Raw genomic sequence first — 56,487 nt, 5'->3', positions numbered from 1 at the left:
CCTTGGGGAGGGAGATCGCGTCGTGCTCCTCGTGGACCACCCGGCCGCCTGAGGGGAGGTGGAGGTGGTCGGGGACGTGCGGCGACGGGTCGAGGAAGAGCGTGCCGGGGCCGACGACCGCGTGGGCGTGGCCGGTGGCCTCCCCGAGGGCCAGGACCAGGCGGCCGCGCGCGTCGCGGGGCGCGGGCGGCAGCTCACGGACGTGGGCGGGCACCGACTCCTCGGGAATCGGAGCGATCAGGACGTCTCCCTGCCGGAACATGCCGACGCCTCCTTGACGGTACGGAACTCCTCGACACCCCGAAACTAGCCCCGCCCACCGACATTTCCCGGCGCCCCGGGCCCCGCCCCCGACTCTCCGCCCCTGACTCAGCCCCCCGGACCCCGCCCCCGACTCCCCGTCCCGGACCTCTCCGCGAGCGTCCGCCGGGCCGTACGGCGGGGGCGGCGGGAGCGGGTCGCCGTACCCGGAAATGCGGGGCTTTGCAGGCAAAGGTCTAGAAGGCGGAATTCCGGGAAACCTGGGCGGGGCTTGACTATTCCTGGGAGGAACCGTGACCACAGCGGGATCGGCGGGACGGGAGGCGCGGCAGGCGGCGCGCAAGGTGGCCGGGAGTCCGGTGGTGAACCGGCTGGCCCGGGTCGGGCTGGCGTGCCGGGGCGTGCTGTACGCGCTGATCGGGGTGCTGGCGGTGCAGATCGCCCTCGGCGACGGCGGGCAGGAGGCCGACAAGGGCGGCGCGATCACCACTCTCGCGGCGCTGCCGTTCGGCGCCGTGCTGCTCTGGATCATGGTCGTGGGCTTCGCCGCCCTGGCTCTCTGGCAGGCCACGGAGGCGGTCTTCGGCGGGCGGGAGGCGCTGCAGCGCGCCGAGTCGGTCGCCCGCGCGGTCGTCTACGTCCTGATCTTCATCACCCTGCTGACGGTCCTGTCGGCGGGGCGCGCGGCGTCGGAGGACGAGAAGTCGCGGGACGTGACGGGCAAGCTCCTCGACCTGCCCGGCGGCCAGCTCATCGTCGGCGCGATCGGCCTGGGCCTCCTCGCGCTGGGCGTGTACTGGGTGCGCCAGGGGATCACGCGCAAGTTCCGCGAGGAGCTGAACCTCGGCCAGATGTCCGCGCGGGCGCGCACGTGGATGGAGCGGCTGGGCGTCGCCGGATACGTCGCCCGGGGCCTCATCGCCGGCCTCGCCGGGATCTTCGTCGTCCAGGCCGCGATCACCTACGACCCGGGCAAGGCCGGGGGCATCGACGCCACGCTCCGCGCGTTCGCCGACACCCCCGCGGGTCCCTGGCTGCTCGTGCTGGTCGCCGCCGGCCTGGTGCTGTTCGCCGGATACTGCTTCGGCGAGGCCCGCTGGCGCCGTACCTGACCCGGCCCGGCCCGCCCGGGCCCGGGTGTCAGGGGCAGCCCGGCCTCAGGCGGCGTGGAGGGCCAGCGTCGGGGAGAGCCGGGCGGCGCGGATCGCCGGGTAGAGGCCCGCGACGGTCCCGATCAGCAGCGTCGCGCCCAGCCCCGCGCCGACCGACCACGGCGGGAGCGCGAACGGCATGCCCCTGGCGAGGGCGAAGGCGTACGTCGCCGCGACGCCCAGGACCGCCCCCGCCAGGCCGCCCAGGGCCGACAGCAGCAGCGACTCCATGACGAACTGCACGCGGATCTGCCCCCGCGTCGCGCCGAGGGACCGGCGCAGGCCGATCTCGTGGCGGCGCTCCAGCACCGAGATGATCATCGTGTTGGCCACGCCCACCCCGCCGACGAGGAGCGCCACCGCGCCCAGCCCCAGGAGCAGGCTCGTGAACGCGTCCCCCGCCGCCGCCCGCGCCGCCAGCGCGTCCGAGGGCCGCCCGACCCTGACCTCCTCCGGATTGCGCGGGTTGATCGTGGCCGCCAGCAGCCCGGCCACGTCGCGCACGCGATCCTCGGCCGAGCGCTCGTAGATCGTGGTCGGGTGGCCGTCGAAGCCGAGCAGCCGCGCCGCCCCGTCCCAGCCGACCAGCGCCGACCGCTCGATCTCGGGCGCGAGCGGCAGCGCGTCCAGGATCCCGACGACCGTGAAGTACCTGTCCTCGATCCACACCTGCTCGCCGGGCGAGGTCACGCCGAGGCGCTGCGCGGCGACCGAGCCGAGGACCACCGCCGGGTAGCGGGAGTTCGCGGCGTTCAGCCAGGTCCCCGACCTCATCCCGGCGCGCAGGGTGCGCGGCAGCCCCTCGGTCGCGGCCCGCACGCTGAGCCCGCCGGTCTCCTCCTCGGGGACCTTCCCGGTACGGCGCACCGCCACGTCGAGCAGGCCGGTCGCGCCCACGTCGCGCACGCCGGGGATGCGCCCGACCATGCCCGGCGACTCCTTCGGCAGCCTGGCCTTCCCGCCGAACAACGTGTCGCCCGCCTCGGCGGTGAGCAGGTTGGTGCCGAGCGCGTCGAGCCTGCGCATGAGGTCGGCCCGGCTGGAGGCGGAGACGCCCAGCACCGCGGTCATGGTGGCGATCCCGATGGCGATCCCGAGCGCGGACAGGACCACGCGCCCGGGCCGCGTGCGCAGCCCGGCGAACGCGGTGCGCGCCGTGTCCCCGGCGCTGAGCGAGGCGGGCACGGGCCGGGGCGTCCCGGCGGCGCGGTCCCGGCGCCGTCGTCTCACGCGGCGCCCTCCCTGACGGAGTTCCCGGCCGGGGCCGCCTGGTCCGGCCGACCGGCCGGGTTCGCGGTGTCCTCGACGACGCGGCCGTCGCGGAGCCGTACCCGGCGGGGGAACGAGGCGGCGATCTCCGGGTCGTGCGTGATCACGGCGATCGTCGAGCCCTCGGCGTGCAGGTCGCGCAGCAGCGACACCACGGCCTCCCCGGAGGCGGTGTCGAGCGCGCCCGTGGGCTCGTCGGCGAGCAGCAGGAGCGGGTCGCCGGCGACCGCGCGGGCGATCGCGACGCGCTGCCGCTGCCCGCCCGACAGCTCGTGCGGCCGGTGCGTCACGCGGTCGGCGAGCCCGACCCGCTCCAGCGCCTCCGCCGCCCGCCTGCGCCGCTCACCGCGCGGGATCCCCGCGTAGAGCAGCCCCTCGGCCACGTTGTCCAGCGCGGACAGCCCCGGCGACAGATGGAACGACTGGAAGACGAACCCCAGGTGCCGCGCCCGCAGCGCCGCCAGCTCCCGGTCCGCCAGCGCGGCCACGTCGTGCCCGGCGATCCGCACGGCGCCCTCGCTCGGCAGGTCCAGCGTGCCCACGATGTGCAGCAGCGTGGACTTGCCGGACCCGGAGGGGCCGACGATCGCCACCAGCTCGCCGCGCGCGATCGTCAGGTCCACGTCCTCCAGCGCCGCGACCCCGCCCGGGTACCGCTTCGTCACCCCGGTCAGCTCCACGACGGCGGCCCCGGCGCGCCCGGCGCGGGCGGTGCCGTTCGTCTCGGCGATCACAGCGCGGGCACCCCCACCTTGACGCCCTCGGCGAGGCCGGGGCCGCTGACCTCGACGCGCCCGCCGGCGTACAGGCCGGTCTCGACCCGCACCCGGCGGGTGCGCGTCCCCTCGACCACCTGGACGGCGAAGCCGCCGCCGGGCAGCGCCAGCAGGGCCTGGACCGGCACCGACAGCACGTCCTGGGCGGTCTCGCTGCGCAGGTGGACCGTGACGGGGGCGCGGCCGAGGCCCGGGAGCCGGGCGTCCAGCGCGACCCTCACCTCGACCTTGGGCTCGCCGTCGCCCCGGCCCTCCTCGCCCTCGACGATCGCGCCGACCTCGCTGACCCGGCCCTTCACCGTCTTCCCGCCGGGCAGCTCGACCTCCACCCGGCGCCCCTCGGGGGCCAGCCGCTGGTCGTCGAGGTCCAGCTCGACGGTGACCACGCGCCGCGCGTCGGACACGGTCACCACCGGCCTGCCCGGCGACAGGGCCTCGCCGACCTTCGCCTCGGCCCGGTCCACGCGCACCTCCCCCGGGGCGAACACGATCCGGCCCATGTCCACCTCACCGGTCTCCTTCACGCCCAGACGCTCCTGCCAGCGGCGTACGGCCGCCGCGGTGAGCTCGGTGTACTCGTCGTCCACGGTGAAACCGCGGTAGCCGAGGGCGCTCAGGCTCTCCTCGAACTGGCGCACGTCGGGGCCCTCGACGCCGGGCCTCAACGGCCGGTACATCGGGCGCCCGCCGTACATCAGGCGGACGGGCTCGCCGTTCACCTCGAAGAGGCGCTCGCCGAGCCGTACGGTCCGGTCCGTGCCCCGCAGCCAGGTCAGCAGGCCCGCGGACCCGGCGGACAGCGTGCGCTCCCCGGCGTATCCGAGCGTGCCCGGCACGGTCTTGGAGTCGGTGAGGTCGCCCCGCTCCACCACGTCCACCGCCGGTGGCCGGGCGGCGGCGGGCGGGGGCGCCGCGCCGCCCCGGGTCAGCGCCACGGCCGCCGCCGCGCCGCCTCCCGTGACCGCGAGGGCCGCGACGGTCGCCGCCAGGCGTCTCAGCGCGCGCCGCCGCCGGGGTGGCCCGGCCGTCACTTCGCGGCCCCCTGGAAGATCTTCTGGCAGACCTTGGACGCCTTCTCCAGCCTGGCCCGGTCCTCGCCCTTCGGCATCGGCATCGCGGCGACGGCGTCGCCGTCGAACTTCGGATCGGGCATGTCGAACCCGTTGTCGCGCATGCAGCGGGCGTACCTGAGCATGCGGTCCTTGTCCGCCTCGCTGAGGCCCCCGGCCTTGACGCCCCCGCCGGCCTTGCCCGCGCACGCCTTCATCGCGGCGTTCGTCTTGTCCTGGCTCGCGCCCTTGGGGATGACCAGAGTCCGTTCGTTGCCGGGCTGCGGGTCGGGCATGTCCACGCCGTGCTCGCGCATGCACCGGGCGAACCGCAGCCCGCTGTCGGCGTCCGGGCCGCCGCGCGTGCTCGCCCCCGCGCCTCCCTCGGTGGCGCTCGCGGCCGCATCGGTCGTGGACGGGCCCGGAGAGCCCCCGCAGCCCGCGAGCAGGAACGCGGCGGCCGCGCCGGCGGCGGCGACGTGCCGAAGTCTCATGGTGATCCCCTTTCGCCGGAGTTCGGTGTCAGGGGCCAGGGTCCGCCGGATGCCGCTTTCGGGTCCTTTGCCGAGTTTGCTTATCTTTACGAAAGGCCTGCACAGGTACAGTCCGGGGCGTCCTTGCCGGGCGATTTTCGGATGTGAGCGGATGCGGGTGTTGGTGGTGGAGGACGAGCGCTTCCTGGCCGAGCTGGTGGCGGACGGGCTGCGGCGCGAGGCCATGGCCGTGGACGTCGCCCACGACGGGGCCTCCGCCCTGGAGAAGCTGGAGTGGGGCGACTACGACGTCGTCGTGCTCGACCGCGACCTGCCCGGCGTGTCCGGCGACGACGTGTGCCGCGAGGCCGTACGGCTCGGCCTGCCCGTGCGCGTCCTCATGCTCACCGCCTCCGGCTCCGTGCGCGAACGCGTGCGGGGGCTCGGCCTCGGCGCCGACGACTACCTGCCCAAGCCGTTCGCGTACGAGGAGCTGGTGGCCCGGGTCGTCGCCCTCGGCAGGCGCGTCGGCCGCGCGGTCCCGCCGGTGCTGGAGCGGGCGGGGATCACGCTGGACCTCGCCCGGCGGCAGGCCGTGCGTGACGGCCGGTTCCTGGCGCTGTCGCGCAAGGAGTTCGCCGTCCTCGACGTGCTCATGCGCGCCGACGGGGCGGTCGTGAGCGTGGACGAGCTGATCGACCGCGCCTGGGACGAGAACGCGGGGGAGCACACCAACGCCGTCCGCGTGACGCTGAGCAAGCTGCGCGCCAAGCTCGGCGACCCGCCGGTCATCGAGACCGTCCCGGGCGCGGGGTACCGGATCCGGTGAGGCCCGGCGAGGTGTACGGCAGGCTCACGGTGCGGGCGCGGCTCACGGCGCTGTACGGCGCGCTGCTCCTGATGGCGGGCGGCGGCCTGATCGGCCTCGTCTACACCCTCCTCCGGCAGGGCCTGTGGGGCACGCTGGCGACGGCCGTGGCCGGCCCCGCGCTCCGCATGACCGAGACGGCCCCGCTGGCCAGGACGTCCCGCGACGATCCGGCGGCGGCGCCCGCGGCCCCGGCCACCACCCCGGCCACCACCCCGGCCCCCGCGGTGCCCCCGGCCCCCACCGCCACCCCCGGCACCGCGGCGACGCCGGACCCCGGGGCGGCCGCGGCCACTCCCGCCCCGGCGTCCGCGAGTCCCGATCCCGGGCTCACCAAGGCGTACGGCCTGGACCCCGGGGCGGCGGCGGCGCTCGTAGACGGCGGGCAGCACGCGGTGACGCGGCAGGCCGTCCGGGTCCCCGCCCAACTGGCCTCGGCCTACAAGGACCTGGTCGCGGTGGCCGAGCAGGCGACCCTGGACCGCCTGCTGATCACCTCCCTCGTGGCCCTGGCCGTCTTCGCCCTGCTCTCCGTGGCCCTGGCCTGGTGGATGGCCGGCCGGGTGCTGCGCCCGGTCCACGCCATCACCGCCGCCGCCCGCCGCATCTCGGTGGACAACCTCTCCGAGCGCCTGTCCCTGCCCGGCCCCCGCGACGAGCTGAAGGAGCTCGCCGACACCTTCGACGCGACCCTCGAACGCCTGGAGGCCGCGGTGGCCGCCCAGCGCCGCTTCGTGGCCAACGCCGCGCACGAGCTGCGGACCCCTCTGACGATCCAGCGCGCCGCCGCCGAGATCGGCCTGGCCGACCCCGACCCGGACCGCGTACGGCGCGTGCGCGGCGAACTCCTGGCCCTGGCGGCGCGGAGCGAGCGCCTGATCGAGGGCCTGCTCCTGCTCTCCACCAGCGACCAGGGGCTCGATCGGCGCGAACCGGCCGCCCTGGACGAGATCGCGGCGGCCGTGACGGCGGAGCTGACGCCCGTCGCCCGGGAGCGCGGCGTGACCGTCGCGTTCGGCGCGGAGCCGTACGCCGTGGAGGGGGACCCCGTGCTGCTCGCGCACCTGGTCCGGAACCTGGTCGCGAACGCGGTCGCCCACAACCGCCCGGCCGGGGAGGTCGCCGTCCGGGTCCGCCCGGGCGGGCTGGAGGTGACGAACACGGGGGCGGAGATCTCGGCGGAGGAGGTCCCCCGGCTGTTCGAGCCGTTCCACCGGCGCACCCCGCGCCGCCACGTCCCCGGGGAGGGCGCGGGGCTGGGCCTGTCGATCGTGGACTCCATCGCGCGGGCCCACGGCGCCTCGGTGACCGCCGAGCCCAACCCCGGCGGCGGCCTGGCGGTCCGCGTGGAGTTCCCCGGCCGGCGGCCCGAGCCGACGGCCGGGGGCACGGCGGGCCCGCCGCCCCGCGGAGCGTCCCGGGCGCGGTGACACGGGCCCGGCGCCGCGTCCGGGGTTTTCGGGGGCGCGGCGCCGGCCGTTCCGGGGGAGGGGTCAGGCGAGGAGGGTCTCGCCGACGTACCCGCCGGGGGAGCAGCCCGGGGGGACGGCGAAGACGGCCGAGCCCGTCGGCGTCGTCCACTCGTTGAGGAGGTCGGCCTCGGCCAGGCTCCGCTGGATGGGGAGGAACTGGCGCTCGACGTCCGCCTGGAAGGAGGCGAAGAGCAGGCCCGTGTCCGGCTCGCCCCCCGGCGAGAGCCCGTCGTCGTAGTTGTAGACGCGGCGGAAGATCGTCGCGCCGTCCACGCGGGCGCGGCGGACGTGGGCGTACTCGGCGATGACCGGGAAGCCCGCAGGAGAGAGCCGGGTGAAGTCCGGTTCGTCGGTCTCCAGCCGCCCGGTCAGCGGGGCGCCCGTGGCCAGGGTGCGGCCCACGGTGAACTCCTTCGCCGTCCGGTCGGCCGCGTCCCAGGTCTCCATCTCGGCCCGGATGCGGCGGAGGACCAGGGTCGTGCCGCCGCCCAGCGGGCCGCCGGTGATCCAGACGGCGCGGTCGAACTCCGGCGTGCCCGGGCGCGGGTTGACCGTGCCGTCCACCTGGCCCATCACGTTGCGCTGGGTGACCCCGCGCGGCTGGGTGAGGAGGCCGCGGCGGAAGCCCCGCTGGACCCAGCGCACGCGGGCGAAGGACCGGGCGTCCTTGACCGTCATGCGGAGGGCGTGCGCGACGGTGAGCGGGTCGTCGGCGCAGATCTGGAGCAGCAGGTCGCCGCCGCTCCAGCGCTCCTCCAGCCGGTCGATCCGCTTGAACGGCGGCAGCGGCTCGACCGGGGACGCCAGCCCGGCCCGGCGGAACAGGCCGGGGCCGAACCCGAACGTCACCGTCAGCCGCGCGGGGACGGCGGCCAGCTCGGGCTCGGTGTCGGCGAGGGCGGGATGGCCCGCGGCGAGCCGCCGCACGTCGTCGGTGAGCAGGCGCAGCATGCGGACGACGGCTTCGCGGCCGGTGTCCTTGAGCAGGTCGAACGCCACGAACGCCGCGTGCGCCTGCGGGTCCGTCGCGATCCCGGCCTGGTGCGGCCCGTGGAACGGCTCGACGGCGCGCCCGCCGTCCCCGGGCGTCAGGGGAGCGGCCGAGGCGGAGGCCGGCGTCGCGCCCGCCGCGCCCGCCGCGAGGGCGCCGACGGCGGCGGCGCCCCCCGCGAACAGGCCTCTGCGGGTGAGGTCGGTCATCCCGCTCAGCCCTCGTGCTTCATGCCGGGCTGGTAGTCCTCCTTCGCGCCGGCGAAGTCCTTGCCGATCGCGGTGAACTCCAGCTTCCCGCCGTCCTTGAGGGTGAGCGTGAACGGCACCTGCGCCCCGGGCTCCACCGCCCCGGTGACGCCCATGAGCATGATGTGGTCGCCGCCGGGCTTGAGCTCGTGGCTCCCGCGCGCCGGGATCACGAACCCGCCCTCCTTGGGCCGCATCATCATCTTGCCCTTGACGTCGGCGACCTCGTGCAGCTCCACCTTGGGCGACAGCGGCGAGGACCCGGAGAGCACCGTGATCTCCGCGTCCGAGTTGTTGACCAGCGTCCCGAAGGCCGCGGTCATCCCCTTCTTGGTGGTCTTCACCCAGGGGTCGGTGATCGTCAGCCCGGCCCGGGCGGGCGCGGACGCGGAGGCGGCGGCGGAGCCGGAGCCGGCCGCGGGGGCCGCCGCGGGCTCGGCGGTGTCCCCGGAACCGCCGCATCCGGCCACCGCCGTGAGGGCGGCGGCGGCGAGCAGGCACGCGGAGACGGTACGACGAACGAACATGGGAAACGCCTTTCCGATTTGGGCCGCCCGGCGCACGACGACGCGCCCCGGCGGCTCAACGCCACAGTGATCGGGCACACCGGGGAATCCCGGCGTGGAGGAGACCGGTCGGCCCCGGGACCGCGCACGGCACGGTGACGCGCCCGCGTCCGCCGTACGGCGGGCACGCGGGGACGGATCGGGGGGCCGGGCCGCGAACGGGAAGCGCGGCCGGCGTGGTGACCGGTGGGAGGGAACGCCTCAGCGGGAGGCGGCGGCCGGGGCGGGCGGCCCCCGGCGGATCACGGTGTGGCGGAGTACGGCGGAGCGCGGGACGCGGGGCCGCACGTCGCGCGGAACGGCGAGGAAGACGGTGTGGGCGGGATCGACGCGCGCGAGGAGCAGCACGCGCAGCCGTACGCCCAGGCGGCGCAGCAGGGACCACAGCAGGGCCTCGCCCCGGGCCAGCCACAGCGCGGTCAGGCCCACCGCCCACCCGTGCATGACCAGCATGCCCAGCCCCGGCGTGAGCCCGGCGTGGGCGTGCCCGGCCTGGACCGCGGGGTCGGCGGCGTGCGAGAGCGAGAACAGCGCGTGCAGCCCGCCCTGGAGCGCGAGCAGCAGCGGCAGGATCACCGCGAAGGGCCGCTCCCGCCCGGCGAGCGCGAACGCCGCCGCGAACGAGGCCACCAGGCCGGCCAGCGCCACCGGGGACGAGACCCCGCCCCCGGCGACGAGGTGCGCCAGCACGCCCAGCCCCAGGGACACCACCGCGAACGCGGCGGCCCTGGCGGCGCGGAAGGGCAGGCTGGCACTCATGACGACCCCAATGATCCCACGCCCGCCCTCCGCCCCGGCGGGGGACGTCAGCGGGAGAGGTGGCGGCTGATGACCAGGCGCTGGATCTGGTTGGTGCCCTCGAAGATCTGGGTGATCTTGGCTTCGCGCATGTAGCGCTCGGCGGGGAAGTCGCGGGTGTAGCCGTAGCCGCCGAGGACCTGGACGGCGTCGGTGGTGACCTTCATCGCGGCGTCGGTGCAGACGAGCTTGGCGACGCTGGCGTTGCGGCCGTACGGCAGGCCGGCGTCGCGGCGGCGGGCGGCGTCGAGGTACGTCGCGCGGGCGGAGTCCACGGCGGCGGCCATGTCCGCGAGCAGGAACCCGAGCCCCTGATGGTCGATGATCTTGCGGCCGAACTGGGTGCGCTCGTTGGCGTACCGCACCGCGACGTCGAGGGCGGCCTGCGCGAGCCCGGTGGCGCAGGCGGCGATGCCGAGGCGGCCGGAGTCGAGCGCGCTGAACGCGATCTGCAGCCCCTGCCCCTCCTCGCCGATCAGCCGGTCGGAGTCGATCACGGCGCCGTCCCAGTGCGCGCTGGTGGTGGGGATCGCGTGCAGCCCCATCTTCTGCTCGGGCCGCCCGAACGTCAGCCCCTCCGCCCGCCCCGGCGCGAGGAAGCAGGACACGCCCCGGCTGCCCTCCCCGGTCCGCGCGAACAGCGCGTAGAAGTCCGCCCGCCCGCCGTGCGTGATCCACGCCTTGGTGCCGGAGATCCGGTACCCGGTCTCCACCCGCTCCGCCCGGCAGTTCAGCGCGCCCGCGTCCGACCCGGCCTGCGGCTCGGACAGGCTGTACCCGCCGATCACCTTCCCGGCGAGCATGTCCGGCAGCCAGCGGTCCCGCTGCTCCGCCGTGCCGTACGTCGCCAGCGGGAAGCACGACAGCCCGTGCACGCTCACCGCCACGGCCACCGCCGCCCACCGCGCCGCCAGCTCCTCGAGCACCTGGAGGTACACCTCATACGGCTGGCCGCCGCCGCCCATCTCCTCGGGGTACGGCAGGCCGAGCAGCCCGGCCTCGCCCAGCTTGGCGAACAGCCCCTCGGGGTAGGTCTCGTCGCGCTCGTGCTCCTCGACCCGGGTCGCCAGCTCCTTGTCGGCGAAGTCCCGCGTGAGGTCGAGGAGGTCGCGCGCCTCCTGGGTGGGCAGCAGTCGGACGACGGCCACGTTCTCTCCTGACGGCGATGTCGGCTACAGGATCCGCCCGCGGGTCTCCACCCGGGTTCGCCGGGCGCGGAGATCCGATGCGGGCAAGCCCGATGTTCTCGTACCCGTGCATCATGCCCCGTCAGGGGCGACGCCGACCATTCCCGGTTCGATCATGAACTACCGCCGCGGGGCCGTGAGCCCGCGCGGTGGTCCCGGCGGGCGTCAGGGCGCGATGAGGCGGTCGGCGAGGGGGCTGCGGGCGTAGAGGACGGCGCGGCCGGAGCGGGCCCGGGTCACCAGCCCGGCGTCGGCGAGGACGCGCAGATGCTGGGAGACGGCGCCGGGCGTCACGGCGAGGCGGTGCGCCAGCTCGGTGGTCGACGCGGGGCCGTCCAGCTCCATGAGGATCGCGGCCTTGGGAGCGCCGATCAGGGCGGCGACCGCGCCCGGCGGGCGGGGCGAGGCCGTCTCCCACAGCGTGGCCACGCCCCGCGCCGGGTAGATGACCATGGGCGGGGCGTCCTCGGCGATCGGGCCCATGGCCTTGTGCGCGAAGACGGACGGCACCAGCAGCAGGCCCTGGCCGGAGACGTGGACATGGTTGTGGATGGCCCGGCCGGCCACGACGCGGAGGATCCCGTCGCGCCACTCCACGTTGGTGTGCAGGTCGGCGAAGAGCGCCCGCGCCCCGCCGAGGGCCAGGCTCCGGGCCCGGTGGACGGTGTCGGCCTCCAGCAGGCTCCGCATCCTCGGCCAGTGCGGGGCCATCGCGCGCCGCCAGTACTCCTCCAGCAGGTCCGCGATCCGGTCGCGCACCCGCTCCGGGTCGCCGCGCAGCCGTTCGGGGACCGCGCCCCAGTGGGCGGTCGCGATGTCGGCCGCGACGACGGCGGGCGGGGTCCGCCGGATCTGCTCCAGCTCCGGCCCGATGTCGGTGAGCAGCCCGGAGGGGCGCGGGGTGAGGAAGTCGGGGATCCAGTTGTGCGGCCCGACCAGCGAGAGCAGCAGGCCGTCGTGGAGGCCGTCCAGCACCGGGCGGGCCGAGCGCGTCCAGGGCAGGTGCAGCGCGTGGCGGCCGGGGCTGCGCGCCGCGCGCAGGCTGAGCACGGTCTCCTGGAGCGGCGACATGCCGAAGCGCGTGTCGGCGAGGTCGCCCACGTCCAGATAGATCTCAATCATTTAGGACAATTCTAAATCTATACCGGTGGTGAGTTCTTCGTGGTGGTCTGCCGGTTATGCGAAGACTGCTCCCACCGCGCGGCCCCCTGCGGCTGTACGCGCTGATGACGCTGTTGGACTCGGTCGGCCTGGGGCTGTTCCTCACCGGCGGCGTGCTGTACTTCACCCGGGTCGCCGGGCTGTCGGCGGTGGAGGTCGGCGCGGGCATGTCGGCCGCGATGGTGGTGGGCGTGGCCGTCTCCATCCCCGCCGGGCGGCTCGGCGACCGGTACGGCCACCGCGGGCCGCTCCTGGCGCTCAACCTGGCCAAGGCCGTCCTGTTCGGGGCGTACCTGTTCGTGCACTCGTTCCCGGCGTTCTTCGCGGTCGTCTGCCTGATCTCGCTGGCCGAGAGCGCGTCCCGCCCGCTGCGCCACGCCTACCTGGCCCGCCTCGCCGCCCCGGAGGAGCGCGTGGCCGCCCGGGCGTACAACCGCGTGATGATCAACCTCGGCGCCTCCGCCGGGACCCTCGTCGCCGGGCTGGCCCTGGCGGTGGACACCCCCGCGGCGTACCGGCTCCTGGTCGCCGGCAACGCGGTGAGCTTCCTCCTGGTCGCGGGGGTGCTGCCCCGGCTGCCGAGGTTCGACCCGATCCCCGCCGAGGGCCGGCGCGGGGTCCTCGCCGACCGGCGCTACCTGCTGATGGCCGTGCTCTGCGGCCTGATGCTCGTCCACGCCGACCTGCTGGAGGTGGCCCTCCCCCTGTGGGTCGTCAGTCACACCGAGGCCCCCGGGTGGGTGGTCTCCGCCCTGTTCCTGTGCAACACCGTGCTGGCCATCCTGTTCCAGGTCCGCGCGTCCCGGGGCGTGGAGACCACCGGGGCGGGCGCCCGCGCCGTACGGCGGTCCGGCCTCGCCGTGCTGGCCGGCTGCCTGGTCCTCGCCACCACCGGCGCCCTGCCGCCCGTCCCCGCGACGGCCGTGCTCCTCGGCGGAGTCGCCCTCGTCACGGCCGCCGAGCTGCTGTCCAGCGCCGGCGGCTGGGCGATCTCCTACGGGCTGGCCCCGGAGGGCCGGCAGGGGGAGTACCAGGGCGCGTGGACCCTCGGCAGTCAGCTCGCCCGGGCCTGCGGGCCCGTCGCGATCACCGCCTCCTTCACCGCCTTCGGCGCCGGCGCGTGGCTGGTCCTCGGCGGGTTCTTCGCGGTGATCGCCACCCTCGTGGTCCCGGCCCTGCGCGTGGCCGGGCCCCGTCCGGCTCCGGTCAGCCCCTGAGCCCGGCCCCGGCCGGCCCGGGCCGGGGCCGCCCCGGCCCTCCACCGGGGCGGCCCCGCGCCGATCGAATGGACGTGGGGTTGTCGTGGAGGCTGGAGCCGTCCGAGCGGCGCGAGGGCCCGCGTCAGTTCGGGGCGGGCCGGGGGGCCGCCTTCCCGGTGAAGACCCGGGCGGAGAGGGCGGTCAGCAGCAGGGCCGCGGCCGTCAGCGCGGCGCTGGTCCAGACGGGGCCGACGGCGGCCAGGCCCGTGCCGAGGGTGGGGGCGGCCACCAGCGGCCCCGCGACGGCGCCCAGGTTGAGGGCGGCCGTGGCGTAGGAGCCGGACATGGCCGGGGCCCCCGGGGACTCGTAGAGGACCCGGGTGATGAGGGTGCTCCCCACGGCGAAGGACAGCGCCCCCTGGACGAACGCGAGCGGCAGCAGCGCGTACGGCTCGCCCGCCGACGTGGCCAGGGTGATCCAGCCGAGGAGCAGGAGGGGGCCGCCGGCGGCCAGGACGAGGCCGGGACGCCGGTCGGACAGGCGCCCGGCGGCGGTGACGCCCGCGAACGAGCCCAGGCCGAACAGGACGAGGGCGACCGAGACCCACAGAGGGCCCAGGGCGGCCGGTCCGGTGACGACGAGGGCGAAGAAGGTGAGGGTGCCGAACGTCGCCGCGTTCACCAGGGCGCCCAGCAGCATCATCAGGAGCAGCCGGGGCCTGCGCAGCTCGGCGAGTTCACGCCGCAGGTCCGGCGCGGCGGCTCCGCCGGGACGCGGCGCGGGGATCCCGCGCAGCACGCCGAGGGCCGCGGGCAGGCAGAGGAGGGCCACCGCCCAGAAGGTGGCCCGCCAGCCGAGCAGCGCGCCCAGCAGCGCCCCGCCCGGCACCCCGGCGACGGTCGCGACGGTCGTGCCGCCCAGCAGCACGGACAGCGCCCGCCCCTTCGCGTCCGGCGGGACCAGCCCGGCGGCCGTCGAGACCGCGACCGCGAGGAATCCCGCGTTCGCGAGCGCCGCGACGACCCGGGTGGCGAGGAGTACGGCGAAGTCGCCGGTGAGCGCCCCGACGACGTGCGCGGCCAGGAACACCAGGACGAAGACCAGCAGGCTGGACCGCCCCGGCCGGTTGCGGGCGAGCGCCGCCATGAGGGGCGCGCCCACGACCATCCCGACGGCGAAGCCCGAGGTGAGCAGCCCTGCCGTACCGGCGGAGACGCCGAGGTCGGCGGCGATGCCGGGCAGCAGCCCGGCGAGCATGAACTCCGAGGTCCCCATGGCGAACACGGCCACGGCGAGCAGGTGGAGAGCGAGAGGCATCGAGTGACTCCGAGGTGAGAGAGATCGCGTGAGACGTCTCGTCACCCCGGCCAGCGGCCCGAGGGACACCCCCGCATGGCGGGACGGTGTGAAAGGTCAGTGGTTCAGGGAGCTGACGGGGTGACCGAAAGCCCCCACCTTGGATGCCTCAGGACTCGACATGCCCCCCACCATATCCACCCGCCCCGCCACCGGCCACGCCATTTCCGCCGGGCCCGCCGGCATGTCCGGCCGGGCTCCCTCGGCCGTGTGCTCCTGGGCGATCCACCCGTCGGGCGCGGGGGAAGGCGGACGAACGCCGCGATATGGGGAAAACGCGGTAGGTAATCGGAAGGGCCGATATCGTACGAGGTCCACTGAGGAGACCGGAGGGGCTGCTGGATGCGGAAGCTGGGGCTGGGGTTGGCGGTCCTCGGAGTGCTCCTGGCGGGAGCCGGGTGCGGAGGGACGAAGAACGAGGTGGGACGGCTGCTGCCGGTGGCCGCGCCGTCGTCGGAGGACCGTCCCGCGCCCACCGATCCCCCCGCGCCGACGCCTGAGCCCGGGGAGAGCGAGACCGCGGATCCGGGGCGGCCGGCGGCCGGGACCAAGGTCGTCACCTCGTCCGACCGCAAGCGCGGGATCTCGGTGCCCGAGGGCTGGAAGCGGATGGAGCTGAACCGCGACGCCTCGATCGAGGTGGGGGACACCGGGGTCCAGGAGTTCGTGATCGTCATCACGGACAAGCGGGCGGCGGCGCCCAGCCTCGGGGAGTACACCAAGGTCGTGGTGGGGAACCTGCGGAAGAGCGTGAAGAACCCCCAGGTGACGGGGCCCGAGCGGACCGTCATCAACGGGATGCAGGCCCGGCGCTACTCCGTCGTCGCCTCGCACCCCTCCGCCGGGAAGGTCGCCTACTACCTGACGACCGTGCAGGGGCGCACCGGATACCACCAGATCCTCGCGTGGACCTCGGCCGCGCACGCCCCCGCCGCCGAGCCGGGGCTGAACTCGATCATCACCTCGTTCCACGAACTCCCCCGCTGACCGGCCGCCCGGCCAGTCCGCCCGGTTCCGGCGGCAGGCCGCGCTCCGGCTCCGCTCCGGCCGCGTTCCGGCGGGTCCCGGCGCGCCCGGCCGTACTCCCGCCTCGCCGTCCGCCGGGGGCCCGTCGTAGGCTGCTGCGCCTCACGATCGCGTCCACCGGAGCCCACATGAGCGAGACCGGCGAGGTCACCACCTGCCACCGGCACCCGAAGCGGGAGACCTACGTCCGCTGCGTCCGCTGCGACCGTCACGTCTGCGCGGACTGCCGGCGTGACGCGGCGGTCGGGTTCCAGTGCCTCGACTGCGTGCGCGAGGGCAACCGGACGCTGCGTCCCGCCCGCACGGTCTTCGGCGGGACCGCGCGGGCCGCGCCGGTCCTGACGTACGCGCTGATCGGGCTCAACATCGCGGCGTACGTCGCGGAGCTGGCGGTGCCGGGGTTCCTCGGCCGGTTCGAGCTGATCGGGCTGGAGCTGATGGACGGGGCGGGCAGCCGGTGGCAGTACGACGGCGGCCACACGTTCGGGATGGACGTCGTGGGGGTCGCCGCCGGGGAGTGGTACCGCCTGCTGACGGCGGCGTTCCTGCACCTGCTCCCGACCTCCGGGCACTTCGGGATCCTGCACATCGTCGTGAACATGTTCTGGCTGTGGTCCCTCGGGCGCGTGGTCGAGGAGCAGCTCGGGCGGGCGCGCTTCCTCGCGCTGTACCTGCTGTCGGCGCTGGGCGGGTCGGTGCTGCACTACCTGATCGCGCCGCAGTCCCCGGCTGTCGGCGCGTCCGGCGCGGTGTTCGGGCTGGCCGCCGCGTACTTCGTGATCGGCCGCCGGCTCGGGCGCGACCCCGGCGGGGCGACCCGGCTGCTGGTGTTCTTCGTGCTCTGGATGGTGATCTCGGCCGGGTTCTCGTCCTGGCAGGGGCACCTGGGCGGGCTGCTCGCCGGGGGCGCGCTCACCCTGGCCTTCGCCCACGCCCCGGCGGCCCGCCGTACGGCGGTGCAGGCGGCGGCGGGGGGCGGGCTGTTCGTGCTGCTGGCGGCGCTGGCGGTGTACCGGACGGGCACGCTGCTCGCCGGTATTTGACCGGTCGTTCCAGTAATGGGTAGCGTGGGCGGATGGCGCGCACGAAGGAGTTCGACCCCGACGCCGTCCTGCACCGGGCCATGGAGCTGTTCTGGCGGCGCGGGTACGACGGCACCTCGATGGCCGACCTGGTCGAGCACCTGGGCATCGGCCGCGCCAGCCTCTACGCCACCTTCGGGGGCAAGCGCGAGCTGTACGAGAAGGCGCTCGACCGCTACCTGAGGATGCGGGACCCCGACCCGGTGGCGGTGCTGTCGGCCCCCGGCCCGGCGCTGCCCGCCGTACGCGCCCTGGTCGAGAGGTACGTCGAGGAGGCGTCGCGCGGCCTGCTCGGGTGCATGGTGGTGAACACCGCGGTCGAGCTGATGGGCGCCGACCCCGGGCTGGCCCGCCGGGTGGAGTCCTCCTGGCGCGACCTGGAGGACGCCCTGGCCGGGGCGTTCGCCCGGGCCCAGGCCGGAGGGGAGCTGCCCGGGGACCGCGACCCCCGGGCCCTGGCCGCCCTGGTCCTGGTCTTCCTGCAGGGCCTGCAGGTGATGGGGAGGGCCGAGAGCCCGGACACGGCGCGCCTGCGGGCCGCCGCCGCCCAGTTGGACGCCCTCCTCGCCTAGCCGTTCGCTGACGCCGTGAGAACGCCTCGCCTGTCATATCCGGAAATGTCGGGCGCAATTCCGTCGCCGCGCCGGTAAAGCGGCCGTCCCGCGCGCCCCGGTGGTCCCGGGACGCCCGCGCGCCTCCCCGACCTGCGGTTCCTCGCCGCGACATAACAACGGAACCTGCGAGTTATATCGGTTTCCTGAGATATCTGCGATCTCTATGGTGTGCCCCCGCATCGGACGCCTCGCCGACGAACGGAGCGGTCCATGAAGAGGATGAGATCGCGGATGATCGGGCTCGTGGCCGCGCTGCTCCTCGTGGCGGCGGGGTGCGGGGGCGAGCCCCCCGGCGGGGGCGGCGGGCCGGGCGCGGGGGCGAAGGTGGCGTTCCTGATGCCCGACATCGCCTCGACGCGGTACGAACTGTACGACGCGCCCCTGTTCAAGGCGCGGATGAAGCGGCTCTGCCCGAGCTGCGAGGTGCTGTACCAGAACGCCGACGCCGACGCCGCCAAGCAACAGCAGCAGGCCGACTCGATGATCGCCCAGGGCGTGAAGGTCATCGTGATCGACCCGGTGGACTCGGCCGCGGCGGCCACGATCGTGCGGGCCGCGCGGGCGCAGAACATCCCGATCATCGCCTACGACCGGCCCATCCCGGCCGTCCGCGCCGACTACTACGTCTCCTTCGACAACGAGAGGATCGGGGCGCTGATCGCGGGATCGCTCGTGGACCGGCTCAGGGAGACGAAGGCCGAGGGCGGCGTGCTGATCGTGAACGGATCCCCCACGGACGCCGCCGCCGGGCTGATCAAGAAGGGCGTCCACAGCGCGGTGGACCCGAGCGGGTTCGAGGTGCTGGCGGAGTACGACACCCCCGGGTGGCAGCCGAGCAAGGCCCAGGAGTGGGTGAGCGGGCAGATCGCGAAGTTCCCCGGGCGGATCGCCGGGGTGGTCGCGGCCAACGACGGCACCGGCGGCGGGGCGATCGCCGCGTTCAAGGCCGCGAACGTGAAGGTCCCCCCGGTGAGCGGGAACGACGCCGAGCTGGCGGCGGTGCAGCGGATCGTGGCGGGCGACCAGTACAACACGATCTCCAAGCCCATCAGGATCGTGGCCGAGGCGGCGGCGGACGTCGCTCACGGGTTCCTGCGGGGCGAGCGCCCGCCCGCGCGGGCGACGTTGTTCGACACGCCCTCGCAGCTCTTCACCCCCACGGTGGTGACCAGGGAGAACGTGGCGAAGGAACTGCTCGGGCCGGGCGGGCCGCTCAAGGCCGGGCAGGTCTGCACCGCGCCGTACAAGGCGGCCTGCGACGCGCTGGGAATCCGCTGATGGACGGGGACGTGCTGGCCCTGCGCGGGATCAGCAAGACCTTCGGGGCGGTGGCCGCGCTCACGGACGTGGACCTGGACGTCGCGCCGGGCGAGGTCGTGGCCGTGGTCGGCGACAACGGCGCGGGCAAGTCCACGCTGGTCAAGATCCTGGCGGGGGTGCACCCGCCGGACGCCGGGACGATCACCTTCGGGTCCGGGCGGGTCGTGATCTCGGGCCCCGCCGACGCGCATCGCCTCGGCATCGCCACGGTCTTCCAGGACCTCGCGCTGTGCGAGAACCTCGACGTCGTCGGGAACCTCTTCCTCGGGCGCGAGCCGCGCGGCCTGCGGCTGGACGAGGTGGCGATGGAGGTGCGGTCCTGGGAGCTGCTGGGGCGGCTCTCCGCGAACATCCCCTCGGTGCGGGTGCCGGTGGCCGCGCTGTCCGGCGGGCAGCGGCAGACGGTCGCGATCGCGCGGTCCCTGCTGGCCGACCCCCGGGTGGTGCTGCTCGACGAGCCGACCGCCGCGCTCGGGGTGGCGCAGACCGCCGAGGTGCTGAACCTCATCCGCAGGCTCCGCGACCGCGGTCTCGGCGTGATCATGGTCAGCCACAACATGGCCGACGTGAAGGCCGTCGCCGACCGCGTCGCCGTGCTCCGGCTCGGGCGGAACAACGGCGTCTTCGCCGCCGGCGAGGTCACCCAGGAGGACATCATCGCCGCGATCACCGGCGCCGCCGACAACGCCGCGCCGGGCCGTACGGCGTCCGCGTCAGGCCCTGCCGAGCCCCCGTCAGGCCGTACGGCGTCCGCGCGGGCCGGTACGGAGTCCCCGCCGGGCCGTACGGCGTCGGCGCGGGACGACCGGGAGCCGCGGCGCGCGGAGGAGGGGAGCCGGCCGTGACGGAGCTGCGCACCCGGCCCGCGCCGGCCCCGCCCCCGGGCGGCCTGCGCGCGGCCGCGCGGACCACGCTCGACCGGGTTCGCGGCGGTGACCTGGGCGTCCTCCCGGTCGTCGCCGGGCTGGCGGTGATCTGGACGGTGTTCCAGTCGCTGAACCCGATCTTCCTGTCCAGCACCAACCTGGTGAACCTCACGCTGGAGTCCGCCTCGGTCGGCGTGATCAGCCTGGGCGTGGTGTGCGTGCTGCTCGTCGGCCAGATCGACCTGTCCGTGGGCTCGATCAGCGGGCTGTCGGCGGCCGTCATGGCGGTGCTGTACGTGGACCGGGGGCTGCCCGCGGTCGTGGCCGTGCCCGCCGCCGTCCTGCTGGGCTGCGTGATCGGCTGGGTCTACGGGCAGATCTTCAACCGGTTCGGCGTGCCCAGCTTCGTGATCACCCTGGCCGGGCTGCTGGGCCTGCTCGGCGTGCACCTGTGGCTGCTCGGCCCCAAGGGCGCGGTCAACCTGCCGTTCGACTCCGGGCTCGTGCGGTTCGCCCAGCTCGCCTTCGTCCCGCCCTGGCTGTCGTACACGCTGGTCGTCGTGGCGGCGGCCGGCCTGTTCGCGAGCGGGCACGCCCACGCCAGGGCACGCCGCGCGGCCTCGCTGCCGGCCGTCTCGACGCGGTGGCTGCTCGCGCGCAGCGTCCTGCTGCTGGCCGGGCTCGGGGCGGCCGTGCACTACCTCAACCGGACGCGGGGCGTGGGCTGGATGTTCGTGCTGTTCCTGGCGCTCGTGCTGGCGCTGCACTACGTCCTGTCCCGGACGCGGTACGGCAGGGCGGTGTACGCCGTGGGCGGCAACGCGGAGGCGGCCCGGCGGGCGGGCATCGACGTGCGCCGCGTCTACACCTCGGCGTTCGTGCTGGGCACCACGCTCGCGGCGGTGGGCGGCGTGCTGGCGGCGGCGCGGCTCGCGGCCGTCAACCAGAGCAGCGGCGGCGGCGACGTGAACCTCAACGCGATCGCGGCGGCGGTCATCGGCGGGACCAGCCTGTTCGGCGGGCGCGGCACGGCGTTCGCGGCGCTGCTCGGGGTCCTGGTGATCCAGTCCATCTCCAGCGGGCTGACCCTGCTCAACCTGGACTCCTCGTTCCGGTTCATGGTCACCGGCGCGGTGCTGCTGCTCGCGGTCGGGGTGGATTCGGTCGCCCGCAGGTCGCGTGCGTCGCATGGGCGGGCATAGGGGGACCATGGCCGCCATCTGCGTGGACGCCGGCACCACGATGATCAAGGCCGTGGGCTACGACGACCACGGCCGCGAGTCGGCGATCGCCCGGCGCCCCGCCGGCGTGGACCGGCCGCGCGCCGGCTGGGCCGAGCAGGACATGGACGCGGTGTGGGAGACGGCCGCGGAGTGCGTGCGCGAGGTCGCGGCCCGGCTCGGCGCGGTGGAGTTCCTCGCCGTCACCGCCCAGGGCGACGGGTGCTGGCTGGTGGACGCCGAGGGCGCCCCGACCGGCCCGGCGATCCTGTGGAACGACGGGCGCGCGGCGGACGTGGTGGACGCCTGGGCGGCCGGCGGCGTTCTCACGGAGGCGGCCCGCCTCACGGGCTCGCCGGTGTTCGCCGGGCTGCCCTGCGCGATCCTCGCCTGGCTGCGCGACCGGGACCCCGGGCGGCTGGAGCGGTCGGCCGCCGCGCTCACCTGCGGCGGCTGGCTCTTCGCCCGGCTCACCGGGCGGATCGCGATCGACCCGTCCGACGCCTCGGTGCCGTTCGCCGATCCCGCCACGGGGGAGTACTCCCCCGCGCTGCTGTCCCTCTACGGCCTGGAGTGGGCCCGCCGCCTGCTCCCCGAGCCGCTGCCGGACGACGGCCGCGCCGCCCCGCTGACCCCGCGGGCCGCCGCCCGGCTCGGCCTGCGCCCCGGCCTCCCGGTGGTGCTCGCGCCGTACGACGTCCCGGCCACGGCGATCGGCACCGGCGCGACCGAGCCCGGCCGGGCCTGCGTCGTCCTGGGCACCACGATCTGCACGGCGGTCGTGATGGATCCGGCCGTCCCCGTGGGCGCTCCCACCGGCTTCACCGTCGCGCTCGGGCCGCCGGGCCGCCTGCTGCGGGTCTTCCCCACCCTGGCCGGGACCGAGGTGATCGACTGGGCCTGCCGCCTGCTGTCCCTGGGCGGCCCGGCCGAACTCGGCGACCTCGCCGCGTCCTGCCCGGCCGGGGCGGGCGGGCTGGTGTTCCTGCCGTACCTGTCGCCGTCGGGGGAACGCGCCCCCTTCCTCGACCCCGACGCGCGCGGAGCCCTCGTGGGCCTCACGCTGGACCACGGCCCGCCGCACGTCGCCCGGGCCGTCCTGGAAGGTCTCACGCTGACCATCCGCGACTGCCTGGAGGCGTCCCCGGTCCGCCCCTCCGACCTGCGCCTGTGCGGCGGGGGCTCATCCAGCCCCCTGTGGCGGCGCCTCATCGCGGCCGTCGCGGCCCTGCCCGTCCTCGGCAGCCCCGACGCCGAGGCCGGGGCCCGCGGCGCCCACCTGACGGGCCTGCGCGCCCTCGGCCTGGACCCGCCGCGCGCCGCCGTTCCGGAGGAGCCGCCTCCCGGGGAGCCCGGGGAGCCCGGCGGCGTCTCGGAGTGGGCGCGGATCGCGCCGCCTCCCGCGCCGGACGTGCCCGGCGGCGTCGCCGTACACGAGCTGGAGCGGCCCGATCCGGCGCTGGTGGCGCGGTACGACGCGCTCTACCGGCGGTTCCTCCAGGTGCGGCGGGCCGTCTCGGAGACGTGGGGGTGAGCGGCGTCTGGGTCGGGGTGGACCTCGGCACGCAGAGCGCGCGGGCGCTGGTGGCGACGGGGACCGGCCGGGTCGCCGGGCTCGGGGTGGAGCGGCTGGCGAGCCTGCGGGACGGGACGCGGCACGAGCAGGACCCGGACGCGTGGTGGCGGGCGGTGGGGGCCGCCTGCCGGAGGGCGCTGGCCCAGGCGGACGAGCCGCGGGAGGTGCGCGGGATCGCGGTCGCGGCGACCTCGGGGACCGTCCTGCTCACGGACCGGCGGGGCGAGCCGCTGACGCCGGGGCTGATGTACGACGACGGGCGGGCGGCCGGGCTCGTGGACCGGGTGAACGAGGCGGGCGCGCGGGTCTGGGAGGACCTGGGGTACCGGCGCATGCAGCCGACCTGGGCGCTGCCCAAGGTGCTGTGGCTGCTGGGGGAGCACCGCCGGCCCGGGGCGCGCCTGGCGCACCAGGCGGACTTCGTGAACCGGCGGCTGACCGGCCACGAGGTGCCGGCCGACCTCGGCGGGGCGCTCAAGACGGGCGCGCACCTGGTGGACGAGGACTGGCCGCGCGACGTGCTGGACGCCCTCGGCGTGCCCGCGGACCTGCTGCCGCGGCTGGTACGGCCGGGCGCCCTCATCGGCACGGTGTGCGCGGACGCCGCCCGGCACACCGGCCTCCCGGTCGGCACGCCGGTCGTGGCGGGGACCACGGACGGGTGCGCGGCGCAGATCGGGGCGGGCGCGCTGCGGCCGGGAGACTGGAACTCGGTGCTCGGCACGACCCTGGTGATCAAGGGGGTGACGCGGGAACCGCTGCGGGACCCCCTCGGCGTGGTCTACTCGCACCGCGCGCCGGACGGCGGCTGGTGGCCGGGCGGGGCGTCGAGCACCGGCGCGGGCGTGATCGCGCGGGAATTTCCGGGCCGGGATCCCGAGGAGCTGATCTCCCTCGCGGAGACCTGTCACCCGGCCAAGCCGGTCGCGTATCCGCTGGTGGGAACCGGTGAGCGCTTCCCGTTCGCCGCCCCGGACGCGGAGGGCTTCGTGCTCGGCGGGCCCCCGGCGTCGGAGGGCGAGCGCATGGCCGCGCTGCTGGCGGGAATCGGCTTCGTGGAGCGGTTGTGCTTCGACCACTTCGACCTGCTGGGGGCTCCGGTGGAAGGGCCGCTGACCCTGACGGGGGGCGCGACGCGAAGCGCCCGCTGGTGCGCGCTGCGCGCGGAGATTCTCCGCCGTCCGGTGCTGCTGCCGGAGAACTCCGAGCCCGCCCTGGGCGCGGCCGTGCTCGCCGCATCCCCCGGGCGGCGCCTCGCCGACGTCGCCGCGGAGATGGTGCGGATCCGCCGCACCGTCGAGCCGCGGCCCGGGCGCCGTTTCGACGACGCCTACCTGCGTCTCGTCGGGGAACTGGCGCGCCGGGGCTGGCTGCCCGCGGAGCTCGCCGCGCACGCGACCGAAAGGACCGGCCTATGACGAGAATCGTCCTGGTACGACATGGTCAGACCGAATGGCATACGGACAACCGATACGCGGGGAGCACGGACGTCGGACTGACCCCGTACGGCCGGGAGCAGGCGCGGCGGCTCGCCCGCTGGGCCGAGGGCGCGGGGCTCGCCGCCGTCTACTCCTCGACCCTGGCCAGGGCGAGGGAGACCGCGCGGGCGGCCGCCGAGGCCGCGGGGCTCTCGCCGTACGAGGACCACCGGCTGTGCGAGCTGGACTTCGGGGCGGGCGAGGGGCTGACCACGGCCGACATGCGGCGCAGGTTCCCCCGGGCGCTGGCCGCGTTCCACGCCGACCCGGTGGCCTGCCACCTGCCCGGGGGCGAGGACCCGGTCAAGGCGGCGCGGCGGTTCGTGGACTGCCTGGGAGACGTGGCGGCCGGGCACCCCGGCGGGCGGGTGCTGGTCGTGGCGCACCGCACGGTGATCCGGCTCGGGCTGTGCGAGCTGCTGGGCGTGCCGCTGCGGAAGTACCGCCGGTCGTTCCCCGAGCTGCGCAACTGCTCGCTGACGGAGATCGAGCTGGGCGCGGACGGCGCCGCGCTGCTGGAGTTCAACGTGCCTCCGTGCCGGGGTGGCTGCTAGATGACCCGCCTGCTGGCCGCCGGAGACCACTTCGTGCTGAACCGCCTGATCGTCGAGGCCGTGCGGGCCGCGGCGGACGGGGCCGCGGACCTGGAGATCGGGGAGCTGGAGCTGCCCTGGCCGCTGGAGCCGTTCGGGCCGGTCGCGGAGGTGGACGAGGCGTCCGGCACCGAGGACGAGCTGATCGGGGCGCTGGGCGGCGCGGAGATCTGCGTGACGCAGCTGGCGCCGCTCACCGCCCGTGTGCTGGCGGCGTGCCCGGACCTGCGGCTGGCCTGCGTCACCCGGGGCGGGCCGGTCAACGTCAACCTGGCCGCCGCCGCCCGCCACGGCGTCGCCGTCTGCGCGGCGCCCGGGCGCAACGCCGCCGCCACCGCCGAGCACGCCGTGGGCCTGATCCTCGCCGCGATCCGCCGCATCCCGTCCACGCACGGGGAACTGCTGGCGGGCCGGTGGCGGGGCGACCACTACCGCTACGACGCGGTCGGCCCCGAACTGGACGGCGCGACCGTGGGCCTGGTGGGGTACGGCGCGGTCGGCCGGCGCGTCGCCCGCGCCCTGGCGGGCCTCGGCGCCCGCGTCCTGGTCTCCGACCCGTACGCCCGGGACGTGCCCGGAGACGTGGAGCGCGTCCCCCTGGGCGACCTGCTGCGGCGCAGCCTCGTCGTCTCCCTCCACGCGCGCGCCACCGAGGAGACCGCCGGCCTGATCGGCGCCGCGGAGATCGCCGCGATGCCGTACGGATCGATCCTGGTGAACTGCGCCCGGGGGGCTCTCCTGGACTACGACGCCCTGTGCGACGCCCTGGACTCAGGCCACCTCTACGCGGCGGCCCTCGACGTCTACCCGGCCGAGCCCCTGCCGCCCGGCTCCCGCCTGCTCACCACCCCCGGCCTCACCCTCACCCCCCACATAGCCGGGGCCAGCCGCGAGACGGCCGAGAAGGCGGCGCGCATCGCCGCCGCCGAGGTCGCCCGCCATCTGACCGGCGCCCCCCTCCGCCACCGGGTCACCCCTGACGACCGGGCGTGATCACGAGGTTCCGCGCGGTGGTGCGCCCGGAACCGGGTGATCACGCCGAGGGGAGCGGGGCGGGTGAAAGCTCGGGGTCGGTGTGGCCCTCGGCGAAGCGGGCGGCGAAGACGTCGGGACCGAGGGCGGAGACGGCGGCGGCCGTGACGCGGTCGACGTCGAAGCGCTCGGCCTCGGGCAGCGGGGCTCCGGCGGACTCGCGCAGGCGGGCGGCGGAGCCCAGCAGGCGGGCGGCCCCGGCAGGGTCCCCCTCCAGGGCGTGCGTCCCGGCCAGGCCCTCGTACGCCAGGGCCAGGGCGCGGGGGTCGCCGGTGCGGCGGGCCGCGCCGAGGCCCCGTTCGTGGAGGGCGCGGGCGTCCCCGGCGTCCCCGCGCTGCTCGGCGGCGAAGCCCAGCTCGGCGTAGATGAGGGCCAGCGCCACGTCCGACTCCAGCCGGTGGTCCCAGTCGAGCCACCCGCGCAGGACGGCCTCGCCCTCCGCGATCCGGCCCTGGCGGCGGTAGCTGAGGGCCAGGCCCAGCTCGGCGAACTCCACGCCCACCGTGTAGCCCTGCTCCTCCGCCTGGCGGCGGGCGCGCCCGTGCAGGTCGTCCGCCTGCGCGTAGTCGCGCTGGAGCAGCGCCACGCGGCCCAGCTCGGACAGCTTGTCGGCCATCTCCGTGCGCAGGTCGAGCTCCTCGGCCATGCGCAGCCCCTCGCGGTGGACCCGCGCGGCCTTCTCGTAGTCGCCGGTGACCTCCGCGTGCCAGCCCAGCGCGTACGTCGCGTGGTGCCTGCCCCACCGGTCGCCCAGCTCGCTGAACAGGGCCATCCCGCGCTCGCCGTACTCCCGGACCGCCGCCAGGTCGCCCCGGAGCTGCGCGCGTCGGGCGTGCAGGCTGAGCGAGGCGGCGACGCCCCAGTCGTCCCCCAGCGAGCGGAAGACCGGCAGCGTGGCGTCGTCTCCGGGCGGCTCGCCGATGCCGATCCCGATCCGGGCGAAGGACAGGTACCACTCCGCCCGCGCCCGGCGGCCCAGCGCGGCCAGGTCGCGCGGCCGGTCCGCCGGGGGCGTCAGCCGTTCCGGCGCGGGCGGCTCGCCCGTGCGCAGCCCGAACGCGGCGTCCCACAACCGCGCGGTCGCCACCTCCTCGGCCTCCGCGGGGTCCTGCGCGGGGTCCTCCGCCGCGCCGGTCGCCGCCGCGAACCACCTGCGGCCCTCGCCCAGCCGCCCGCGCAGCACCCAGTACCAGGCCAGCGTGTTCGCCAGCCGCGCCGCCCCGCCGTGCCGTACGGCGTGAGCCAGCGCGACGTGCAGGTTCGCCGTCTCCGCGTCCAGCCGGCGCAGCCACTCGCCCTGCGCCGACCCGCGCAGGTGGGCGTCGGCGGCGGCGGCCAGGCCGGCGTAGTGGCGCGCGTGCCGCCGTTCGATCTCGGCCAGCTCACCCGCCTCGCGCAGCCGTTCCCGGCAGTAGGCGGCGACCGACTCCAGCAGCCGGTACCGGGTCACCCCGCCCACCTCGGCGACGGCGACCAGCGAGCGGTCCACCAGGCCGGCCAGCAGGTCCAGGACGTCCAGCCCCTCCTCACCGCACACCTCCTCGGCGGCGCGCAGGGTGCACCCGTCCGCGTGCACGGCGAGGCGGCGCAGGACCGCGCGCTCCGCCTCCGACAGCGGCTCCCAGCTCCAGTCGATCATGGCGCGGAGCGTGCGCTGCCGCTCCGGGGCGTCCTGGGGCCCGGCGGCCAGCAGCCGGAACCGGTCGTCCAGGCGCTCGGCCAGCTCGCGCACCCCCAGTGCCCGCACCCGCGTGGCGGCCAGCTCCAGCGCGAGCGGGATCCCGTCCAGCCGCCGGCAGATCGACGCGACCGCCTCGGCGTTCTCCTCGTCGAGGGTGAACCCCGGCGTCCGCGCGGCGGCCCGCTCGGCGAACAGCCGCACGGCCTCCGCCTCCTCCAGCGGCGGCACCGCGAACAGCGCCTCGCCCGAGACGTTCAGCGGCATCTGGCTCGTGGCCAGCACCCGCAGCCCCGGCGCGGCCCGCAGCAGCGACGCCGTGAGCCGGGCGGCGGACGCGAGGACGTGCTCGCAGTTGTCCAGCACCAGCAGCGCCCGCCGCTCCCGCAGCAGCTCCGGCAGCCGGTCCGCGAGCGCGGTGGGGGCCTCGTCACGCACGCCCACCGTGGCCGCGACCAGCTCGGCCACCTCGCCCGGCAGCGCGCCCGCGGGCAGCGCGCCCAGCTCGGCCAGCCACACGCCGTCCGGGAACGCGGCCGCCGACCGGCGCGCGGCCTCCAGCGCGAGCCGCGTCTTGCCGACGCCGCCGGGCCCGGTCAGCGTCACCAGCCGCCCGGCGGTCAGCAGCCGCTCCACCTCGCCGGCCTCGGCCTCGCGGCCCACCAGGTCCCCGAGCGGGACCGGCAGGCGTACGGCGGGGGCCGGGGCGCTCGGGGCGCCCAGCGCGGGGTCCTGGCGCAGGATCGCCGAGTGCAGCTCGGCCAGCTTCCTGCCGGGGTCCACGCCCAGCTCGTCGGCCAGCCGTTCCCGCAGGTCGCGATAGCCGTCCAGGGCCTCGCTCTGCCGTCCCGCGCGGTACAGCGCGCGCAGGTGGGCGGCCCGCAGCCGTTCCCGCAGCGGGTGCCGGGCCACCAGGTCGCCCAGCTCGTCGGCCAGCAGCGCGTGCTCGCCCAGCTCCAGCCGGGCCTCGGCCTGCTCCTCCAGCGCGGTCAGCCGCAGCTCGCCCAGCCGTGCCGCCTCGGGCCTGGCGAACTCCTCGTCGGCGAAGTCCAGCAGCGCCGGTCCGCGCCACAGCGCCAGCGCGTCGGCCAGCAGCGCCGCGCGCTCCCGGGGGCCGGCCGCCGCGCCGACCCTGGCCAGCAGCTCCTGGAAGCGGCCCGCGTCCACGTCGCCGGGCCGCACGTCCAGCAGGTACCCCGGCGGGCGGGACACGACCAGGGCGCGGGCGCCCGGCTCGGCCTCGTCCAGGGCGCGGCGGAGCTGGGAGATGCGGGTCTGGAGCGCGCCCGCCGGGTTGGCGGGCAGCCGCTCGCCCCACAGGTCGTCGATGAGCCGGTCGGCGGGCACCACCCGCCCCGCGCCGACCAGCAGCTCCGCGAGCAGAGCGCGGACCTTCACCTCGGGGATGCGGACCGGGCCGCCGTCCGAAGTCCACACCGCAAGCGGCCCGAGCACCCCGAATCGCATGCCGGACACAGTACCTAAAAGCACCCGAAGTCCATCCTAAGTGGATCTGGAGGGCGCCCGAAGTCCCGCCGAGCAGAGTGAGCGGTGTCGAAGGGAGGCCCCAGATGGGCGAGGAACCGCAGCACGACGAACACCCCGGCCGGGAGCGCGCCGGAGCCGCGCGCGAGACGCCGCCGAACCGGGAGCCGGGCCGGGAGCCGGGCCGGGAGCCGGGCTGGGAGGAGCCGGAGCCGGGAACGCTCGGCCGGGGAACGCCGTACCGGGGCCCGCTGAGCCGGGAACCGCCGGGCGGGGACCCGCTGCACGTGGCGATCGTCATCGGCGGCGCGCCGGACCGGTCGGACCGGGAGGCCGCCGACTGGCTGTCCGGGCGGGCGGAGCTGCGCAGCGACATGGAGGTCGATCTCCTGGACCTCGGCGCGGCCTGCCTGCCGGACATGCCCCCCGGCGACGTCCCGGAGCCGTGCGCGGTGCGGGACCTGCGGCCCTGGCTGGCCGCGGCGGACGGCTTCGTCATCGTGCTGGGCCGCCGGTTCCCCGGCTCGCTGAAGAACGCCGTGGACTGGTGCGCCGCGAGCTGGGCGGGCAAGCCCGTCGCCTTCGCCGCCGAGGGCCCCGGCGAACCCCTCGCCGTGCAGCAGCTCCGCCCGATCCTCACGTCCGCCGGCGCGGTCGCCGTACGGCGCGTCGCCGACACCCTCGCCCGGCGCCGCGACCAGGGCGCCGACCGGATGCTCGCCGAGCTCTCCTGGTGGGCGCGGCCGCTGCGGGCGGCCAGGGCGGCCACGCCGTACCCCTTCTGACCCTCCCCGAACACCCTCCCGCCGTGCGAACACCCTCCCGCGTGCGGAACACCCTCCCGCCGCGCGAACACCCTCTCGCCGTGCGAACACCTCCTGCCGAACATCCCCCGAACCGAATCTCCCCCTGGAGTTGAGATATGTCCGCTATCGCCGCCGACGCCCGCGCCGGAGTCCGCGAGTGGCTGGGCCTGGCCGTGCTGATGCTGCCCACGGTCCTGCTGTTCCTGGCCATGACCGTGCTGTTCCTGGCGACGCCGCACATCGCCGCCGACCTGAACCCGAGCAGCGCCGAGCTGTTATGGATCAACGACATCTACGGCTTCATGATGGCCGGGCTGCTCGTGGCCATGGGCACCGTCGGTGACCGCATCGGCCGCCGCAAGGTGCTGCTGTTCGGCGCCGCCCTGTTCGGCGTGGCCTCGGTCGCCGCCGCCCTCGCGCCCGACGCCGGGCTGCTGATCGCCGCCCGCGCGGTGATGGGGATCGGCGCGGCCGCGATCATGCCTTCCACGCTGTCGCTGATCAGCAACATGTTCAAGAACGACCGCCAGCGCGGGACCGCGATCGGCCTGTGGGCCGCCTCGATCTCCGCCGGCGTGGCGATCGGCCCGCTCGTGGGCGGCCTGCTGCTGGAGTCCTTCTGGTGGGGCGCGGCCCTGCTGGTCGGCGTCCCGGTGATGGCCCTGGTGCTGATCTTCGCCCCGATGCTCGTGCCGGAGTACCAGCCGCCGAGGGCCGGTGGCCTGGACCCGTTCAGCATCGTGCTGTCCATCGCGACGCTGCTGCCCCTCGTCTACGGCGTCAAGGAGATGGCCAAGAGCGGCGTCGGCGCCGTCTCCGTGCTGACCATCCTGCTCGGCCTGGCCATGGGCGCGCTGTTCGTCCGGCGTCAGCTCCGGCTGGAGAACCCGCTGCTGGACATGCGCCTGTTCGCCAACCGGACCTTCAGCGGCGCGCTGGCCGTCTTCCTGCTCTCGGCGATCGCCCTCGGCGGCGTGTACCTGCTCTTCACCCAGTACCTCCAGCTCGTGGCCGGGCTGTCGCCGCTGGAGTCGGGCCTGTGGATCCTGCCCGCCGCGATCGCCCTCGTCATCGTCTCGACGATCTCCCCGGCCATCGCCCGGCGTGTCCGCCCGGCGTACGTCATCGCCGTCGGCGCGCTGTTCTCGGTCGCCGGGTACCTGGTGATGACCCAGGTGGAGAGCATGGGCGGGCTGCCGCTGCTGATCGTCGGCTTCTACCTGCTCTACCCCGGCATCGCGCCGACCATGGCCCTGTCCACCAACCTGGTGATCGGCTCGGCCCCGCCGGAGAAGGCCGGCGCCGCCTCCGCCGTCAACAGCACCGCCAGCGACCTCGGCGTCTCCCTCGGCATCGCGCTCCTCGGCAGCATCGGCGCCGCCGTCTACCGCGCCCAGGTCCCGTCCGGGCTCCCCGCCGAGGCCGCCGACACCCTGACCGGGGCCCTCGCGACCGCCGAGCGCCTGCCCGCCGACGCGGCCCAGGCGATGCTGGAGCCCGCCCGCGCCGCCTTCACCGGCGGCCTCAACGCCGCCGGCCTGGTCGCCGCCGTCCTGGTGGCCGCCGCGGCCGTCCTCTCGGTGACCCTGCTGCGCCGGGTCCCCGCCACCGGCGCCCCGGCCCCCGCCGCCGAGACCCCGCAGACCCCCGACCGCGAAGCCGTGCTCACCACGGCCTGACCCGCAGAGAGGAGCGCGCGAGGACGCTGACACTCGGAGATGCCATGTCCAGGAGCCCCCGGACCCCCGGGGGCTCCTTCGGCGTCCCGGAGACGTGCCCGCCCCCGCCCCCGGCCCGCCGCCCGACCGGCGACCCCCGGCCCTGCGGCGTACGGCGGCGCGGGGCGCGTGGATCAGGGGCCGGGGACGCGGAGGGCGATGAGGCAGATGTCGTCCTTGCCCGTCGTGGGCAGGATGTCCAGGAGGCGGTCGCAGAAGACCGGGAGGGGTTCCCCGGCCAGGGCCGCCGCGTGGTTGCGCAGGCGGGTCAGCCCCTGGTCCAGGTGCTCGTCGGGGCGTTCCACCAGGCCGTCGGTATAGAGGAGCACCGTGCCCCCCGGGGGCAGCGGCTCGATCGCGCTCACGTAGGGCTGGTCGAACAGCAGGCCCAGGAGCGGGTTTGCGGCCTCGTCCAGGAAGCGGCCCCGGCCGCCGGGGGTGACCAGCAGCGGCGGCGGGTGCCCCGCGACGGCGTACCGGAGCTCCCACTCCTCCGGTCCGGAGCTCTCCACCCGCGCGAGGACGCAGGTCGCGGTGCCCTCGCCGTACAGGGTCTCCATCGCGGTGTTCATCCGGCGCAGGACGTGGCCCGGCGGCTCGGGCCGGTCCACGGTCAGGCCGCGCAGGAGGTTGCGGAGCTGGCTCATCGCGACGGCGGCGCGCAGGTCGTGCCCGGCCACGTCCCCGATGACCAGCACGGTCGCGTCGTCGGCGAGCACGAACGCGTCGTACCAGTCCCCGCCCACGTCCGCGGCGGCCGGGCTGGGCCGGTAGCGCGCCTCGATCTCCAGGCCGGGCACCTCCGGCGGGTCCACGAGCAGGCTGCGCTGGAGCGCGAGCGCGACCTGCTGGCTGCGCTGGTACTGCAGCGCGCTGCTGAGCGCGTCGTGGGCGTGCTCGAACATCTCCCCGATGAGCTGGATGTCCTCCGGGCTCATCGGGGGGCGCGGGTCGCAGGTGGCGGTGGTCACGACGGCGGCCACCGTGCCGTCCACGACCACCGGGCGCAGGACGACGCTGTTGGCGCCCGCGGCCTTGAGCCACGCGGTCGTGCCCGCGGGCAGCACCTCGGCGGGCGGCCGGCCCTGCGGGAACGTCCGCTGGAGCGGCTTGCGCAGCCGTACGGCCCGCGCGAAGCCCCCCGACGCGGGGTACCGCTCGACGCCGCTCGCCGGCAGGCGCGGGAACCTCGGCCCCGCGGCGGTCGCCACGCGCTCGGCGGTGAACGGGGCGCCCTCGGGGCGGTCGGGCAGGTCGCACAGCAGGTGCACCCCGCAGCCGTCGGCCAGGTCGGGCACGATCACCTCGGCCAGCGCGCCCAGCATCTCCCGCAGCCCGGTGTTGTCGGCGGTGGCCGCGGCGGCGCGGTCCAGCAGCTCGCGGCGGCGCTCCTCCTGCCAGCGGCGCTCGATGTCGGAGCAGGTGCCCACCCATTCGATCACCACGCCGCCCTCGACCACGGGGGCCGCGTTGACCTCGAAGTGGCGGTACTCCCCGGAGACCGTGCGCAGGCGGTACACACAGTGCCACGGCCGCACCTCGCGCAGCGCCCGCTGCCAGGACTCGACGACGCCCGGGCGGTCCTCGGGGTGCACCACCGCCTGCCAGCCCTCGCCCCGGAACTCCTCCCAGCTCTGCCCGGTCACCCGCTCCCAGCCCGGGCTGGGCTCGGTCACCCCGCCCATCGGGCCGGTCACCCACACGATCTGCGCGCTCACCCGCACCAGGCTCTGGAACCTGCGCAGGATCCGCCGCCGCTCCTCGGAGGTGTCCCGGATCCGCTGCGCCGCCGTGACCTGCTCGGTCACGTCGGCGACCATGATGACCACCTTCGGCTCGCCGCGCCCGATCACCCGCGAGGCGCTGAACGACAGGTACAGCCGCCGGGTGCCGGTCTCCGGCAGCGTCACCCGCGCCGCCACCGCGTCCATGGTGATGGGCTTGCCGGTCGCGAGCACGCCGTCGAGCAGGTCGAAGTACGCCGTCTCCAGCACCCCGCGGAACGCCTCCCGCAGCGGCACCCCGAGCGGCCGGTCCCCGAAGATGGCCCGGTAGGCGGCGTTGGTGTACCGCAGCCGGTGCTCCGGCCCGCTGGTCACCGACACGCCGACCGGCGCGGGGTCCAGCACGTCCAGCGTCAGGTCCCCGATCTCGTTCCCGTCCCCCATGCGCGACCCCCGGCCCGTTCCCGGCGCGAACCCACCGTCCCTGGCCGTACCCCTCGCGAGCCCCCTCTACCGCGCCCCCACCAGGCGATTCGTCGTACGGAGGGACGCCCGGGCGCGGCCCCGGCCGTACGGCGGGGCGCTCACGGTCAGCCGGCGCTGGAGGCGGCCCACAGGTTGATGCCGGCCTCGACGGCGTCGCGGTCGATGGCGGCCAGCTCCTCGGGGGTGAAGCCGGGGTTGGCGAGCGCGGCGACGTTCTCCTCGAGCTGGGCGACGCTGCTGGCCCCGATGAGGACGGACGTGACGCGGGGGTCGCGCAGGGTCCAGGCCAGGGCCATCTGGGCGAGCGACTGGCCCCGGGCCGCGGCCATCTCGTTGAGGGCGCGGATGTGGCCCAGGGTCCGCTCGGTGAGCAGGTCCGGCGAGAGGGACTTGCCCTGGCTGGCGCGGGAGCCGGCCGGGACGCCGCCGAGGTACTTGTCGGTCAGCATGCCCTGGGCCAGCGGCGAGAAGGCGATGCAGCCCACGCCGTTCTCCTCCAGCGTGTCCAGGAGGCCGCCCTCGACCCAGCGGTTCAGCATGGAGTACGACGGCTGGTGGATGAGCAGCGGCGTGCCCATCTCGCGCAGGATGGCCGCGGCCTCGGCCGTGCGCTCCGCCGAGTAGGAGGAGATCCCGGCGTAGAGGGCCTTGCCGGAGCGCACCGCGTGGTCGAGCGCGCCCATGGTCTCCTCCAGGGGCGTGTCCGGGTCGAAGCGGTGGCTGTAGAACACGTCCACGTAGTCCAGCCCCATCCGCGCGAGGGACTGGTCGAGGCTGGCCAGGAGGTACTTCCGCGAGCCCCACTCGCCGTACGGCCCCGGCCACATGTCGTACCCGGCCTTGGTGGAGATGACCAGCTCGTCGCGGTACGGCCGCAGGTCCTCCCGCAGGATCCGGCCGAAGTTGACCTCCGCCGAGCCGTACGGCGGGCCGTAGTTGTTCGCCAGGTCGAAGTGGGTGATCCCCAGGTCGAAGGCGCGGCGGAGGATCGCCCGCTGGGTGTCGATGGGCCTGTCGTCGCCGAAGTTGTGCCAGAGGCCGAGGGACACGGCGGGGAGGCGGAGGCCGCTCCGGCCGCACCGGCGGTACTCCATACGGTCATAACGATCATCGGCTGCGACGTGGCTCATGGTCAGGAGTCTGTCACGGGGGCGGCCGCCCGCCGCCGCGGCCCCCGGCCGGGCGGAGGCTCGATCGGCGGCGGACCGGTGGCGTAGGCTGGTGGGGCCAGGACCGGGGGGCCTGCGCAGACACGTTGACCGTCGGATGGCTCCGGGGATGTGGACGTGGACGACCCGGCGATGGGGGATTTCCCCGGCTCGCCCGAGATCACCGCGATCTTTCCTGGTTACCGCCCGGTCCGGCGGCTGTCGCAGACCGGGATGAGCCACGTCTACCTCGCCGAGGACCTCGCGCTCGGCCGCCGGGTCGCGCTGAAGGTGCTCCACCCGGACCTGGCCCGCGAGGCGAGCTTCCGCGAGCGGTTCGAGCGCGAGGTCTCCATCGCGGCGCGGCTCGACCACCCCAACGTCATCCCGATCTACGCCCGGGGGTCCGCGGGGGACCTGCTCTACCTGGTCATGCGGTACGTCGAGGGTGAGGACTTCGGGGTGTACCTCCGCGCCGAGGGAGCCCTGGACCCCCCGCGCACCCTGGGGTTCCTGCGGCAGATCGCCGCCGCGCTGGACGCCGCGCACGAGGCCGGGCTGGTCCACCGGGACGTCAAGCCGAGCAACGTGCTCATCGACCGCCGCTCCGGCCACGCCTACCTGTGCGACTTCGGCATCGCCAAGCAGGTCTCCGCCGACACCGTCGGGCCGGGCGGCCAGTTCGTGGGCACCGCCGACTACGCCGCGCCCGAGCAGATCCAGGCCTACCCGGTGGACTCCCGCGCGGACGTGTACGCCCTGGGCGCGGTGCTCTACCAGTGCCTCACCGGGCTCCGGCCGTACCGCAGGAGCGACGCGATCGCGGTGCTGTGGGCGCACATCCAGGACCCGCCGCCGCGCGTGACGGCGGCCCGGCCGGACCTCGACCCCCGGTACGACGCGATCGTGGCGCGGGCCATGGCCAAGGACCCGGACGACCGGTACCCCTCGTGCGGGGAGCTGGCGCGGGCGTTCGCCGAGGTCGTGGGCGGGTACCCGGGGTTCCCCGGCCTCGCCGCGTTCCCCGGGTCGCCGGTCGGCCCGTTCCACCCCGTCCCGCCGGGCGGGACCGTGCCCACCCTCCCGGGCACGGTCGTCCTGTACGGCGTCCCGCCCGGGTACGGCGGCGCCCCCGGCGTCCCGTACGACCCGGGCGTCCCGTACGACCCGGCGGCCCCGCCGTACGGCACGGCGGCCGGGACGGTCGGTGGGGCGGTCGGCGAGGGTCAGGTCCCCGGCGGCGCGACGGCGGCGGGCACGGCCGGGGGTGGCCCGGCGACCGGGGCGGCATCCGGCGTCCCGGGCACGGCGGGCGGCGTGACCACGGGCGGCGTGACCACGGGCGTCCCGGGCACGGCGGATGGGATCGGAGGCGGGATCGGGGGCGGGACCGGGGCGTCCGGCGCGGGGACGGACGGCGGCGCGCTCCCGCCGGGGGACGGCGGCCCAGGCGCCCCAGGCCACCCAGGCGGCACGGGCGGGACCGGCGCCGGCGGCGCGGGGGCACGGCCCGGAGGGGCCGCGCGAGGCCGGGGACGCCGCCGGGCCTGGATCGCGGCGGCGCTGGTGGTCCCGCTCCTGGCGGCGGGCGGGGCGTTCGCGGCGCTGCGGCTGACCGGCGGCGACCGGCCCTCCCCGGACGCGCTCGCCCGGGTCCCGGCGGCGCTGCGGGCCGACTGCGCGATCTTGGAGTCCGCCGCGTTCCCCGGCGCGAAGACCTCCCTGACCTGCCGGGACGCCACGCGGCGGGAGGTCGTGGTGGGGCTGTTCGACACGCGGGCGGAGCTGGACGACGCGTACGCCGAGGTCGTGCGCCGGGCCGGGGTCGCGCGCGGCAGCGGCGACTGCGCGGCCGAGGACGCCGCGGAGCACCGATACCCGCACACCGGCCAGGCGCGGGGCCGTCTCCTGTGCCACCCGGAGGGCCGGTCCGCCACCCTCGTCTGGACCTCGGACGTCACGCGCGCCGCCGCCCGCGTGACCGGCCGCGCGGACGAGCCGGGACAGGTCGTCCACAGGCTGTGGACGACGTGGGAGGGCGTCCCCTCCTTCCCCACGCCGGACGAGAAGGCCCTCGTCGATCTCGTGCGCCTCGACGGCTGCGAGCGCGTCCCCGCGGGAAGCCTGGAGCGGTTCCGCGAGCGACTGGTCGCCGCCGTGCGGTGCGCGCCGCGCGGCGAGGGCGCGAAGACCGTGACCTATTACCGCTTCGCGGGCGAGCAGGGGCTGAAGCGCGACTACCAGCGCCAGATCGACGCGGTGTCCGCGCCCGGGCGGACGCCGTGCACGGACGACCCGCCGCCCAAGGACTTCCTGGGCCACCAGACGATCGAGTACCAGACGGTGATCTGGGGCAGCCTGCTCTGCTACCGCGACCCGCGCGACGGCCACGCGGTGGAGTGGACGAGCGAGCCGCTGTCCGTCCTGGGCCGCGCGACCGGCCCCGACGCGGCGGAACTGGCCGACTGGTGGCAGGAGAACCAGGGACCGCCGGTCGAGGACATCGTGGCGGCCCGCAACAAGGCGACGGGATTCCCCTCTCCCGCCGAGGAGGCGCTCATGCGGCACGTCCCCGGCGAGTCCAAGCTCACCTGCATGCGCGCGCCGGAGCAGGTCGCGGGGGCCGCGGCGCCGGCCACGGCCACCGCCGGGATCGTCTGCGGGACGTCCGAGGACACCCACGCGGTCTTCTACTTCCAGTTCCCCGATCGGGCGGCGATGGACGCCCACTTCGCCACCGGCGGCGTGCCCGACGGGCCGAGCTGCACGTCACTTCCGGCCGGCTTCAGCGGCGGCTCGGTCTACACGATCGACGACAAGGAGACCGGGCGCGTGCGCTGCGGCAGGCACGGCGACCACAACGTCCTCGCCTGGACGGACAACCGCCTGAACATCCAGGCGGTCGCCCTCCGCGCCGGGAACCCCCGCGACTTCATGAAGTGGTGGGACGAGCACTCCGGCCCGATCCCGTAGGGCTCAGGCGCTCGGCTCGGCCCGGCCCACGCGCCAGTACCCCATGAACGCCACCGCCCGCCGGTCCATCCCGTGCTCCGAGACCAGGCACCGCCGCAGCGTCTTGATCACACCGGCCTCCCCGGCCAGCCAGGCGTACGGCGACCCGCCCGGCGGCGCGTCGGGGACCTCCCACAGGATGTCCTCGTCCACGTTCACGTCCCCGAGGGGCGCGTCGGAGGCGGCGCGGGGGAGGAGCCGGGCGGCCGCCTCGCGCACCGCCGGGATCAGCCCGGTCCCGTGCGGCTCGCCCTCGCGCGGGAGCCACGTCACGCGCACGCCCTCCGGCGCGGTGAGGTCGAGGGCGTCGGCGGCGTGCGGCACCTCCAGGAACGCCTCGCCGGTCGCGTCCGGCGCGAGCCGTTCCAGGATCGAGGCGATCGCGGGGACCGCGGTCTCGTCCCCGGCCAGCAGGAACGGCCCGGCCCCCGGCGCGGGGCGGAACTCCAGCCCCCCGTGCGGCCCGTCGGTGTACCGCGCGTCGGGCCCGATCAGCACGGCGCGGTCGCCCGGCTCGGCGGCGGCGGCCCAGGTCGCGGCGGGCCCGGCGGGGTGGTCGCCGGAGCCGTGGAGCACGAGGTCGATGTCCACCTCGCCCGGCCGTACGGCGCGCACGGTGTACGTCCTGATCGGGTTGCGCTTCTCGTCGGGGAGGGCTCGCCAGCCGGCGTACCAGTCCGCGTCCAGCGGGAACGCGTCGATCCCGTGGTCCGGCAGCGGCACGACGAGCTTGACCCGCTGGTCGTAGCCGTTGTCGGCGAACACGTCCACGTCGTCGCCGGTGAAGGTGGCGCGCAGGAACGACGGGCTGAGCCGGGTCAGCCCGTGCACGCGGACCGCGAAGGGACGCCAGGGAGCGATCATGTGGTTCTAGTCCTGTCCTGCTCGTGACCGCCACAGCAGCCAGACGAAGTACGGGGTGCCGATCAGGGCGGTGACCAGACCGGCGGGGATCTGCGCGGGGGCGATGACCGTGCGGCCGAGCGTGTCCGCCAGGCTGACGAGGATCGCCCCGAGGAGGGCGGCGACGGGGAGCACGTGCGCGTGCCGCCCGCCGACCAGGGCGCGCGCGATGTGCGGCGCGACGAGCCCGACGAAGCCGATGACGCCCACCGCCGAGACCGCCGAGGAGGTCAGGAGGACGGCGCCGCCGAGGGCGGCCAGCCGTACCGGCTCCAGGGCGACGCCCAGGATGCGGGGGGTGTCCTCGTCCAGGGCCAGCAGGTCCAGGTCGCGGCGGAGCAGCGCGGCCAGCGGGAGCACCAGCACGAGCGCCAGCGCCACCGGGATGAGCTGCACCGGGACCCGGCCGTAGGTGGAGCCGGAGAGCCAGGTCAGCGCCTTGGACGTGCTCCAGGGATCCGACCGGACGATGATCAGCACGGTGATCGCGGTGGCGGCGGCGTGCGCGCCGACGCCGATGAGCACGATCCGGTCCGAGCTGAGGCCGCCGCGCCAGGACAGCAGGTAGATCAGGGCGAACGTGGCCACCGCGCCGAACCCGGCGGCGGCGGACATGGCCCAGATCCCCGCGGCGGGCACGAGGGTGATCAGCGTGATCGCGCCGACCCCGGCCCCGGCGGTGACGCCCAGCACGCCGGGCTCGGCGAGCGGGTTGCGGCACACGGCCTGGAAGATCGTCCCGGCGACGGCCAGCGCGGCTCCGGCGAGGACCGCGGCGAGCACCCGGGGGTACCGCTGGTCGAGCACGAACGTGACGACCTTGCCGCTCTCGCCCCGCAGCCAGTTCGCGACGTCGCCGGTCAGCAGCCAGCTGTCCCCGGCCAGCAGGCCGAGTACGGCGGCGCCGGCGAGGAGCGCGGCGCACACGCCGCCGATCGTCCACAGCGCGGCGCGGGACCGGCCCGCGGCCGACCGCACGGTGGGGGGCCGGCGTGTGGGCCCGGCGTCGCGGTGGCGGCGGGCCAGCCAGATCAGCACGCCCGCGCCGATGATCGTGGTGACCACGCCCGGGGGGACGTCCACCCCGGCCTGGCCGCCGAGCACGGCGCGGAGCACGATGTCGGCGCCGAGCACGAAGATCACGCCGGCGAGGGCGGCCAGCGGCAGCAGCACCCGGTGCCGCTGCGGCCCGGCGATCACGCGGAGCAGCAGGCGGACGACGACCGGGGCGCACAGTCCGACGAAGCCGATGGGCCCGGCGATGGTCACGGCGGCGGCCGAGAGCACGACCGCGAGGACGGTGGCCAGCACGCGCGTCCGCCGTACGTTGACGCCCAGGGTGGCGGCGGTGTCGTCGCCGAGGCCGAGGATGTCCAGGCGGGGGCCGGCGAACACGCCGAGGAGCACGGCGGCCGCGATGATCGGGCCGAGCTGGGCGACCGCGACGAGGTCGGACTGCACCAGCGAGCCGGAGCCCCAGGCGAACAGGCCGGTGGTCTGCTCCTGGAACAGGATCATGAGCAGGTTGGTCAGCGAGTGCAGCGCGATCCCGGTGGCGGATCCGGCGAGGATCAGCCGGGTGGTGCTCGTCCGCCCGCCCGACGACAGGGCCATGACCAGCGCCGCCGCCCCGAGCCCGCCGACGAGGGCGAGGCCGCCCGCCGGGAGCGTGGGCAGGGTGACGCCGAAGGCCGCGACGCCGACCACGGCCAGGTGCGCGCCGTCGGCCACCGCGAGGGTGTCGGGGGAGGCCAGCGGGTTTCGGGCGAGGGACTGGAGCAGCGCCCCGGCCACGCCCAGCGCGACGCCGACCGCGACGCCGGCCAGCAGCCGCGGCAGCCGGGAGGCGGCCAGCACGCGCGCGGCCTCCCCGCCGTCGCCGTCGGTGAAGGGCAGGCGGAGCAGGTCCATCACGCCGACGGACGACGTGCCCTGGGTGATGTGGACCGCGGCGATCAGCACGACCCCCGCGAGCCCGAGCACGAAGAGGCCGGCGACCCCCAGCCGCCGCGCGGGCGCGGCGGCCGGGGGAGCCGGCGTCAGGACTGTGCTCAAGCCCCGTAGGCCTTCAGGAGCGCCTCGGCGTACTGCTTGCACGACAGCGGGCCGCCGAAGGTCCAGATGCCGTCGGGCAGGCGGGTGACCTGCTGCTTCTTCACGAACGGCAGCGACTTCCAGATGGCGTTGCCGGCCAGGCCGCCGGTGAAGACGTCGTCGTTGTCGGAGGCGTTGTAGAAGAACCGGATGTTCTCGTCCTTCAGGACGGTCAGGCCCTCGACGTCGGTGTTGCCCAGGCCCCACATCGGGTCCACCTTGCCGGTCCAGGCGTTGACCAGGCCGAGCTGCTCGGCGACCTCGGAGACCAGGGCGTGCTTGCCGAACAGGCGGATGGAGATGTTGCTGTTCTCCTTCCAGCCGTCGGCCATGATGAACGGCTTGCCCGCGGCGCCGGCGGCGGCGAGCTTCTGCTTGCCCTCGGCCAGGGTCTTGTCCAGGTCGGCGAGGACCTTGTCGGCCTCGGCGGTCTTGCCGACGGCGGCCGCGACCATCTTGAAGTCGGCGCGCAGGCGGCCGAGGTTGTCCTTGCCGTCGCTGGCCTTGGTGACCAGGACCGGGACGGTCTTCTCGAGCTGGTCGACCAGGGCGGCGTCGCGGACCGACTCCATGATGACCAGGTCGGGCTGGAGGGCGACGATCGAGTCCACGCTGGGCTCGACGCGGGTGCCGACGTCCTTGACCGACGGGTCGAGCTTGACCGCGGTGTCCCAGACGGCGAACCCCTTGAGGTCGGCCGCGCCGACGGGCTGCACGCCCAGGCTGGCCAGCATCTCGGTCTCGGCCCACTCCAGCGTGACGACACGGGAGGCGGGCTTGTCCAGCTTGATCGCCTTGCCCCGGCTGTCCGTGACGGTGACGGGGCCCGCGCCGGCGGCGCTCGGCTTGCCCGCCTCCTGAGCGGCGTCCTTCGGGGGCTCGGTGGTGCCGCACGCGGCGAGGGTGAGAAGTGCAGCGAGGGTTACGATCGCGCCGCGCAAGGGCTTCATCGGTTCTGTTTCCTGTCAGATTGATACGTGGACGCGGGCGGAGTGCCGCCCGACGGGACGGGTGTGCACCGTCCCCGTCCGGGGGTCGTGCGTGACCTCGATGCGGATGCCGTACGCCAGGGAGAGCCGCTCCTCGGTGAGCACCTCCTCGGGGGTGCCGTCGGCGAGGACGCGCCCGTTGCAGAGCAGCACGACGTGGTCGGCGACCCCGGCGGCCTGGTTCAGGTCGTGCAGGACGACCCCGACGGCCACCCGGTGCTCCTCGGCCAGGTCGCGGACCAGGTCCAGCAGCTCCACCTGGTACCGCAGGTCCAGGTGGTTGGTGGGCTCGTCCAGCAGCAGCACGCCGGTGTCCTGCGCCAGGCAGCTCGCCAGCCAGACCCGCTGGAGCTCGCCGCCGGACAGCTCGTCCACCGCCCGCTCGGCCATGGACGCGACTCCCGTCACGTCCATCGCGCGGATGATCGCGGCCGGGCCGTCCGGGTCGCCGCCCCGCCACCGTCCCCGGTGCGGGTGCCTGCCGTACCCGACGACGTCGCGGACCTTGACCCCGGCCGGGGTGGGCCGGCTCTGCGCCAGCAGGGTCACCCGGCGCGCGAACTCACGCGGCGAGAGCGCCGCGGCCGAGGTCGTGTCGTCGAGCGACACGGAGCCGCGGTCGGCCCGGTGCAGCCGCGCCAGCGCCCGCAGCAGGGTGGACTTGCCACTGCCGTTGGGGCCCACCAGCGCGGTGACCCGCCCCGGGCGCAGGGCGATACAGCCGTCTTCCACGACGGTGCTGCCGTGGTAGCTGAGGCACAGCTTGTCTCCGCGCAGGGCGACGTCACGCTGGACGATCATCTCGGTCACAAGCCATTAGGTTAGGCTAACCTTTCCAAATTCAAAAGCCCCGGGAGAGTGTGAACCACCCCACTCTCCGCAAATGACTCAGCTCTCCCGTCCCCGGATCACGCGCGATCAACCCACCGGGCGTCCCGAGTCCCGCCGGAATCCCCTGCCCCACCGGCCCGCCCGGGGCCGTGCCGCGCCCCCTGCCGGACGGCGCGCACGGCGCAGGCGGGCGCGATCCCGGGGATGGTCAGAGGAGGGCGCGGGCCTCGTCGAGGCCGAGGGCGGTCCCGCGGGCGAAGGCGGCGGCGAAGCCGGGCTCGCCCAGGCGCTCGGTCGCCAGGGCGGTCGCGCGGTCCACGTCGGCGCGCTCGGCCGGGGGGAGGGGGTGGCCGGCGCGGGCCCGGGCCGCGCAGGCCGCGCCGAGGAGGGTGGCGGCCAGCTCGGCCCGGGTCCCGGCCAGGGCGGCGGCCGACCCCTCAAGGGCCAGGGCCATGGCGCGCGGGTCGCCCAGGACGTCCCGTGCGATGGAGAAGGCCGCCAGGTGGAGGGACAGGGCGCGCTCGGGGTCGCCCCGGAGCTCGGCCACGAACCCCAGCTCGGCCAGGATCAGCGTGTTCCCCGGCTGGACGTCCACCCGGCCGTACCACTCCTGCAGCGCCCGGAGGTGGCGTTCGGCGGCGTCCAGGTCGCCCGCGCGGCGGGCCCCGAGGGCCAGGCCGATCTCGGCGAAGACCTGGGCGGCCCGGTGCGACTGCTCCGTCGCGAGGCGCAGGGCGCGTTCGTGCAGGCGGCGGGCCCCCTCGTGGTCGCCCCGGAGCAGGGCGATGCGGCCCAGCCCGGAGAGCCGGTACGACACGTCGATCCGCAGGCCGAGTTCCTCCGCCGAGCGCAGTCCCTCCCGGAGGAGGCGTTCGGCCAGGTCGTAGTCGCCGTCGATCTCGGCCAGCGCCGCGCGCGGGGACACGCAGAACGTCTGGCCCCACCGGTCCCCCAGCGCGGCGAACGCGGCCGCGGCGGCCTCCGCGTCCACCCGCGCCGCCGAAAGGTCCCCCCGGCTCAGCGCCTGGTGCGCGCGTACGGCCAGGGCGGCCGCCTCGCCCCAGGCGTCGCCCCCCGCCCGGAACTCCGCCAGGGCGGCCCCGGCCAGCTCCTCGCCCACGCTCAGCTCCCCGGCGAGGTAGAGGGCGTACCCGTGGAACCACCGCGCCCGCGCCACTCCGGCCGGGTCCCCGGCCCGTTCGTACGGCCCGAGCCCGGCCCGGCTCCGCCCCGCCGGGTCGGGGTCCTCGCTCTGCAGCAGCGTGATCCCCGCCAGCCACGCCCCCGCCTCGGCGAACGCCGGACCGATGCCCTCCCCGAGGGCGAGCACCGCGCGCAGGGTACGGCGGGCCTCCTCCAGGCGGCCGCGCAGGAACTGGTACCAGAGCAGCGCGCGGGAGAGCCGCACCGCCAGGTCGGGGCGGGCGCGGACGGCGGTCTCCAGCGCGGAGCGCAGGTTGGGCGTCTCCAGGTCGAGGCGTTCCAGCCACTCCCGCTGGTCGTGCCCGCGCAGCCGTTCCCCGGCGCGCTCGGCCAGGTCCGTGTAGTACTCGGCGTGCCGCTCCCGCACCTCGGCGTCCTCGCCGGCCTCGCGCAGCCGTACGGCGCAGTACGCGGCCACCGACTCCAGCAGGCGGTAGCGGGGGCCGGGGCCGACGACGACCAGCGAGCGGTCCACCAGCCGCGCGAGCAGGTCGAGCACCTGGCCGGGGTGCAGCCCGCCGCCCGCGCAGACGGCCTCGGCCGCCGCGAGGGAGCACCCGTCGGCGTGCACGGCGAGGCGGCGCAGGACGACGCGCTCGGGCTCGGTGAGCAGTTCCCAGCTCCAGTCGATCATCGCCCTGAGGGTGCGCTGCCGCGCGGGGACGCCCCGCGCGCCGCCCGCGAGCAGCGCGAACCTGTCGTCCAGCCGCGCGGCCAGCTCGCGCACGCCCAGCACCCGGACCCGGGTCGCGGCCAGCTCCAGCGCCAGCGGGATCCCGTCGAGCCGCCGGCAGATCTCCGCGACGGCCGCGCGCTCGTCGTCGCCGAAGGAGACCCCCGGCGACGAGGCCGCGGCCCGCTCCTCGAACAGCCGCGCGGCGTGCTCCGGCTCCAGCGGCGGCACGGGGTACACCGTCTCGCCCGCGACGCCCAGCGGCTCCTGGCTCGTGGCCAGCACCGACAGGCCGGGAACGGCCCCTAGCAGCCGACCGGCCAGCTCCGCCACCTGCTCGATCACGTGCTCGCAGTTGTCGAAGACGACCAGCGTGCGCCGCCCGCGCAGCGCCTCGGCGATCCGGTCCACGCCCTCGCGCAGCCCGAGCACCGCGACCAGGGCCTCGGCCGGGGAGATCACGGCGTCCCCGTCGCGGATGCCGGCCAGCTCGACGAGCCACACCCCGTCGGGGTACGCCGGGGCCAGCCCGGCGGCGGTCTCCACGGCGAGCCGCGTCTTCCCGACGCCGCCTGTCCCGGTGAGCGTGACGAGGCGGCCCGCGCCCAGCGCCCGCCGTACCGCGGCGACGGCCTCCTCGCGGCCGACCAGCGGGGTCAGGGGGACGGGCAGGTTGCTCCGCGCGCCGCCCAGGGCCGGGTCCTGCCGCACCATCGCCGCGTGCAGCGCCGCCAGCTCCGGCGAGGGGTCCACGCCGAGTTCGTCCGCCAGGCGGGTCCGCAGCTCGTGGTAGGCCGCCAGCGCCTCCCCCTGCCGCCCGGACCGGTAGAGCGCCTCGATCTGCACGGCCCGCAGCCGCTCCCGCAGCGGGTACGCCTCGGCCAGCGGCGCCAGCTCCGCCGCCAGCACGTCGTGCTCGCCCCGCGCCAGCCGTACGGCGGCGCGCTCCTCCACCGCGACGAGCCGCAGCTCCTCAAGCCGCGCGATGTGCGGCCGGGCGAACTCGTGCTCGGCGAAGTCGGCGAGCGCCGCGCCCCGCCACAGCGAGAGCGCCTCCGTCAGCAGCCGCTCCCGCTCCTCCGGGTCGGCGCTCGCGCGGGCCCGGGCGAGCAGCGCCTCGAACCGCCAGGCGTCCACCTCGTCCTCGGCGACGCGCAGGGAGTACCCGGCCGCCTGCCGTTCCACGCCGCCGGCGCTCCCCAGCGCCTTGCGCAGCAGCGACACCTTGCCCTGGAGCGTGTTCGCCGCGCTCCCCGGCGGCGAGCCGCCCCACAGGTCGTCGATCAGCGTCTCCGCGGAGACGGGCCGCCCCCGCGCCACGAGGAGCGCCCCGAGCAGCAGGCGCACCTTCGCCTCCGGCACCCGGACCGCCTCCCCGCCTTCCCCCCACACCATGAGAGGGCCGAGCACCCCGAAGCGCATGAAAGCACCCTATCCACCCCCATTCCCCCTGGTCGTCCGCGTGCCCGCGCGCTCGCCATGACCTGGCGGTACGGCCTCAGCCGGGCGGCGGCCGTACGGCGCGGGCGGGAGGCGCGGGAAGGGGAGGCGCGGGAAGGGGAGACGCGGGAAGGGGAAGGCGCGGGAAGGGGAAGGCGCGGGAAGGGAGGCGGGAGGAAGGGAGGCGGGAGGCGGGAGGCGCGGGGAAGGGAAGGGCCCCGGTCGCGGGGACCGGGGCCCGTGGTGCGGGCGGCTGCCCGTCAGGGCAGGATCAGGCTGAAGGCGCTGTTCTCGCGGCGGCCGGCGGAGTCGGTGACCACGACCCGGACGGTGTCGGTGCGGTTGCCGCACTGCGCGCTGGGGTCGACGCTGGCGGAGACGATGCGGCCGGTGTACCACGGGGTGGCGGACGGCACCGTGCGGGTGACGTCCATGTTCGTGTGGACGCAGTAGACGCCGACGGCCGGGCGGGACACCGAGACGATGTTCTTGGCGTACTTGATCGCGCCGTTGGCGTGGATGACCCCGGCCACCTGGGCGTGCGGGGCGTCCGCCGCCGGTGGGGCGTCGGCCGCCGCGGCGGCGCCCGCGGTGGGCACGGTGACGGCGCTCGCGAGAGCCGCCAGTGCGATCAGGCGTGACTTGGTTGACGGCACGCCCTCCCCCTTTCGCTACGAACTGCCAGTGGTCGATTACGCAGCGCAGTCTAGCCCTCTGACATCGCGCGGAAGGGTAAGGGCCCGGCAACGAAACTCCCCGGAAATCCCCAGGTCAGACGGGCTGCCGGGCACCCTTGGGCAGGAACAGCGCGCCGCCCGCCGACACCGCCGACGTCACGATGATCACCAGGTAGAGGCCCACCCCGACGCCCAGGACCTGGATCAGGTACCCGCCGGCCGTGGAGCCGATCAGGCCGCCCAGGGCGTTCGACGCGCTCATCGCGCCCAGGGCCAGCCCGGTGCGGCGGAGCGTGCCCATCCGGACCGCCTGCTCGTCCAGGCTCGGGCCGATCAGCATCTCGGCCAGCGTCACCGGGAAGACGAAGACCAGCAGCGACCACCAGCCCGCCAGCGGCAGCAGCGCCGCGTACGCCAGCGCGAACGACAGGAAGTCGGCCGTCAGCAGCGTCCGTGCGGCGGCCCGGTGGAAGACCCGGCTGAGCAGCGCGAACTGGCAGATCACCACGAGCGCCCCGTTGACGATGAACACCACGGAGATCGCCGTCTCGTTCCCGGTCAGCTTCGCCGCGCTGAGCGGCAGCACGATGTTGAGCTGGCCGTAGAGCGCCCCGTAGGCCGCGCCGAGCAGGAACAGCGGCGTCCACGCCCACAGCGCGGCCCGCCCGGAGCCCGCCCCCGCGCCGGGCTCGGCGCCCGTGCCCGGCGGGACCGGCCGCGGCCCGACCGTGCCCGCGCGCAGCAGCGCCAGCCGTACGGCGAGGGCCAGATGCGACGCGACGCAGGCGGCCAGGATGTACGGGAAGCCCAGCGGGTAGACCAGCGCGCCCAGCGCGGGGCCCGCCACGACGCCGATGTTGATGAACGTGGCGCGCAGGGCGAGCATGTCACGGGGGCTCGGCCCGTCCTCGGACACGAGAAGCGTCTTGATCGACAGGCCCATCAGCGCCCCGCCGACGCCGACCGCGATGACGCCGGTGACGAGCGGCGAGATCCGGTCCGCGCCGCCGAAGGCGAGCATCGGGTAGCCGATGATCCGCAGCAGGAACCCGGCGGCCATGACCGGCCGCGTCCCGAACCGGTCCGCGAGCAGCCCGGCGGCCAGCGAGAACGCCTGGCCGGAGAACGCGAGGAGGCCCACGAGCAGCCCGACCAGGCCGGGTGTCAGGTTCCGCGCGGTCAGCTCGATCGCCAGCAGTGGCATGAACATGAAGCCGGTCAAGCTGGTGAACAGCACCGCGCCCAGCAGCGCGCGCCCCGCCGGGGACGTCCGGCGCCAGGCCTTCATGAGTCTTCTCGCGGGTGGAGTGCGCAGCCGGGTGTCCCCATCATCCCTCGTAACTGTCTAAGATAGTTTTGACAGTGACGCACCCTAGTGAGGATCTCCGTTAACGGTCAAATGGATACAAACAGCCACATAGAGGAAGCCGCGACCGCCGCCGCCGCGCTCATCAACGCCGCCACCCCCGGCGTGCGCCGCGCCCGGCCGTACGTCCCGCCGGAGGGGCAGGCCCTGGCGGACGCCGTGAACGCCGCCCTCCTCCTCGGCGACAAGCGGCACACCCCGGTGGACGAGGCGGGGGCCGTACGGCTCGCCGCGTACGCCGTCCGCCTGCGCGCCGTCTACGACCACCTCGGCGCGGACGACGTGGACGCGGCGGCCCAGGCGCTCAACGACCTCCTGGAGGAGCTGGCCCCCCGGCCGTACCTCTCGAAGGAGGGCGACGCCCCCTGGCACCTGCGCTACCGTGCCCGTGACGGGGGGTACCCCGAGGCCGTGGCCTCGGCCCTCGCCCTGGCGCTGGCGTCCTACCTGGGCAGCGACCGCCGGCACCGCCTCGGCCTCTGCTCCGCGCCCGGCTGCGACCGCGTCTACACCGACACCACCCGCAGCGCCACCCGGCGCTACTGCCGTATCACCTGCCAGAACCGCGTCAAGGCCGCCGCCCACCGCGCCCGCGCCCAGGCCACCTGAGCCGGGGCGCGGAACCCCGGCACGGAACGCGCCCGGCGGACGCCGCACCGGGGCGGATGCGGCGGGCCCGCCCCGGAGTCACGGGCGGTTCAGCCCCGCGCGGCACGATTCAGGGCCGCGCGGACGGTCCCGGCGCGGACGGGTCCGGCGCGTCCCGGAGCGCGGCCGTGACGGCGGCGGCGAGGGCGGCCGGGTCGTCGGCGTGCAGGTGGATCCGGGTCACCGCGGCGTCGCGGCCGGGCACCGGGAGCGGCCCGGCCAGGTCCACCGTGAGCGAGGTCCGGGAGCCCGCGGACACGGTCAGCACGCCGTCCGCGATCTCGACCGCGCCGCCGTTCACGAAGCGGCGCGCCGTCCGGACCCCCGTCACCAGGCGCAGCGGGACGCGCAGGTCCAGCGCCGTGCCGTGGCGGACGCGCAGTTCCCGCGCCGTCAGCACGTGCGGCCGGGTGATCCCGGCGGCGATCCCGGCCAGGAACACGGCGGCGGTGTAGACGTGCAGGACGAGCAGGACCGCGTCGAGCCAGGCCCAGGGCACCAGGTACGCCAGGGCGGCGCTCTCGGCGATGACCGCGCCCAGCAGCGCCAGCGTCATCCCGGACTGTCCGCGCGAGTACCCGAAAGCGGCGTCGCCCGGGCCCACTCCGTGACGCCGGCCCAGGGGCCACAGCGCCAGGCTCACCGCGCCCCGCGCGTGCGCCACCGCCAGCCGCCGCGCGAGCCCCGCCCTCGCGGCTCCGGGAGCGTCGGCGGCGGCGGACGGGTCAGGGAGCGGGGCCGCGGGCCGGGTCGTGCCCTCACGTGGCGGGGTCATCGGCGCTCCTCTCCGCCAGCAGCCGCATGGCCCGGCGTACGGCCTCGGCCTGGGCCGGGGCGAGTTCGGCGAACAGGGCCCGTGTGAACGGGTGGTCGGCCGGCTGGGCGGGCGCGCCCGCGGCCAGGGCCGGGGGGATCACGTCGGCGAGGCGGGCGGCCACGGCGGGCACCCGGGGGTCGTCGGCCGCCGCGCCGGCGAGCGCGTCCAGGTCCGTGTAGAGGGCCTGGACCAGGGCCGCCCGCTCCGGGTCCGCCGCGAGCGGGCCGGCGATCGCGGCGAGCGCCGCGCCGGCGGCGGGCCCGGCGACGGTGTCGAGCATGGCCAGCAGCTCCCGCTCCTTGGCCAGCAGCCCCGTGGGCGGCCCGGTCAGGCCGCGGAGCAGCGCGGCCATCTCGGGCGACACCGGATCGTCCGGGTCCAGGGTCTCGCGTTCCAGCAGGGCGGCCAGGCGCGCCCGGCGGGCGGCTATCTCGCGCTCCTGCCTGGCCAGGTCGGCGTCCAGCTCGGCCAGCACCTCGCGCAGCTCTCGCCCCCGGTCGTCGGCCAGCACGTCCCGGACCTCGTCCAGGCCGAGCCCCAGCTCGGTGAGCCGCCGGATCCGCGCCAACTCGACCGCGTCGCGCAGGCCGTACACCCGGTAGCCGTTGGCCAGCCGCGCCGGCTCGGGCAGCAGCCCCAGATGGTGGTAGTGCCGCACGGTCCGGGTCGAGACCCCGGCCAGCTCCGCCAGCTCCCCGATTCGCATGACCCAAGTCTTGACCTTGACGTAGCGTCAAGGTCAAGCCCGGGCCCGCGTACGGCGGGCCCGGCGGCGCACCCCGCTCCTACGTGGCCACGTCCCGGCGGCGGAAGCCGTACACCCCGGCCGCGAGGAGGACGGCCGCGATGGCGGTGAGGACCGCGTACGGCGTGAACTCGGGGTCGCCGCCGGGGAGGCGGGGCAGGTGGGTGAAGGGGGAGAGGTCCAGGACCGCCTCCGGGAGGTCGAGCAGGGCGCCGAGCTGGCCGAACAGGAGGAACGCGGCCAGGACCCCCCACGCGGCCGCGGCCAGCCGGGGCAGGACGCCGAACAGGGCGGTGGCCACCGCGGCCAGGACCCAGACCGCGGGGAGCTGGGCCAGGGACGCGCCGAGGACGCGGGGGAGGTGCGTCCCCACGTCGCCGGACCCCAGCCCGTACGTCAGGCCCAGCGAAAGGCCCAGCACGGCGAGCACCGCGGCCGGGCCGAGGACGGCGACGACCAGGTGGGAGGCGGTCCAGGCGACCCGGGTGGCCGGGGTGGCCAGGAGGGGCTCGGCGCGCTGGGCGGTCTCCTCGGCGCGCATGCGCAGGACGGCCTGGACGGCGTAGCCGGAGACCGCGATGCCGAAGATGCCGAGGACGGCCGCGACGAACATGTCCGACTGGGCCGACGCGCCGCCGAGGCGGGCGAGCATGTCCAGGAGCCGCTTGTTCTCGGCCATGGCGGACATCGCGGCGTTGGCGGCGGCGCCCATCACGACGCCGAGCACCGCGAACCCGAGGGTCCACGCGAGCAGCGAGCCCCGGTGCAGCCGCCAGGCCAGCGCGAACGGCCCGGCCAGCGCGGGCGCCGCCGTGGCGGGGCCGAGGCGCGGCGGGAGCAGGCCCGCGGCGACGTCCCGGCGGCCGGCCAGGAGGTAGGCGGCGCAGCAGAGCGCGGCGGCCAGCGCGACGAAGAGCGCGAACGGCCACCAGGTCTCCCCTGCGAACGGGCGCATCCGCTGCGGCCAGGCGACGGGCGACAGCCAGGAAAGCCAGGAGGCGTCCGTGGTGTCCCCGGCGCCGCGCAGCAGGTAGGCCCCGCCGAGCACGGCGATCGCGATCCCGCGCGCCCCGCCGGCGTTCTCGGTGAGCTGGGCGGCCAGCGCGCCCACGGCGGCGAACACGATCCCGGTCCCGGCGTACCCCAGCCCGGCGGCGAGCGCGCCCTCCACCGGGTACTCCGCGGCGAACGTCGCCAACACGATCAGGCCGATCACCAGGCTCGCCGCCGTGGTCACGATGAGGGCCGAGGTCAGGCCCGCGTGGCGGCTCAGCACGGTCGAGCCGAGCAGCTCCCTGCGGCCGGTCTCCTCCTCGGCGCGGGTGTGCCGGATGACCGTGAGCAGGACCGCCAGGCCGACCAGCACGGGCGTGAACCCGCCCCGCCACAGCCCGAGCGCGGCGGCGTTCCAGTCCAGGACATGCCCGTACAGGGCGGTGAACGCCGGGTTCGCGTCCATCGAGGCGGCGAACCTCCGCAACTCCGCCTCGCCGGTGTACAGCCCGGCGATCGCGGACGTCTGCGTGATCGGCAGCAGCCCGAACACGACCACCCACAGCGGCAGGATGAACCGGTCGCGGCGCAGGATCAGCCGGACCAGGGCCCACGACCCGGTCATCGCGCGCCCGCCAGGGACTCGTCGCGGTAGTGCCGCATGAACAGCTCCTCCAGCGTCGGCGGCCGGCTCGTCAGGGACCGCACGCCGGAGGCCGACAGGTGCTTCAGCACCTCGTCCAGCCGGTCCGTGTCCACCTGGAACGACACGCGCGAGCCGTCCACGCGCAGGTCGTGCACGCCGGCCAGCCCGTTCACCGGCGACGCCAGCTCGGCCGTGATGGACGTGCGGGTCAGATGCCGCAGCTCGTCCAGCGTCCCGGTCTCGACGGTGCGGCCGTCGCGGATGATGCTCACCCGGTCGCACAGCTTCTCGACCTCGGCGAGGATGTGGCTCGACAGCAGCACCGTCCGGCCCTGCTCCTTCACCTCGCGCACGCAGTCGGTGAACACCGCCTCCATCAGCGGGTCCAGGCCGGAGGTGGGCTCGTCGAGCAGGAGCAGCTCCGCGTCGGAGGCCAGCGCGGCGACCAGCGCGACCTTCTGCCGGTTGCCCTTGGAGTAGGCGCGGCCCTTCTTGCGCGGGTCCAGCTCGAACCGCTCGATCAGCTCGGCGCGCCGGCGCGGGTCGAGCCCGCCGCGCAGCCGCCCGAGCAGGTCGATGACCTCGCCGCCGGACAGGTTCGGCCAGAGGGTGACGTCCCCGGGGACGTACGCGAGCCTGCGGTGCAGCTCGACGGCGTCCTTCCAGGGGTCTCCGCCGAGCAGGCGGACGGTGCCCGAGTCGGCCCGGAGCAGGCCGAGCAGCACGCGGATGGTCGTGGACTTCCCGGCGCCGTTCGGGCCCAGGAATCCGTGTACCTCACCGGCCCTGACCTGGAGGTTCAGGCCGTCGAGGGCACGGGTCCGGCCGAAGCTCTTGGAGAGGCCGGACACGGTGATTACGTTGGTCATGATTGAGAAGCTACACCTGCTTCACGAACTCGTGAATACTGTGAAGACGATGAAGACGGTAAACTACGAGTTCTTGACGGGCTCGGATTGGGGGACGCGCGGTGCGGGACGAGGAAGGCGTGCGACGGTTCGTGGAGCGGGTCAGCCGCTTCCTGGCGGACTGGGGGTTCCCCCCGATGGCGGCCCGCGTGCTGGTCACGCTCATGGCCGCGGAGGAGAGGGCGCTCACGGCCGCCGACCTGGCCGAACGCCTCGGCGTCAGCCCCGCCGCGATCTCCGGCGGCGTCCGCTACCTCATGCACCTGGGCATGGTCGCCCGCGAGCCGGTCCCCGGCTCCCGCCGCGACCTCTACCGGCTCTACGACGAGGCGTGGTGGGAGGTCGCCTCGACCAAGTCCGGCCTGTACAAGGACCTGGTGGACATGATGAACGAGGGCCTGGACGCCCTCGGCGGCGAGGAGACCCACGCCGGTCACACCCTCGCCGAGATGCGCGACTACTTCGCCTTCCTGGAGAAGGAGCTCCCCCTCCTGCGCGACAAGTGGCGCGCCTCCCGGGGCCGCGCCACCTGACCGCCCGGGCCACCTGACCGCCTGGGCCACCTGGCCGCCCCCCGCCCGCCGCGCCTTCGCGCTCCGCTCCCCCGCCTCCCGGCTCTTCCGTACGGCGGTGCCGTGCCGTACGGCGGGCGCGGGCTCATGCCGTACGGGACGGCGGGAAGCGGCGCGCAAAGAGGTGATCAGCGGCGGGGCAAGGGGTCGCGGGGCATGGCGTGTTGAACGCGGGCGCGCCCGGCGGGTCCGGAACCTGGTGGGGTTGGGGGTTCGCAGGCCGCTGGGGGGAAGGCGCGCGTGGACGCTGGCGAGACGGGGATTCCCGCGTGTGTGGAGAGCGCGGGCAAGGCGCCTCCGCCACGGAGCCGGCTGGCGCGCTGGCTGCTGGCCGACCGGGTGCAGCCGACCGGCCCGGAGACCGAGGAGGGCCACGCCAAGCCGCAGGCCTGGTGGAAGGTGATGTGCCTGACCGGCGTGGACTACTTCTCCACGCTGGGGTACCTGCCGGGCATCGCCGCGCTGGCGGCCGGGGCGCTGTCGCCGCTGGCCACGCTGCTGATCGTGGTGCTGACGCTGTTCGGGGCGCTGCCGATGTACCGGCGGGTGGCCCGGGAGAGCCCGCACGGGCAGGGCTCGGTGGCGATGCTGGAGCACCTGCTGCCGTTCTGGCGCGGGAAGCTGTTCGTCCTCGTCCTGCTGGGCTTCGTCTGCACGGCGTGGATCGCCACGATCACCATGTCGGCCTCGGACGCGTCCGTGCACATGCTGGAGAACCCGGTCTTCCCCGGCTTCCTGCACGGCCGCGAGGTGATCGTCACGTGCGTCCTGCTGCTGGTCCTGGGCGGGGTGTTCCTGCTCGGCTTCACTGAGGCCGTGGGGCTGGCGATCCCGCTCGTGGCGGTCTTCCTGGCGATGAACGCGGTCATCGTGGTGACCGGGCTCATTGAGGTCTTCTCCCAGCCGGACGTGTTCTCGCGGTGGCTGGAGGGGCTGACGGCCGGGCACGGCGGGCTCGGCGGGATCGCGCTGACGGCGGTGCTCGCGTTCCCCGGGCTGGCGCTGGGGCTGTCGGGGTTCGAGACCGGGGTGAGCATGATGCCGCTCATCGCCACCCGGGGGGACACCCGGGAGCAGCGCTTCCTCTCCCGCATCCGCAACACGCGCAAGCTGCTCACCACCGCCGCGCTGATCATGAGCGGCTACCTGATCACGACGAGCTTCGTCACCGCCGTGCTCATCCCCGCCCGCGAGTTCGGCCCCGAGGGGCGGGCGAACGGCCGCGCCCTGGCGTACCTCGCGCACGAGAGGCTGGGGTCCCTCTTCGGCACCGCCTACGACATCAGCACGATCCTCATCCTGTGGTTCGCGGGCGCCTCGGCGATGGCCGGCCTGATCAACATCGTGCCGCGCTACCTGCCGTCGTACGGCATGGCCCCCGCCTGGGCGACCGCCGTACGGCCGGTGGTCCTCGTCTACACGGTGGTCTGCGTCCTCATCACCGTCGCGTTCGGCGCGAAGGTGGACGCGCAGGCCGGGCCGTACGCCACGGGGGTCCTGGCGATGATGGTGTCGGGGGCGTTCGCGGTGACGATCTCCGCGCTCCGGCGGCGGCACCGGATGGCGGGGACCGGGTTCGCCCTGCTGACGGCGGTGTTCCTGTACGCCCTGGCCGAGAACGTGCTGAAGAAGCCGGACGGGCTCACGATCTCGGTGGCGTTCATCCTCGGCATCATCGCGATCTCCCTGGTGTCGCGGGTGTCGCGCACGACCGAGCTGCGGGCCGACCGCATCGAGTTCGACGACACGGCGCGCAGGTTCATCGCCGACTCGCTCGGGCACGACCGCGCGCTGAACCTCATCGCCAACCGGCACGTGGCGGGCGACCCCGCGCAGTACTCCATCAAGGAGCGGCGGCACCGGGGGATCAACCCGGTGCCGACCCCGGCCGACGTGCTGTTCCTGGAGATCGACGTCATCGACCCCTCGGCCTTCGGCGGCGTGCTGTTCGTGCGCGGCGAGCAGGCGGACGGGCATCGCGTCCTGCGCGCCGGAAGCCCGGCCGTGCCCAACGCCATCGCCGCCATCCTGCTCGCCATGCGCGACGCCACCGGGGTCATCCCGCACTGCTACTTCGAGTGGGCCGAGGGCTCGCCGATCAAGCTCCTGCTCAAGTACCTCATCCTCGGGCGCGGCGACACCGCCCCCGTCACCCGCGAGATCATCCGCAAGATCGAGCCCGTCCCCGCCCGCCGGCCCCGGATCCACGTCGGCTGACGCCGCGCCGCCTCCCCCGGGCCTCTCCGCCCGCCGCGTCCCCCCGCGCCTTCCCCGCGCCCTCCCGGCGTCCTCCGCGCCGCCTCTCCGCGGTCGTCGCTCGGCGGACGTGTTCGGGCCGGTGGGAGGGGTAGCGGGCGTGGCGGACGCCGTACGCACACCGTGGGGGGACCATGGCCAAGGGGAAGGATCCGGAGGCGCCCAAGCGGCCCCGGAGCGCATACATGTACTTCTCGCAGGACAAGCGGGACGAGGTGGTGAAGGAGAATCCGGACGTCGGGTTCGGCCAGATCGGCAAGATCCTCGGGGAGCGGTGGCGCTCGCTGGGGCCGGAGGAGAAGCGGCCCTACGAGGAGAAGGCCGACGCCGACCGCCGCCGCTACGACGAAGAGAAAACGTAAAGACACGTAAAGTCGCATAGGCTTCGCCACGTTTTTCCCATACGTGGCGGAGGAGTAGTCAGGTGGCTGTGCGCTCGGACGAGGGGTCCGGATTACGCGGCTGGTTGCTCAAGGGGCTGAAGCGCACCGATCCGCGCACCACCGGCCCGCACCACGAGGACACGCCGGACAGGCAGCACTCCTGGTGGCAGGTCATGTGCCTGACCGGCGTGGACTACTTCTCCACGCTGGGCTACCAGCCGGGCATCGCGGCGCTCGCGGCCGGGGCGCTCAGCCCGGTCGCCACGCTCGTGCTCGTCGCGCTCACGCTGTTCGGCGCGCTGCCGACGTACCGGGCGGTGGCCGGGGAGAGCCCGCGCGGGCTCGGGTCGCTGTCGATGCTGGAGAAGCTGCTGCCCGGCTGGCGCGGGAAGCTCCTCGTGCTGTTCCTGCTGGGCTTCGTGGCCACGGCGTTCATCGTCACGATCACGCTGTCGGCCGCCGACGCCACCGCGCACGTGCTGCACAACCCGTTCGTGCCCGAGTCCTGGCACGGCGCCGCCGTACCCGTCACGCTGGTGCTGATCGCGCTGCTCGGGGCGGTGTTCCTGGCCGGGTTCAGCGAGGCCATCTCGATCGCGGTGGTCATCGTCGCGGTCTACCTCGCGCTGAACGTGGTGATCGTCGGGGTCGCG

At 75.5% G+C, this 56,487-nt stretch carries 47 protein-coding genes (2 of these 47 cut by a window edge); 22 read left to right on the top strand and 25 right to left on the bottom strand.

Features of this window, described 5'->3' with window-relative positions:
• Positions 1–262 carry the 5' portion of a hypothetical protein gene (locus D5H75_RS24845; RefSeq protein WP_119928928.1) on the bottom strand. The gene continues 74 nt to the left of window position 1, outside the view, so only the first 262 of its 336 coding nucleotides appear in the window; its start codon is at positions 260–262; its stop codon lies beyond the left edge, outside the window.
• 292 nt (positions 263–554) lie between these two features.
• On the opposite strand from D5H75_RS24845, the gene D5H75_RS24840 reads away from it, so the two are divergent.
• The gene (locus D5H75_RS24840) at positions 555–1,373 is read left to right on the top strand and encodes a DUF1206 domain-containing protein (RefSeq protein WP_119928927.1); all 819 of its coding nucleotides are present in this window, start codon (positions 555–557) and stop codon (positions 1,371–1,373) included.
• Positions 1,374–1,418: 45 nt separating this feature from the next.
• Here D5H75_RS24840 and D5H75_RS24835 read toward each other — a convergent pair whose 3' ends face one another.
• Genes D5H75_RS24835 through D5H75_RS24820 form a run of 4 tightly spaced genes read right to left on the bottom strand, consistent with a single transcriptional unit; the run spans position 1,419 to position 5,000 of the window.
• Positions 1,419–2,642 carry an ABC transporter permease gene (locus tag D5H75_RS24835; protein ID WP_119928926.1) on the bottom strand — a complete coding sequence of 408 codons (1,224 nt, stop codon included), beginning with the start codon at positions 2,640–2,642 and terminating at the stop codon, positions 1,419–1,421.
• Complete coding sequence (locus D5H75_RS24830; protein ID WP_119928925.1) at positions 2,639–3,415, bottom strand: ABC transporter ATP-binding protein; 777 nt, start codon at positions 3,413–3,415, stop codon at positions 2,639–2,641. The genes D5H75_RS24835 and D5H75_RS24830 overlap by 4 nt, the downstream gene beginning before the upstream one ends.
• On the bottom strand, positions 3,412–4,488 hold the full coding sequence (locus tag D5H75_RS24825) for a peptidoglycan-binding protein (protein WP_119928924.1): 1,077 nt from the start codon (positions 4,486–4,488) through the stop codon (positions 3,412–3,414). Before D5H75_RS24825 ends, D5H75_RS24830 begins: the two co-directional genes overlap by 4 nt.
• Positions 4,485–5,000 carry a hypothetical protein gene (locus D5H75_RS24820; RefSeq protein ID WP_119928923.1) on the bottom strand — a complete coding sequence of 172 codons (516 nt, stop codon included), beginning with the start codon at positions 4,998–5,000 and terminating at the stop codon, positions 4,485–4,487. The genes D5H75_RS24825 and D5H75_RS24820 overlap by 4 nt, the downstream gene beginning before the upstream one ends.
• Positions 5,001–5,151: 151 nt before the next feature.
• Between D5H75_RS24820 and D5H75_RS24815 the strand changes: the two genes are divergently transcribed.
• Both D5H75_RS24815 and D5H75_RS44260 read left to right on the top strand, forming a co-directional pair.
• Positions 5,152–5,808: a response regulator transcription factor gene (locus tag D5H75_RS24815; protein ID WP_119928922.1), complete on the top strand. Its 657-nt coding sequence runs from the start codon at positions 5,152–5,154 to the stop codon at positions 5,806–5,808.
• On the top strand, positions 5,805–7,277 hold the full coding sequence (locus D5H75_RS44260; protein WP_202638469.1) for a sensor histidine kinase: 1,473 nt from the start codon (positions 5,805–5,807) through the stop codon (positions 7,275–7,277). The genes D5H75_RS24815 and D5H75_RS44260 overlap by 4 nt, the downstream gene beginning before the upstream one ends.
• A 63-nt stretch (positions 7,278–7,340) precedes the next feature.
• Here the strand turns inward: D5H75_RS44260 and D5H75_RS24805 are convergent, their stop codons facing one another.
• From D5H75_RS24805 to D5H75_RS24785, 5 genes are all read right to left on the bottom strand, one after another.
• Positions 7,341–8,519: a Dyp-type peroxidase gene (locus D5H75_RS24805; protein WP_119928921.1), complete on the bottom strand. Its 1,179-nt coding sequence runs from the start codon at positions 8,517–8,519 to the stop codon at positions 7,341–7,343.
• A gap of 5 nt (positions 8,520–8,524) precedes the next feature.
• On the bottom strand, positions 8,525–9,085 hold the full coding sequence (locus tag D5H75_RS24800) for a copper chaperone PCu(A)C (protein WP_119928920.1): 561 nt from the start codon (positions 9,083–9,085) through the stop codon (positions 8,525–8,527).
• Positions 9,086–9,325: 240 nt separating this feature from the next.
• A complete protein-coding gene (locus tag D5H75_RS24795) occupies positions 9,326–9,883 on the bottom strand; it encodes an MFS transporter (RefSeq protein ID WP_119928919.1) in 558 nt (185 codons plus the stop codon).
• Between the two features lie 47 nt (positions 9,884–9,930).
• On the bottom strand, positions 9,931–11,070 hold the full coding sequence (locus tag D5H75_RS24790; protein ID WP_119928918.1) for an acyl-CoA dehydrogenase family protein: 1,140 nt from the start codon (positions 11,068–11,070) through the stop codon (positions 9,931–9,933).
• A 204-nt stretch (positions 11,071–11,274) separates the two neighbouring features.
• Positions 11,275–12,231 (bottom strand): ArsR/SmtB family transcription factor, encoded by a 957-nt coding sequence (locus tag D5H75_RS24785; RefSeq protein WP_119928917.1) that lies wholly within the window; start codon positions 12,229–12,231, stop codon positions 11,275–11,277.
• A gap of 56 nt (positions 12,232–12,287) precedes the next feature.
• Between D5H75_RS24785 and D5H75_RS24780 the strand changes: the two genes are divergently transcribed.
• On the top strand, positions 12,288–13,487 hold the full coding sequence (locus D5H75_RS24780) for an MFS transporter (protein WP_119928916.1): 1,200 nt from the start codon (positions 12,288–12,290) through the stop codon (positions 13,485–13,487).
• Between the two features lie 124 nt (positions 13,488–13,611).
• On the opposite strand, the gene D5H75_RS24775 is transcribed toward D5H75_RS24780, so the two are convergent.
• Positions 13,612–14,787, bottom strand: coding sequence for a Cmx/CmrA family chloramphenicol efflux MFS transporter (locus D5H75_RS24775; RefSeq protein WP_119928915.1), 1,176 nt, complete (start codon positions 14,785–14,787; stop codon positions 13,612–13,614).
• Positions 14,788–15,168: 381 nt separating this feature from the next.
• Here D5H75_RS24775 and D5H75_RS24770 point away from each other — a divergent pair, with 381 nt between their 5' ends.
• From D5H75_RS24770 to D5H75_RS24725, 10 genes are all read left to right on the top strand, one after another.
• Positions 15,169–15,813 carry a hypothetical protein gene (locus D5H75_RS24770; RefSeq protein WP_119928914.1) on the top strand — a complete coding sequence of 215 codons (645 nt, stop codon included), beginning with the start codon at positions 15,169–15,171 and terminating at the stop codon, positions 15,811–15,813.
• Positions 15,814–15,980: 167 nt separating this feature from the next.
• Complete coding sequence (locus D5H75_RS24765; RefSeq protein WP_119928913.1) at positions 15,981–16,895, top strand: rhomboid family intramembrane serine protease; 915 nt, start codon at positions 15,981–15,983, stop codon at positions 16,893–16,895.
• A 32-nt stretch (positions 16,896–16,927) separates the two neighbouring features.
• Entirely contained in the window at positions 16,928–17,506 is a 579-nt protein-coding gene (locus D5H75_RS24760) for a TetR/AcrR family transcriptional regulator (RefSeq protein WP_119928912.1), read from the top strand.
• Between the two features lie 252 nt (positions 17,507–17,758).
• Entirely contained in the window at positions 17,759–18,826 is a 1,068-nt protein-coding gene (locus D5H75_RS24755) for a substrate-binding domain-containing protein (protein WP_119928911.1), read from the top strand.
• Positions 18,826–19,713, top strand: a complete 888-nt coding sequence (locus D5H75_RS24750) for an ATP-binding cassette domain-containing protein (RefSeq protein ID WP_119928910.1) — start codon at positions 18,826–18,828, stop codon at positions 19,711–19,713. Before D5H75_RS24755 ends, D5H75_RS24750 begins: the two co-directional genes overlap by 1 nt.
• Complete coding sequence (locus D5H75_RS24745; RefSeq protein WP_119928909.1) at positions 19,710–20,936, top strand: sugar ABC transporter permease; 1,227 nt, start codon at positions 19,710–19,712, stop codon at positions 20,934–20,936. Before D5H75_RS24750 ends, D5H75_RS24745 begins: the two co-directional genes overlap by 4 nt.
• The gene (locus tag D5H75_RS24740) at positions 20,923–22,488 is read left to right on the top strand and encodes an FGGY-family carbohydrate kinase (protein ID WP_242454491.1); all 1,566 of its coding nucleotides are present in this window, start codon (positions 20,923–20,925) and stop codon (positions 22,486–22,488) included. The genes D5H75_RS24745 and D5H75_RS24740 overlap by 14 nt, the downstream gene beginning before the upstream one ends.
• Positions 22,485–23,948: an FGGY-family carbohydrate kinase gene (locus D5H75_RS24735; protein ID WP_242454490.1), complete on the top strand. Its 1,464-nt coding sequence runs from the start codon at positions 22,485–22,487 to the stop codon at positions 23,946–23,948. Before D5H75_RS24740 ends, D5H75_RS24735 begins: the two co-directional genes overlap by 4 nt.
• Positions 23,945–24,562, top strand: coding sequence for a histidine phosphatase family protein (locus tag D5H75_RS24730; protein WP_119928906.1), 618 nt, complete (start codon positions 23,945–23,947; stop codon positions 24,560–24,562). Before D5H75_RS24735 ends, D5H75_RS24730 begins: the two co-directional genes overlap by 4 nt.
• On the top strand, positions 24,563–25,594 hold the full coding sequence (locus D5H75_RS24725) for an NAD(P)-dependent oxidoreductase (protein WP_119928905.1): 1,032 nt from the start codon (positions 24,563–24,565) through the stop codon (positions 25,592–25,594).
• A 40-nt stretch (positions 25,595–25,634) separates the two neighbouring features.
• Here D5H75_RS24725 and D5H75_RS24720 read toward each other — a convergent pair whose 3' ends face one another.
• On the bottom strand, positions 25,635–28,778 hold the full coding sequence (locus D5H75_RS24720; protein WP_119928904.1) for an AfsR/SARP family transcriptional regulator: 3,144 nt from the start codon (positions 28,776–28,778) through the stop codon (positions 25,635–25,637).
• Between the two features lie 104 nt (positions 28,779–28,882).
• On the opposite strand from D5H75_RS24720, the gene D5H75_RS24715 reads away from it, so the two are divergent.
• Both D5H75_RS24715 and D5H75_RS24710 read left to right on the top strand, forming a co-directional pair.
• Positions 28,883–29,581: an NADPH-dependent FMN reductase gene (locus D5H75_RS24715; protein WP_119928903.1), complete on the top strand. Its 699-nt coding sequence runs from the start codon at positions 28,883–28,885 to the stop codon at positions 29,579–29,581.
• Positions 29,582–29,718: 137 nt separating this feature from the next.
• The gene (locus D5H75_RS24710; RefSeq protein WP_119928902.1) at positions 29,719–31,281 is read left to right on the top strand and encodes an MFS transporter; all 1,563 of its coding nucleotides are present in this window, start codon (positions 29,719–29,721) and stop codon (positions 31,279–31,281) included.
• A 173-nt stretch (positions 31,282–31,454) separates the two neighbouring features.
• Here D5H75_RS24710 and D5H75_RS24705 read toward each other — a convergent pair whose 3' ends face one another.
• A complete protein-coding gene (locus D5H75_RS24705; RefSeq protein WP_119928901.1) occupies positions 31,455–33,488 on the bottom strand; it encodes a SpoIIE family protein phosphatase in 2,034 nt (677 codons plus the stop codon).
• A gap of 146 nt (positions 33,489–33,634) precedes the next feature.
• Positions 33,635–34,660 carry an L-glyceraldehyde 3-phosphate reductase gene (gene mgrA / locus D5H75_RS24700; RefSeq protein WP_119928900.1) on the bottom strand — a complete coding sequence of 342 codons (1,026 nt, stop codon included), beginning with the start codon at positions 34,658–34,660 and terminating at the stop codon, positions 33,635–33,637.
• Between the two features lie 156 nt (positions 34,661–34,816).
• On the opposite strand from mgrA, the gene D5H75_RS24695 reads away from it, so the two are divergent.
• Complete coding sequence (locus tag D5H75_RS24695; protein WP_147425270.1) at positions 34,817–37,651, top strand: serine/threonine-protein kinase; 2,835 nt, start codon at positions 34,817–34,819, stop codon at positions 37,649–37,651.
• 3 nt (positions 37,652–37,654) lie between these two features.
• Here D5H75_RS24695 and D5H75_RS24690 read toward each other — a convergent pair whose 3' ends face one another.
• From D5H75_RS24690 to D5H75_RS24660, 7 genes are all read right to left on the bottom strand, one after another.
• Positions 37,655–38,554: a siderophore-interacting protein gene (locus D5H75_RS24690; protein WP_119928898.1), complete on the bottom strand. Its 900-nt coding sequence runs from the start codon at positions 38,552–38,554 to the stop codon at positions 37,655–37,657.
• Positions 38,555–38,560: 6 nt separating this feature from the next.
• Positions 38,561–40,648: an iron ABC transporter permease gene (locus tag D5H75_RS24685; protein WP_119928897.1), complete on the bottom strand. Its 2,088-nt coding sequence runs from the start codon at positions 40,646–40,648 to the stop codon at positions 38,561–38,563.
• The gene (locus D5H75_RS24680) at positions 40,645–41,637 is read right to left on the bottom strand and encodes an ABC transporter substrate-binding protein (RefSeq protein ID WP_119928896.1); all 993 of its coding nucleotides are present in this window, start codon (positions 41,635–41,637) and stop codon (positions 40,645–40,647) included. Before D5H75_RS24680 ends, D5H75_RS24685 begins: the two co-directional genes overlap by 4 nt.
• 15 nt (positions 41,638–41,652) lie before the next feature.
• Entirely contained in the window at positions 41,653–42,477 is an 825-nt protein-coding gene (locus tag D5H75_RS24675) for an ABC transporter ATP-binding protein (protein ID WP_119928955.1), read from the bottom strand.
• Between the two features lie 238 nt (positions 42,478–42,715).
• The gene (locus D5H75_RS24670) at positions 42,716–45,805 is read right to left on the bottom strand and encodes an ATP-binding protein (RefSeq protein WP_119928895.1); all 3,090 of its coding nucleotides are present in this window, start codon (positions 45,803–45,805) and stop codon (positions 42,716–42,718) included.
• Positions 45,806–46,083: 278 nt separating this feature from the next.
• A complete protein-coding gene (locus D5H75_RS24665) occupies positions 46,084–46,479 on the bottom strand; it encodes a hypothetical protein (RefSeq protein ID WP_119928894.1) in 396 nt (131 codons plus the stop codon).
• 115 nt (positions 46,480–46,594) lie between these two features.
• A complete protein-coding gene (locus tag D5H75_RS24660) occupies positions 46,595–47,788 on the bottom strand; it encodes an MFS transporter (RefSeq protein ID WP_119928893.1) in 1,194 nt (397 codons plus the stop codon).
• Positions 47,789–47,899: 111 nt separating this feature from the next.
• Here D5H75_RS24660 and D5H75_RS24655 point away from each other — a divergent pair, with 111 nt between their 5' ends.
• Positions 47,900–48,475 (top strand): CGNR zinc finger domain-containing protein, encoded by a 576-nt coding sequence (locus D5H75_RS24655; protein WP_119928892.1) that lies wholly within the window; start codon positions 47,900–47,902, stop codon positions 48,473–48,475.
• Positions 48,476–48,584: 109 nt separating this feature from the next.
• On the opposite strand, the gene D5H75_RS24650 is transcribed toward D5H75_RS24655, so the two are convergent.
• The 4 genes from D5H75_RS24650 to D5H75_RS24635 all read right to left on the bottom strand — a co-directional run bounded on the left by D5H75_RS24650 (position 48,585) and on the right by D5H75_RS24635 (position 52,584).
• Positions 48,585–49,289 (bottom strand): hypothetical protein, encoded by a 705-nt coding sequence (locus tag D5H75_RS24650; protein WP_119928891.1) that lies wholly within the window; start codon positions 49,287–49,289, stop codon positions 48,585–48,587.
• A complete protein-coding gene (locus tag D5H75_RS24645) occupies positions 49,273–50,037 on the bottom strand; it encodes a MerR family transcriptional regulator (RefSeq protein ID WP_119928890.1) in 765 nt (254 codons plus the stop codon). The genes D5H75_RS24650 and D5H75_RS24645 overlap by 17 nt, the downstream gene beginning before the upstream one ends.
• Before the next feature lie 79 nt (positions 50,038–50,116).
• Positions 50,117–51,694: an ABC transporter permease gene (locus D5H75_RS41895; RefSeq protein WP_202638468.1), complete on the bottom strand. Its 1,578-nt coding sequence runs from the start codon at positions 51,692–51,694 to the stop codon at positions 50,117–50,119.
• Complete coding sequence (locus D5H75_RS24635; protein ID WP_119928888.1) at positions 51,691–52,584, bottom strand: ABC transporter ATP-binding protein; 894 nt, start codon at positions 52,582–52,584, stop codon at positions 51,691–51,693. The genes D5H75_RS41895 and D5H75_RS24635 overlap by 4 nt, the downstream gene beginning before the upstream one ends.
• A 119-nt stretch (positions 52,585–52,703) precedes the next feature.
• Between D5H75_RS24635 and D5H75_RS24630 the strand changes: the two genes are divergently transcribed.
• The 4 genes from D5H75_RS24630 to D5H75_RS24615 all read left to right on the top strand — a co-directional run.
• Complete coding sequence (locus tag D5H75_RS24630; protein ID WP_202638467.1) at positions 52,704–53,156, top strand: GbsR/MarR family transcriptional regulator; 453 nt, start codon at positions 52,704–52,706, stop codon at positions 53,154–53,156.
• A gap of 279 nt (positions 53,157–53,435) precedes the next feature.
• On the top strand, positions 53,436–55,412 hold the full coding sequence (locus tag D5H75_RS24625; RefSeq protein WP_119928886.1) for an APC family permease: 1,977 nt from the start codon (positions 53,436–53,438) through the stop codon (positions 55,410–55,412).
• Positions 55,413–55,585: 173 nt separating this feature from the next.
• Positions 55,586–55,813 carry a non-histone chromosomal protein 6 gene (locus tag D5H75_RS24620; RefSeq protein WP_119928885.1) on the top strand — a complete coding sequence of 76 codons (228 nt, stop codon included), beginning with the start codon at positions 55,586–55,588 and terminating at the stop codon, positions 55,811–55,813.
• Positions 55,814–55,875: 62 nt separating this feature from the next.
• Positions 55,876–56,487, top strand: partial view of an APC family permease gene (locus D5H75_RS24615; RefSeq protein ID WP_242454489.1) — the 5' end (the start) only. It continues 1,302 nt past the right edge of the window; only the first 612 of its 1,914 coding nucleotides appear in the window; the start codon lies at positions 55,876–55,878; its stop codon lies beyond the right edge, outside the window.

This window comes from Bailinhaonella thermotolerans (genome assembly GCF_003594875.1).
Taxonomy (GTDB): Bacteria; Actinomycetota; Actinomycetes; order Streptosporangiales; family Streptosporangiaceae; genus Bailinhaonella; species Bailinhaonella thermotolerans.
The sequence above is the reverse complement of the archived record's forward strand: the minus strand, read 5'-3'. Positions and strand labels throughout refer to the sequence as shown.

What these genes read in the sequence shown, in the direction of transcription:
- D5H75_RS24820 (WP_119928923.1), bottom strand. Translation starts at nt 5,000, where the DNA reads ATGAGACTTCGGCACGTCGCCGCCGCCGGCGCGGCCGCCGCGTTCCTG.
- D5H75_RS24815 (WP_119928922.1), top strand. Translation starts at nt 5,152, where the DNA reads ATGCGGGTGTTGGTGGTGGAGGACGAGCGCTTCCTGGCCGAGCTGGTG.
- D5H75_RS24805 (WP_119928921.1), bottom strand. Translation starts at nt 8,519, where the DNA reads ATGACCGACCTCACCCGCAGAGGCCTGTTCGCGGGGGGCGCCGCCGCC.
- D5H75_RS24800 (WP_119928920.1), bottom strand. Translation starts at nt 9,085, where the DNA reads ATGTTCGTTCGTCGTACCGTCTCCGCGTGCCTGCTCGCCGCCGCCGCC.
- D5H75_RS24795 (WP_119928919.1), bottom strand. Translation starts at nt 9,883, where the DNA reads ATGAGTGCCAGCCTGCCCTTCCGCGCCGCCAGGGCCGCCGCGTTCGCG.
- D5H75_RS24785 (WP_119928917.1), bottom strand. Translation starts at nt 12,231, where the DNA reads ATGATTGAGATCTATCTGGACGTGGGCGACCTCGCCGACACGCGCTTC.
- D5H75_RS24780 (WP_119928916.1), top strand. Translation starts at nt 12,288, where the DNA reads ATGCGAAGACTGCTCCCACCGCGCGGCCCCCTGCGGCTGTACGCGCTG.
- D5H75_RS24775 (WP_119928915.1), bottom strand. Translation starts at nt 14,787, where the DNA reads ATGCCTCTCGCTCTCCACCTGCTCGCCGTGGCCGTGTTCGCCATGGGG.
- D5H75_RS24770 (WP_119928914.1), top strand. Translation starts at nt 15,169, where the DNA reads ATGCGGAAGCTGGGGCTGGGGTTGGCGGTCCTCGGAGTGCTCCTGGCG.
- D5H75_RS24765 (WP_119928913.1), top strand. Translation starts at nt 15,981, where the DNA reads ATGAGCGAGACCGGCGAGGTCACCACCTGCCACCGGCACCCGAAGCGG.
- D5H75_RS24760 (WP_119928912.1), top strand. Translation starts at nt 16,928, where the DNA reads ATGGCGCGCACGAAGGAGTTCGACCCCGACGCCGTCCTGCACCGGGCC.
- D5H75_RS24755 (WP_119928911.1), top strand. Translation starts at nt 17,759, where the DNA reads ATGAAGAGGATGAGATCGCGGATGATCGGGCTCGTGGCCGCGCTGCTC.
- D5H75_RS24750 (WP_119928910.1), top strand. Translation starts at nt 18,826, where the DNA reads ATGGACGGGGACGTGCTGGCCCTGCGCGGGATCAGCAAGACCTTCGGG.
- D5H75_RS24740 (WP_242454491.1), top strand. Translation starts at nt 20,923, where the DNA reads ATGGGCGGGCATAGGGGGACCATGGCCGCCATCTGCGTGGACGCCGGC.
- D5H75_RS24730 (WP_119928906.1), top strand. Translation starts at nt 23,945, where the DNA reads ATGACGAGAATCGTCCTGGTACGACATGGTCAGACCGAATGGCATACG.
- D5H75_RS24725 (WP_119928905.1), top strand. Translation starts at nt 24,563, where the DNA reads ATGACCCGCCTGCTGGCCGCCGGAGACCACTTCGTGCTGAACCGCCTG.
- D5H75_RS24720 (WP_119928904.1), bottom strand. Translation starts at nt 28,778, where the DNA reads ATGCGATTCGGGGTGCTCGGGCCGCTTGCGGTGTGGACTTCGGACGGC.
- D5H75_RS24715 (WP_119928903.1), top strand. Translation starts at nt 28,883, where the DNA reads ATGGGCGAGGAACCGCAGCACGACGAACACCCCGGCCGGGAGCGCGCC.
- D5H75_RS24710 (WP_119928902.1), top strand. Translation starts at nt 29,719, where the DNA reads ATGTCCGCTATCGCCGCCGACGCCCGCGCCGGAGTCCGCGAGTGGCTG.
- D5H75_RS24705 (WP_119928901.1), bottom strand. Translation starts at nt 33,488, where the DNA reads ATGGGGGACGGGAACGAGATCGGGGACCTGACGCTGGACGTGCTGGAC.
- mgrA (WP_119928900.1), bottom strand. Translation starts at nt 34,660, where the DNA reads ATGAGCCACGTCGCAGCCGATGATCGTTATGACCGTATGGAGTACCGC.
- D5H75_RS24690 (WP_119928898.1), bottom strand. Translation starts at nt 38,554, where the DNA reads ATGATCGCTCCCTGGCGTCCCTTCGCGGTCCGCGTGCACGGGCTGACC.
- D5H75_RS24680 (WP_119928896.1), bottom strand. Translation starts at nt 41,637, where the DNA reads ATGAAGCCCTTGCGCGGCGCGATCGTAACCCTCGCTGCACTTCTCACC.
- D5H75_RS24675 (WP_119928955.1), bottom strand. Translation starts at nt 42,477, where the DNA reads ATGATCGTCCAGCGTGACGTCGCCCTGCGCGGAGACAAGCTGTGCCTC.
- D5H75_RS24670 (WP_119928895.1), bottom strand. Translation starts at nt 45,805, where the DNA reads ATGCGCTTCGGGGTGCTCGGCCCTCTCATGGTGTGGGGGGAAGGCGGG.
- D5H75_RS24660 (WP_119928893.1), bottom strand. Translation starts at nt 47,788, where the DNA reads ATGAAGGCCTGGCGCCGGACGTCCCCGGCGGGGCGCGCGCTGCTGGGC.
- D5H75_RS24655 (WP_119928892.1), top strand. Translation starts at nt 47,900, where the DNA reads ATGGATACAAACAGCCACATAGAGGAAGCCGCGACCGCCGCCGCCGCG.
- D5H75_RS24650 (WP_119928891.1), bottom strand. Translation starts at nt 49,289, where the DNA reads ATGACCCCGCCACGTGAGGGCACGACCCGGCCCGCGGCCCCGCTCCCT.
- D5H75_RS24645 (WP_119928890.1), bottom strand. Translation starts at nt 50,037, where the DNA reads ATGCGAATCGGGGAGCTGGCGGAGCTGGCCGGGGTCTCGACCCGGACC.
- D5H75_RS41895 (WP_202638468.1), bottom strand. Translation starts at nt 51,694, where the DNA reads ATGACCGGGTCGTGGGCCCTGGTCCGGCTGATCCTGCGCCGCGACCGG.
- D5H75_RS24635 (WP_119928888.1), bottom strand. Translation starts at nt 52,584, where the DNA reads ATGACCAACGTAATCACCGTGTCCGGCCTCTCCAAGAGCTTCGGCCGG.
- D5H75_RS24620 (WP_119928885.1), top strand. Translation starts at nt 55,586, where the DNA reads ATGGCCAAGGGGAAGGATCCGGAGGCGCCCAAGCGGCCCCGGAGCGCA.